The following is a 57,671-nucleotide window of genomic DNA, read 5'->3' as shown; positions in this document are numbered from 1 at the left end:
GGCAGCGGGAATATATCCATCCATCTGTTCCATCTTCGTTTCCTGGAGGAAGCTTCTCAGCAGAAGCTTGTACATAAGGCCGTGCAAAAAGAAGTACAGACCGACTGGGGGCCGGTGCTTGCTTATAAGTATGAAGCATTTATATTTGATCTGTTCGAATATGCTTCAGGCATGAGTCTTGTCAGGGTGGACCGGGAGGAAGAATTTGCCCCGGTTAAAAATTCCGCCAGCCCGGATAGTCCCGGAGAAGCCCGGGAACTGGTACTGAATTTGCACCGGAAGTGGTTTGAAAAGCTGGGTGCGCCTGAAAACTTGATCAAGGGCCGTGAAATCGAAGTCTCCCCCTTAACCTCGTATGACGGGGAAGGGCTTGTGACGGGGATGCTCGACAATCAGGAGAACCCGTTGTTAATCTGAAAATAAGGCGCAGCTTGCACGCATATTGAGGGCTAACCGGTAACAGTTGGTTAGTCTTTTTTGTTGGTAATCTTTCATTTAAAGCATCTAATACCTTGACGCGGATGAATTCCTGCCCGTACACTAATAGCAGTGGGATTGAGCTGACACATAGCTGCAGATGAACAATGCGTTCATTTGCGGCTTTTTTATATCCGTTTTTTAATTTTGAAAGGAGGTGAAAGGCATGAACATGCTGCTGACACTATTGCTAAGCAAAGACTAAACGAAAAACATGGAGGATGAAAAGCATGAGGCCAAAACAGAGCTATACGATCTGGTTTTCACAGCGGACAGGGAGCACACTATTATGTGAAGCACTCAAGTCTACCGGGGTAGCAGGGAATATCGGTGAGCTGCTGCATGGGGTTGACCCGCATGCAATCAACAAAGACACAATGGAGCATGTATGGAAGGCAGGAACAACGCCTAATGGCGTTTTTGGTATCAAATTGAACTACGATCAGTCATTAGTGGACGCGTTCCGCAAGCTGTACGCACTCCCGGACACGGCTCCCACAGCAGAGGTTTGGAGTGCAGCATTCCCCGGTTCCACGAAGCATATTTTTATGACCCGCAGAAATAAGGTGAGGCTGGCAGTGTCGTGGTGGAGGGCGATTGTCTCCGGAGAATGGCACAGGCAGCATGGGGCAAAGCCGCAGGAGCATGAGCTTGCAGATCAGTATAAATTCGAGGCCATCCGGCATTTGGTTGAGGAATGCATGCTGCGCGAGGTCGCAATTGAGGACTTTATGACGGCGAACGGCATTGTGCCGATGACGATTGTCTACGAGGATTTTATCCAGGATTATGAGGGCACCGTGCTCAAGGTACTGGATTTCCTGGAAGTGAAGCCGGACAATGTGACCATTGCTTCTCCGGCATTTGACAGGCTGGCGGATGATACTTCTGAGCAATGGGTGCAGCGGTACCGCCGGGAGGTACAACAAAGTTATGAGAGGAAGGCGTGGTAAACATGTATCCGTCATATAGAAATCGCGCTAATCATAAGGCTGCATATTTGGATTCCACCTAGCGGAAATGTTCAGAAAAGATAGATGAACCGGGCCGCTTTTCCTCTCACAGGAAATTAAAAAGAATAGATGAAATGAGGAGAGGCTATGAAATCCGCAAGGCTGGAATCAATGATAGAAAAATTAATGAAGTCCAGTTCCAGTGTCCGGGAGACGAGGGTTCCGTCCTCCGGTGTACTATCTGTCAGCGACAGGGACGAGGTTGCTTTTGAACAAGGATACGGCTATGCGAACCGGAGCGGGCACATAGAGAACGAAGCGGACACACGCTTTAATATCGCGTCCGGATCCAAAATATTTACCGCGGTGGCGGTCTGCCAGTTGGTTGAGCAGGGATTATTGTCATTGGATACACGATTGAGTGATTGCACAGGATTCTCCTTCCCCTCATTTGATCCGGGAGTAACCGTGCACCACCTGCTGACACACAGCTCCGGCATACCGGATTATTTTGATGAGGAAGTCATGACCGATTATGAGCAGCTATGGCTTACAACGCCGATGTATACAATGACGTCAGTTGCCAGCTTCCTCCCCTGTTTCAAAATAAAGAGATGAAGTTTGCTCCCGGTGAACGTTTTGCATACAGCAACGCAGGGTTCATCGTTCTTGGGTTAATCGTGGAGCATCTTACAGGGAAGACATTTACAGATTATATAGAGGAGCATATTTTCCGGGCTTGTGGAATGGAGGATTCCGCATACTACCGTCTTGACCAGTTGCCTGATCGGACAGCCATCGGCTATATAGAAAATGATGAAGGCTGGAGAACGAATATATACAGCCTGCCGATCAAGGGGGCACCGGATGGCGGGGCGTTTACAACAGCACGGGATATGAACAGGTTCTGGGATGCGTTGCTCAGCCATCGGCTGCTAAGCAAGCAGATGACGGAGAGAATGCTCACACCGCAAATGCAGGACAATGAACATCTCCATTACGGATACGGGGTTTGGATCGTTATGATTAACGGTGAAATTTTCAAATACTTCGTGATGGGTTACGACCCCGGCAATGAAATGCAATCCGCAATCTATGCACAGTCAGGGCATAGGGTTCATGTCCTGACCAATTGCAATGGAGCTGCCGGAACAATTGTTAGCCAAGTCGATGACTTTCTCTGGGGAGAAAGCCGCGTTTAAATAGATTATTGTTTATTTACCCGATTTATTTTTAACACGATAAGTTATTAACCCGGTGAATGCATCCATTAACCTGCTTAATAACATGACATATAGATGAAGAAGCTGGCCAGGCTTCGGAGTCACACTGTCTGCCGATTACACAATTGAAGGGAAATACAGATGGAACAAAGGACAGATTACGCAACAAGCAAGGCATTCGCAAGACTGCTGCATGGTTCCAGATCGTATGGCTGGTGGTATGCCTTGCTTTTGCTGCTCGTTATATTCGCAGCGGCATCCGGTGTAGGATTCATGGATGCGATTCGCCGGATCGTGAGCGGGGCGACGACGAATCAACTGGAGCCTGTCTTTATGGGAGTGGCACTTGCGGTGGGGGTGACGATCGCCAAGGCTTCGCTGCATATCGCGCAGACCCGGGTGATGGCAACGATAAAGAATGCGTCAACAACAAAGCTCCAGTACGATACATTGCACCAGATGAGCCGGAAACGAATGCAAGCTCTGGATATGTATCATAGCAGCGATCTCGCAGCCCGGGTTCTTAATGCTGCAGTTGATGCGCAATCCGGGCTGAACGATAAAATGCTAATACTGCTTGCCAATGCAGTACAGGTTGTAATGGCTATGATGTATTTCAGCTGGCTTAATGTGACACTGACACTGGGGCTGATCCTGTTCACCCTGTTATATCCTGCATTGACATACCCGATTTCCAGGCGTCTTAGAATGCATTATGACAAGCGCGGGGATGAAATTGCTGATAAGGAAATCCTCCTGCAGGAGGTTATCCAGAGCAGTGAAGAAGTTCGCACCTATTCGCTTCAGACCCTGCTGTACCAGTCGCTGAGCAAGAAGCTGAATCGTGTGCTGTCCCGTTCACTGACTATTTCCCTGCTGGAGAGATTGTTCGAGTTTTTCAACCGTATTGCAACCTTTGGCGGTATGGTGTTCATTTTAAGCGTCGGCGGATTACAGGTAATGAATGGTCAATTGGAAGTAGGAGCGCTTGCTGTATTCGTTGTCACAAGCGGCCAACTGACAAACCCGCTTCGCAATATTTCGAAAATGTATACAGATATGATTGAATCTGTGGCACAGGCACAGCGGGTATTTACAATCGCGGATTTGCCGGAGGAGCGCGATACAGTCCCGGATATAAACACAAGTACAAGTGCTCCTGAAGCGGGAGCTGCCCGGACTGTCAAAGCGGCCATTGCATTTAATCAGGTTCAATACGCTTATGGGACTGGCAAGAAGGTACTGGAGAATATCAGCTTTCAGGTGAATAGGGGAGAAACGGTGGCGCTGGTTGGTGCAAGCGGCTCCGGCAAATCGACTATTCTAAAGCTGCTGCTGAGATTGTATGTGCCTGAACAGGGGGAGATTCACGCTTACGGGGAGCCGTTGGAGGACGGCCTTCTTGATCAGTGGCGGCAGGATATCGGTTATGTATCTCAGGACGCACTCATTTTTTCCGGAACGGTAAGAGAGCATATTTGTTTTGGCACATCAGGTGCGACTATAGAAGAGATAATAGCCGCCGCCCGGTTGGCTCATATTCATGAGCGCATTGCGGCCTTGCCACTAGGGTATGACACTCTGCTCGGGGAGAGAGGCATTCAACTTTCGGGGGGAGAACTGCAGCGGTTGTCTCTGGCAAGAGCGTATCTGCGTAGGCCGGCCTTGCTGTTGCTGGATGAGCCGACCGCCTCTTTGGATATTGACAATGAGAAGAAATTCCGGGAATCGTTCAGGGGCTTGTCAGCCGGAAGAACGACGATTATGGCTGCGCACCGGCTGGACACGATTCGTCGGGCGGATCAAATCCTTGTTCTGGATAAAGGGAGAATTGTGGAAAACGGCACACATGAAGCTCTTCTTCAACGTAAAGGCATCTATTATGCGATGGTGCAGGAGCAGCTTAGAAGGGGGGATTGGGGTGAATACACGGCGAAAAATTGATATGCGCAAGCAGTTGTCTATCATCTGGCAGCACACGAGACATTACTGGTTTCTATGGATACTTTTCCCGATGCTTATCGGGGTTGATATTGCCTTTGAGCTTGGGATAGCCAAAATACAGGGCGTATTCATCGATACCGTAGACAGCGGGACCAAGGAGCAATTGCTGAATGTCACGAAGCTGGTTACCGGCCTGCTGCTTGGTGCCATGTTATTGCTTGGCCTCCATCGCCATCTGATTGTCAAACTCTCCGGGCTTCTGAACCGCGATCTGACCTTGCGTCTATTTCAAATGATGAACCATCTACCGTATTTATCTCTTCGGAAGCATCATACCGGGAACCTGATGACCCGCATCAAGGATGATGTCACCCATGGCTCGGATCTGATTGAAGCAGCGATTGAATTTTTGACGGTTCTGTTTCTCATTTTACTATCCTTTGCTTACCTGGCACATATTGATCTGTTACTTGCCGTTATTGCCATTGCCAGCGTTCCGGTGCTGTTCTTTATTGGCCGTTTCTTCGACGGAAGAATTCGGGGGCAGTCAGCAGATGTTGAGGAGCATGAGGGCGAGCTGCGGGAGACGGTACAAGAATATGTGCAGGCGCTTCCTCTGGTAAAAGTGTACGGCGCAAGCAGCATTTTCCTTCGTCAATTCCGGTTGAAGCGTGAGCAACTGGGCAGGGCGGAGAGACGCCTAATGATGACGAATACGATCAGTGAGCATGTGACGGAGGCAGTATTTAATCTGATTTATACAGGTGCCTTGCTGTTTATCGCATTGGCAGCTGTCCGCAATTCGCTGACACCTGGTACTATCGTAACGTTTAGTGTGTTGTTTGAACTGGTCGTGTGGCCGGTTATCGGCCTGTCACATCAGTATAGCCGGGTACAGGAGGGAGTAGGCGCTTTTCACCGGGTCCAGCAATTTTTGGAGTGGAATGCATCCAAACCGGCGATCAGGACAGAAAATTTCAAACGGCAAGCCCCCGGAGTGTCAGCGATGATGGAGTCTCCGGTTCTTTCTTTGAACAATGTGAGCTTTCAGCCGGAAAATAGCAGACTTCCGATACTGAACGGAATCAATTTCACCTTGAGGGCCGGGGAGATTGTCGCCGTAGTTGGCCCTAGCGGAGCAGGAAAAACTACTTTCGCCAAGCTGTGCAGCGGACTCTATGAGCCGACAGAAGGGGATGTCTCTGTATATGGCTTGCCTGCCGCAAACTGGCTGCACAAGGGAAGAAGCGAGATCACTTATGTGGCGCAGCACCAGCATTTGTTCTCCGGTACGTTGAAGGAGAATATCAAGCTGGCTAATCCTCTGGCAGCTGACATAGAAGTTCAGATGGCGGTAAGAATGGCAGAGTTAGAGGATTATATTATGCAGCTGGAGCATCGATACGACACGGTTGTCAGTGAGCAGGCAGGCAATTTGTCCGGCGGCCAGAGGCAGCGTCTGGCACTGGCAAGATCATTCGTTCATGACAAGAAGCTGGTGATCATGGACGAGCCGACCTCTGCGCTCGATCCGGCGGTAGGGAACCGGGTAGCTGCTTCCCTGAAAAAGCATTTGGCAGGAAAATCTGCCATTATCATTACCCATCAATGGAACCTCCTCCATCTGGCAGACCGGATAATCGTTATAGAGCACGGGAGGATTGCAGAGGAAGGAACACAGGCGGAGCTTCTGCAGCATGATGGCTTGTTCAGGCGGTTTCATCAGATGGGCCCGGATTACTTCCATACGACCGCGTAGCTGCGGACTTTAGACAACAGCACTGGCATCACATCATACTTTCCCGATATTTCCAGACTGCTGTCCCATCCAGTATAATGAGTGGAGAACGCTATTTCACTTGTATAGGGGGACGGGTTGTGTTTCTAACGGTTATACTCAGCATCATCGGGGTCCTGATTCTGCTGCTAATTGCCCTCAGCTTTTACTTCTACAGGGTCGCCGTTGCGCGCGTATCCAAGTCATTTTTGAATAATGATCCGGGGCTGAAGCTGAATCCGAATATTAAGATCGATCTGGATGAGGAGCGCAAATGGTGGTCGGAGCAGCCCTTTCAATATTGGGAGCAGACGTCAGGCGACGGCCTGAAGCTGAAGGCTTATTATTTGCCTGCTGCAAAGCCGACTGCACGCACAGCGATATTGTCGCATGGCTATTCCGGGGATGCGAGCATTATGAAGAGCTTTGCCAAGCTGTATCATGAAACCTATGGCATGAATGTGCTGCTGCCGGACGCACGGGGGCATGGAATCAGCGAAGGCCGCTATATCGGCTTTGGCTGGCATGAGCGCCTCGATTACCTGCAGTGGATTCAACTCGTGCTGGACCGGTTCGGGCCGCAATCCGAAATTATATTGCATGGCGTATCCATGGGAGGGGCTACAGTCATGATGACGAGCGGTGAGAAGCTTCCCAAGCAGGTCAAATGCATCATAGAAGATTGCGGATATACATCCGTAATGGATGAACTATCCTATCAGTTGAAGCGGCTGTACCATTTGCCGCCGTTTCCGCTGCTTCAGGCGACCAGTCTGCTGACCCGTATCCGGGCCGGCTACTTCTTCGGTGAAGCATCTGCCATCAAGCAGGTGCAAAAAACAGAGAAACCGATGCTGTTCATTCATGGAGACAAGGATACCTTCGTGCCAAGCTCAATGGTGTATCCGCTCTATGAAAGCTGTAAAACCAGCAAACAGCTGCTTGTTGTTCCAGACGCAGGCCATGGAGAAGCCTACCTGGTCGACCCGGAATCGTATAAGCGGGAGCTGACCGCATTTCTCCAAAAGCATATGACAGGCCATGAACCCGGGACGGCATAGTCGCGGTTATAGCAAGGGGCTGCTCTGTAATACAGGGCAGTCCTTTTGCATAAACAAGGATTGTATATTTCTGGGATGCGTGGTAAAATGAAATCATATCTAATTGAATTAGGTAACCTTAATCAATTGAAGAGGTGACTTTATTGAACCAGCATCGCATTAAAGTGGATGTGTCGAATAAAGAGGGACAGCTGGGTTTTGTATTCAACAAGGGTGGTCTGCGGGAGGGCGCGGGCCGCAAGGCAATTGGCGTTACCAAGAAAGTGTCGCTGACGCTCGCTGAAGAGCTATGGGAGAAGCTGGAGGCATCCTGCGAGCAGCAGGGCCAATCCCGCTCCGAGCTGCTGCGCAGCTTAATTGAAGCCCATTATTCGCGCGGATAGCCAAGTTGATTCGGCTAGTAGTCATTAGTGCGAATTACATAGATTCAATTCTGATGCGGAAGACAGGTGAATTCTTTGCTGATCCATATCACCAAAAGACAACTGATGGACGCCTTGCAGCATGTGTTAAAGGCTGTAACTGCGAATTGCCTTGTGCCGATTTTGTCCGGAATCAGGCTTCACGCAAGCCGTCATGAGCTTGTGTTTACAGCCAGCAATACGAGTCTGTTGATTGAGTACCGCGTACCTGTCGAGTCTGAAATGCTGAGTATTTCAAGAACAGGAAGTGTGGTGGTGGCTGCTCGGTATTTTCATGAGGTCATCCGCAGGCTGGACGATGGACAGATTATATTGGACTTGAAGCCGGATTTCACCGTCATGATTCAATCAGGCAGCACCCGGATCCGGCTGTGCGGTATGAATGCTGCTGAATTCCCTGCTGCGGTCCAGGGGCAGAGGAAGGTTGCGTCACGGGTCAGGGTCAAGACCAGTCTGCTAAAGACTGCAATTCAGGCAGTTGCTCCGGCAGCATCCTTATCGGGATCAAGGCCTGTATTGACGGGAGTTTTTATTGAAATTCGGAATCATTCTTTGAAACTCATTGCAACCGATGGTGTACGGCTTGCTTCGCACTGCTTGCCTGTTCATCATCATGATGAAGGCACTGAAAGTTGCAGGATGGCAATCATACCCGCCAAAAATTTGCAAGAGACAGCCCGAATGCTGGCAGACGGGGAGGGCACAACAGAGCTTGAAATCAGCGCGAACCAGATTCGTCTGACCGCTGGCAGTCTGCTCATTGAATCGGCGGTGGTGGAGGGTGTCTACCCTGCTGTCCAGCATGTCATTCCTTCTGCGTATTTGACAGAGATTACACTTGAGCACTCTCGTTTCCTGCGGGCTGTTGAACGGGCGACCGTGCTGGGCGGGGGGAAGGTCATCCGTCTGACTGCTGCCACAGACCAGCTTGCTTTGCTGTCCCGGACAGCAGAAATCGGAGATTTGCTGGATGAAATACCGATTGCCGGTCTTCAAGGCGAACCGTTCGCCCTAGCTGTAAACGGGGAATTTCTGACGAATATTTTGCGGGCGATAGACAGCGGGAATGTAGTCTTGAGATACACCGGGGAATCAAAGCCGATGGTTATCCTGCCTGGCGATGCTGCTGCCGGAGGATTATATATATTAACACCAATCCGAACAGCCGCCGGATCGGCGTATATAAGTTGAACTCATAATTCAATCTATAATAGACAAAAGGGGTCAAGAACATGGAATTAACGGGGAGCAAGCTGCGTCTGTCCAAGGTGACAGCCGATGATTTGGATTTTATCTGCCGGCTGGAGAGCGACCGGGAATTTTGGGCCTATGAAGAATCTGTAGAACAGGATGTCCAGGTCATCCGGGAGAATTACACGAGTAAAATTGCGGACGACAGCAGTCACGAATTGTATTTCATTGTATACAAATCGGAGGACAGCACGAATACGCCTATTGGAATCGCGCACATTTGGAGCTATGTGGACTACCGGAACAGCTGGGAAATAGGTTACGGGATTTTGCCGGAGCATGCCGGGCAAGGATACGGGAGCGAAGCGGGACGGATGCTGCTGAGGCTGGCCTTTGACAAGCTCGAAGCACATAAGGTCGTCGCGATGTGCAATTGCAACAATTTGGCTTCCACAAGGCTAATGGAGCGCATAGGCATGAGAAGAGAAGGTATTTTCAAGGAAGAGCTGTGCATGGACGGACAATGGGTGGACCAGTACTTCTATGCGATTTTGGAGAGAGAGTATCGTGGGCAATTAAACGCGGAAGCATAGGCCGAGAAAGCATCACCTGTCTGGCGCCAAATAGAGAGCGACAGCCTGCAGCAATCTGCAGGCTGTTTGCTTTTTGCGTATACGTTTATTCTGTGCTGCAAACCGCAATTTTTTACTGTTGAAGCTGCCGTGTCCCTTCTCTACACTTGATATAAGTCCTGTTATGATGTGGGCTGGACAAATAATATTTTGCCTGTTCAGAGCATTACAGCACGCACCGATGCCCCTGGGGCCGTCATCAAAATGAAGACACCAGGGTTCCGTGACGCGCAAATCAAGGATGGACTTCAGATCAAGGACCCGAGCTATATTCAAAACGCCTATGAACTGCTGAACGATCCGGGTGAATGGTACTTTGATGCGTCCTTGCGCAAAATCTACTATATTCCAAAGTCCGGCGAGGCTATGAATACGGTAGAAGCTGTCATCCCGACGATAGAGCAGCTGCTCGTAATCAAGGGCACACTGGATGAGGGCAGCGGCGGCATTGAAGTTGTGAACAATATTGTGCATGGTATTGAGCACGCGTATTTTTACAATGATGTTGGCATCCCGGGCAGACAGGCGACAAACAATGTGCATAACAACTACTTTAACGCCCAGCCCGGATCGCCGGGCTACCCGCAGCAAATAGCAGACTCGGCCGGAATTCAGGCTGCATATGAAGATATCCTCCCGACAGCGGTCAATGCTGTCGTCGTAGATCCTTTGGCGACAGCCGGAGATGAAGTCATCATTCACGGGACTGGATTCGGGGATCAGACTGGTAAGGTGACGTTTACCGGCGCTCAGGGTCCGGCTGTCGCGCAGGGCAGCGGGATTGTCTCCTGGAGCAGCCGCAAGATTGTCGCGAAGCTTCCGGTGAACGCTGTGAGCGGTGCTGTATTTATTACGACCAATGACCATTTCACAAGCAATAATGACAAACAGGCGGAATTCTACGGTCCGGCAACAACGGTGCTTTTCGAAGATAACTTCAACACGTATCCGGCAGGCCCGCTGCCACCGAACCCGTATACAACCGTACCTGGCGGCTTTAATATCGTAATATCCGGGGGTACGAATGGTTCGGGTGCGTTAAAAATTACAGGCGGCAGCGGCAAAGCCTACAAGCAGGCCGCATGGGAAAATAGTGTGCTGTCGTTCAACTTCAAACTGAGCGGCACGTTCAGCAACTATAAGGGGATCTATGCCAGCTCTTACTCGGAGCAGTCTTCAGGATCGGAGCAAAAATATTACTTCTCCGTAACCCCGAATTCGGGCGGGGATGCGCTGATGATCCAGCAATATGTGAACGGGCATTATTCCAAAGTGGCAACAGCGGGTGCCGACATCTCGGCAGATGTATGGTATACGTATAAAACGGCAATTATCGGCGGCATGATGTATGGGAAGGTATGGCCGATGGATCAGCCGGAGCCTGCACAATGGATGCTGTCCGGCAAGGTAAGCGGCCTGTCTGGCGGCGGAGGTCTGAATCTGGAATTTGCCGCTGACAGCTCCAGCAGTGCTTATTGACAATATTATGGTGCGCGGTTGGAATCCGTAAGTCAAAATAGAGTTGGTAAAGCGACATTCATATTAGAAGTGGGAAGGCCTGCCATGTATTGGCGGGCCTTCTTCTTTCATTAATAACCATTACATTTCACAAACAAAGCTGGCGGTGAACAATGCCTGACAGTGTGCAGAGTCAGCTAATTTTATTAAAAGTATAGCTTTTTGATTGACTTCTGTATAAAATGAGATATATTTGAAAAAGTTACCTATTATAGTCTATATGTTAAAAAAGGTGAAGAAGGGGGACCATTGTGCTATTCCAACATAAAAAGAAGTTATACTGTGGATTCATTCTGCTGTTCATTATTGCTATACTCTATTATTTTTTCATATACAGCAGCTACAAAGGAATAGTTGAAAGCCATACATCTTACATAGGTTACGATAATGCAAATCATTTGGTTGATTCTTCGGAATTAATCATCATCGCTACTCCTGTCAAAGATTTTGTTGATCGTGAACATAGCGTAACCACTTATGGAGTTGGAGCCGTTCAGGATTATTTTACGAAAACAGAACTGAAAATTGAAGAAGTCCTTAAAGGGGACCTGGATGAGGATTACTTAACAGTAATTGAACCGATCTCGTATATTCAAAGCTTTGTAGGAAAACGAAAAATTACTACAGCAGGCTATACTGAAATGGAAAAAGGCCACCGTTATATGATTGCACTAAAGAAAAATAGTTTCGGAGATTACGGTGTCATTAACATGAAAAATGGTGTATTTGATTTAAATGAACATACAATTTCGAACACACCCTCAAGTAATCACAATGATTTGCACGAGACAATAAAAAGCGATATGAAAAAAATATTCAATTTATAAGGAACTTCAGTGTTTCATTAAACGGCAAAGGAATCCTGTGTAAAGGACTCCCTTGCCTTCTTCTTTTTCTAAATCATATGATCCGGATAAAGTTTACGGTAACTCAACTCCTGCCACCACGTTCCTGTACCTTAGGCACGCCCCCTTGATGCAGCTTGCGGTATTCCAAAGTTGAGATGCCGGTGAATTGCTTGAACTTTCGGAAGAAATAATTCGGACAGGTGAAACCGACCTTAAGGGCTACCTCCGAACTGCAATTGCAGATTCAACGGCTGCACTGTCTGGCGGATCAGAACAATCCAGCGGGCGGCTACATATCTGGCCGCGGCTACCGGCTCCTCTTGCAGCGCCGCCCAGCGGAAATCCACATCGCGTGCCGTCGGGCAGTACAGTACGAATTGGGACACCGTATTTGCGCTCGTTGTCCTGGCATCGCTGCCGGTTCTGCTGTTCTACCTGTCCATGCAGCGGCAATTCATTTCCGGACTGACGGAAGGGGCGGTCAAGGGGTGACAGGCTCGAGGCAGAGCCGGGTTAATAATCAAGAACACCATCAATTCATAGGAACAGTCAGGTCAGCCAGTTCGGCTGGCCTTTTTTATTTTGATAGGAAACTACGCTCTGCCTGTTAGAGTCGGCATAGTCATTTACATTTGTGGATATCTTTTTCCTGCTTTGCCCGCTGACTTTACACTTGCAGCTATAATGCAGGATTTATTTACATAATCTTTATCCGCTGAAAACAGCAGGGTAACATCCCCTTGTTAACCTAAGACAGCCAAAGGCACGAATCTGATAAATAAACAACAAAGGAGATCATGATGAAGAATATTTGGAAAACATTTTTCCCGGTCTTATTGTCAGTCACGCTGCTGTTCGGCCTTTTGGGCGGTGCACTTCCGCAGGCACAGGCAGCAGGAGATGAGCCGTTAATTATTATGGCGAAGGGCGCTGATTGGAAGTATCTCGACAACGGCGCTGATCAAGGTGATGCATGGAGAACCGGCTATGAGGACAAGGACTGGCAAGTGGGCCCGGCACCGCTTGGCTACAGTGCTTCGACCTCCCGATTCGGCAGCTTGAAGACAATTACAAGCTATGGAACAGACAGCAAAAATAAACATATTACGACCTATCTGCTTGCGAACCTGCAAGTCGATTTGGAACAAATTCAAAGCTATGGACAGCTGCTTGGAACATTTGCTATCGACGACGGCGCTGTCATTTACGTTAATGGCAAGGAAATCTACCGTGCAGGAATGCCTGAAGGAGAAATTACATATTCCACACTGGCAACTTCCCAGAAGTCTGATCCGGTGATGTACACCAATGTTGACCTGACAGCGCAGTTGAAGGCGAATCTCAAGGACGGCGATAACGTTATTGCTGTCGAAGTGCATCAAGGTTCGAAGAGCAGTTCAGACCTCTACTATGATATGGAACTGACAGCTGTGGCTAATGCTCCTGCTGTAGAGGTGAGCAAGGTAGCTGTGACCTTCAATGGCGACCCGAAAACGTCCAAGGGCTTCGTCTGGTATACGCCGCTTGTATCGGAGCGCAGCGATTTGCAAATCGTGGAACAAACGGGTGCTGCTCCGGATTTCACACAGGCCATTTCCTTTACAGGCCGTATCAAGGTTGCTGCCAACTCCCCGGCTGAGCATGTGCATAAGGCGGAAGCGACAGGCCTGAAGCCGGGCACCAAATATTTCTTCCGTGCCGGAGACCAGGCGCTTGACATCTGGAGCGCAACCGGAACTTTCGAAACTGCCCCGGCAGGCGGAGCATTCACCTTCATTGATCTGACAGATACGCAGGCCAAAGAAGAGGATGAGGCCATTCTTTCCGGAGAGACGCTTTCCAAGGCGCTGGCTACGGTGCCGAATGCCAAATTCGTTGTTCATAACGGGGATGTCGTGGAGAACGGCCATGCTGAGGAAGAGTGGAACTGGCTGTTGGGTCATTCCCAAAAAAGCTTGTTGAACACCACAATCGTACCGGCAGCAGGCAATCATGAGCCGCGCAACAGCTCTTTCTATGATCATTTTAACGTGCAGCAGGCGCAAGATTCAGATACGGCAACTGGTGCTTATTATTCCTTTGATTACAGCAATGCGCATTTTATCGTCTTGAATACGAATGAAAATTCGGCTTCGTATGCCAACATGTCCGAGCAGCAGGTGGAGTGGCTGAAGCAGGATGTGCAGCAGGCAAGAGCGGCAGGATCGGAGTGGATTATTCTGAACATGCACAAAGGCCCTTACACGACAGCCAGCCATGCGACAGACACCGACATTATGGGAGAGACAGGACTACGCAACAAGATTGCTCCCTTGATGGCTGAGCTGAAAATCGACTTTGTCCTGCAAGGACATGATCACATTTACGCCCGCACCAAGCCGATCAAAACGGACGGAACAGCGGCGGAGACGGAGAAAATTACCGAGACGCTTAATGGCGAGTCCATTGAATATGCGGTGAAGCCGGACGGAACCATCTATCTCATTCCGGGAACAGCCGGAGCGAAGGTATATTTCAAAAATCAAAAGCCGCAGCTTGGCGACAGCTACTATAACCTGTTTGAGCGTGCGGAAGAGAACCATGCGAGAAAGTACGGGGATACAACCTCCCAGGCGCGCGGCCAGGTGCAAAATTTCGTCGGCATTACAGTGGACGGGAATAAGCTGACAGCGGTCACGTATGAAATTGATCAGAATTTGAATAATGCGCAGCCGTTCATTATCGACCAGTTCGGCATTATGAAGCAGACAGCCTCGGAAGAAAATCCGGAGAAGGTCAGTAAGGTTACGGTCACTTTCCATGGCGATCCTGTGCATGACAAGGGCTTTACCTGGTATACATCGGATGCGCTCAAGAACACCGATGTACAAGTGGTAGAAAAAGGAGCGGCGGCGCCGGACTTCACCAATGCGCTCTCCTTCACTGGACGTTCTGCCGCATCTGCTAACTCGCCTGCCGAGCTTGTGCATAAGGCGGAAGCGACCGGACTGAAGGCCAATACAGCGTACTACTTCCGCGTCGGAGACAAGGAACACGGTATCTGGAGCGAGACGGGCAGCTTCCAGACGGCGCCGGTCAGCGGAGCATTCACCTTCATTGATTTGGCCGATACACAGGCGAAATCCGAGGATGAAGCCATTCTTTCTGCGGAGACACTTGCCAAAGCGATGAAGACTGTGCCGAATGCGCAATTCGTCGTTCACAATGGAGATATTGTGGATACGGGTACGAAGGAAGAGCAGTGGAACTGGCTGCTGGGCCACTCCCAGAACAGTCTCCTGAACACAACGATTGTTCCTGCCGCGGGCAATCATGAAGACAAGAATTATGCCTTCTATGAGCATTTTAATATTAAGCAGCCGGAGAATTCAGATATCGTAACTGGTGCTTACTATTCGTATACGTACAGCAACGCTCACTTTATCGTGCTGAACTCCAATGAAAATTCGGAGGAATATGCGAACTTCTCCGTCGCTCAGGTCAATTGGCTGAAGCAGGATGTTGCTGCTGCGAAAAAAGCAGGAGCTGAATGGATTGTCGTCAACATTCATAAAGGGCCGTATACAACCTCTAACCATGCGACAGATACGGATATCATGGGTGCAAACGGCGTCCGCAGCAAAATTGCGCCGCTGATGGCGGAGCTGGGCATTGATTTTGTCCTGCAGGGCCACGACCATATCTACGCCCGTACGAAGCCGATCATGAAGAACGGCAAAGCGGCGGCGGTTGACAAGATTACGGAAACATTAAACGGGGAGAAGATTGAATACACGGTCAATCCGGACGGTGCCATCTACGTGATTCCGGCTACGGCAGGTCCGAAGGTGTATTACAAAAACCAGAAGCCGGAGCTGGGCGAGGCCTACTACAGCCTCTTCGAACGGGCAGAGGAAAATCATGGGGCAGTCTACGGGCCAGACCCGGATAATGCGACGCGTCCGAAACGCGGACAGGTACAGAACTTCGTCGGCATTACGATTAATGGCAGCAAGCTGACGGCAGTTACGTATGAGATCGATCAGAATAAAAATAATGCCGAGCCGTTCATCGTTGATCAGTTCGGAATGGTCAAGAAGCCGAAGACGACGCCTTACTATCCGAGCAATCCGGGGAACGCTGGCAATCCGGGCGGAAATACGGAACAGCCGGACCCGGGAACAAAGCCGGATAACAATCATGGCAATGGTAACAACGGTGGCGGAACAAACCCTGGGAATGGCAATGGCAGCGGGGAGCAGCCGGCCAAAGACAGCTTCCAGGATACAACAGGCCACTGGGCTGAATCTGCTATTCGCCAGGCTGTAGGATCCGGTCTTGTGAAGGGGTTTGCCGACGGGACATTCCGTCCCGATCAGGTCGTGAACCGTGCCGAGTTTGTCACCATGCTTGGACGTGCGCTCGACTTGAAGGATACAGGCAAGAAACTGGAGTTCAAGGATATGGGCAGCATCCCGGCTTGGGCACAGGCATTTGTATCGGGAGCGGTGGACGCAGGCATCATCAGCGGATATGCCAACGGCACCTTCGGCCCGGAGAAACAATTGAACCGTGCTGAAATGGTCGCTATGATTGTCCGTGCAGCGGGCATCAAGCCGGTTACAGGCGCATCGTTAAGCTTCGCTGATGCGAAGGATATTCCGCAATGGGCGGTTCCGTATATCGCAGCAGCTGTTGAAAAAGGACTTGTTTCCGGTGTTGGACAGAACCGTTTTGCCCCGCAGCAAAGCGCAACACGCGCTGAATCGCTGGCATTGATTTTGTCCTTGCTGAAGAAGTAACATCAAGCTGTCACTACCACGTATTCCCGTGGAAGTGGCAGCTTCTTTTATTGCCTGTTTGCATATTCTATGAATCTCCAGCCCAAATCATAGGTTTTCCGTTTTTATAATTGAGTTATAATGAAGGAAGAAGATGTAAGGGCGGGATGTCTCCTGGTGCAACCGGGCAGGACGAATCTGGTACCATCAATGAGGAGGATTACGATATGCTTGCCAAGAAAGTTGCTGCGGAAGCAGCAGTTGAATTTGTTAAGGATGGAATGACGGTAGGTTTGGGGACTGGTTCTACAGCGTATTATGCTATCCATAAGATTGCCGGGCGGGTAAAGGAAGGCCTGAGTATCCGCACAGTTGCAAGCTCAAGGCAGTCTGAGGAGCTTGCTCTTCAATTGGGCATACCTGTTGTGTCATTGTCCGATATTCAGGAGATCGATGTATCGATTGATGGCGCGGATGAAGTCGATGCGAATTACAACTTGACCAAGGGCGGCGGCGGCGCACTGCTGAGAGAGAAGATACTGGCCGCGCACAGCAAGCAATTCGTCGTTATTGCGGATGAGAGCAAGCAGGTGGAGCGGTTGGGCCAGTTTCCGCTTCCGGTGGAGATTGTCTCTTTTGCTTCCAATTTGACTTTGTTGAAGCTTAAGGCGCTTGGTTGTGAGCCTGTCATCCGAATGTCGGACGGCAAGACCTTTATATCGGATAATGGAAATTACATCGTCGATTGTGCATTCGGCACGATTGAAGATCCTGTGGCGCTGGAACAACAGATTAATGGGATTCCAGGTGTGGTGGAGAGTGGTCTTTTTACAGGTATGGCCAGTGCGGTAATTATCGGGTATGGAGATGGAACGACACGCAAAGTGGACATCCCTCGGTAAGCTTTATTCCCGCATGGCAGCCACCGCTGGTTTATTGAGATAGAATTTTAGCTGAATTTCCGTGTTACTAGCCGTAATACGTACAGAATTTTTACTCGTATGGATACGGTTCAGACAGGAAGTGCAACTCTATATAATAGATATGTGAAGGGATGGAGAGGAATTTGCAGCCTTTTGAAATTCAGGATGTACCAACGAATCACCCGGATTTGGAGCCGCTTATAGCCCAGTTGGACGCTTATTTGTTAGAGTTATACCCGCCCGAAGAAGTGTTTATTGCAGATGAGGAAAAGGCCGGGAAAAATGAAATGCAATTCATTATTATGTATATGGATAATCTTCCTGTCGGCTGCGGTGCCATTATGCGGCTTGAGGACGGCTATGCCGAACTGAAGCGGTTTTTTGTCGATCCCTCAGTGCGAAACAGAGGACTTGCAGGAATACTGCTGAGCGGGCTGGAGAATAGGGCACGGGACAGGCATTTTGGTTTTTTACGGCTGGAGGCAGGGGCGAAGCAGGTCGAAGCTGTGCGTTTTTACGTCAAGCACGGATTTTATGAGATCCCGAGGTTTGGGGAATATGCGGACTGCCCTTCGAGCCTGTGTTTTGAGAAGAAATTGTAATTAAAAGAGCGGAGGGTCGTCAGATGACCATTCAAGTTGCGCTGCTGAAAGGAATTAATGTCGGCGGCAAAAATAAAATCAAAATGACCGAGTTGAAGCAGTTGATGGAGCAGCAGGGATTTCGCAGCGTTCATACTTATATTAATAGCGGCAATGTCTTGTTTGAGTCTGATGAGACGGAGTCATTGTTGAGTCAAAGAATCGAGCAGCTTATAGCTGACGGATTTGGCCTCTCGATCAAAGTCATAATTCGGACCTCCGGCGAGCTGGAGACGATTATTCGTGAATCCCCGTACCGTACGAAAGCAGCTCCTGACGGCAAAAATGTACATGTCGGCTTAATGGAAGAAGCACCTTCACAAGAAGCCAGCCGGAAGCTTGAAGCCTACAAGTTTGAAGATGAGTTTGCGATTTGCGGGCGCGAACTGCACATACTGCTGAACAACGGGGCAGCTGATTCCAAGCTTGCGAATAATGTCCAGAAGCTGAGTCCCAACCTGACCTTGCGGAATTGGAATACGATGAACAAACTGGTTATATTGGCGAAGTCGATTCAGCCATAGTTGAATATGAAATGATGGCCCGAATAAAATTGGGGGGTGTTGCCATGCGTTTTATAAATAAATGGTATGTGCTCTGTTCATTAATCTGTATTGTACTGCTCGCTGGCAGCGGCCTTGCCTATGTTTATTTGAGCAAGCCGCTTATAGTGAATGGATACAGTGCCTTAACCCACAGCAGTGGTAAACAAGAAATCGTTTATAGCCTGGTCAACAAGAGCAAGACAGGGATCAAGATACACGAAGTCAAGCTGGGCGGAAAGCTGCATGATGAAGCGATGGTAGGCATTAGTTTTGATACAGGTCAGCTCGTTCAAAGCGGGACTCAAAATCCGGGTATTCAATTCTTTCCTTTGAATCAGGCTGTAATCCGTCCTGCGTTGTCTACGGAAGAGGTATTTGTAGCTATGTCCAAGAAAGAAATGACACCGATTCATTATGGGGTTCGAGTAGAGTGCAACAATGAAGAGATGAAGACTTTAACCTTTACTTATAGCTACTATGGTCTTAAGGTTACCCGTCAATTGCATTGGCCCCCTTCCGGATAGCCGGATCTGGAGAAGCAGCCAGCGCTGTCCCTGATCCGGTCATCGTCACACTTGGGCTTTGTGTGGTGGGAAGGTGAGATGTTCTGCCTCCAAAACCCACACTCCATTCCCTTACAACAGTCCGGATTGCTTCACCTCTGCATAGAAGCGCCCGAATGCCTCGAAGTCCAGTTGCTGGGCGGCATCGGAGAGCGCGGCAGCAGGGTTCGGATGCACCTCCACCATCACACCGTCTGCTCCTGCGGCAAGTGCGGCCTTGGCGCATGGCGCCATAATTTCCTTCCGTCCAGTTGAATGGGTCACATCTACCAGTACCGGGAGATGGCTTTCCTGCTTAAGAATCGGCACTGCTGAAATATCGAGTGTATTGCGGGTGGCCTTCTCATAGGTGCGGATGCCGCGCTCGATGAGCATAACCTGCTGATTGCCCCGGGATACGATGTATTCTGCTGCATGCAGGAATTCATCTATAGTTGCTGCCAGTCCCCGCTTGAGCAGCACAGGGGTCTGTACATCTCCCGCTGCTTTTAACAGCTCAAAGTTCTGCATGTTTCTCGCACCGATCTGAATGACATCGATATACTCCCCGGCCAGCTCCACATGAGCAGGGTGAACAATTTCGCTGATCGTCTTCATGCCGAATTCCATGGCTACTTCCTTCAAAATTTTGAGACCATCAAAACCCAGCCCCTGAAACTCATACGGGGACGTCCGCGGTTTGAAAGCACCACCGCGCAGCACAGTTACGCCCGCAGCCTTGAGTACGGCAGCAACCTGCCGAACCTGCTCATAGCTCTCGACTGCACAAGGACCGGCCACCAAGACTGGCTTTCCGCCGCCAAGTTGAACTTCACCAAGCTCAATAACCGTATCCTCTCTCTGATGATCACGGGATACGAGCAACGGCTTGCGTTCCTTGGCTTTGACCGCTTTTGCATGAATTCCCAGCACAACAGAAAATAGTTCGCGTACGTACGATTCTTCCAATCTCCCGCCTGCCAGTCCGGCCAGTTCATCCAGAAGTTGCTGCATTTCAGATGGCTCAAGCTTGAGCTCCTGTACAATACGCAGCTGCTCCTGTACTAGCTCCAGCATTTGATGGCTGACATCCTTAAGTTGTCGTTCCAATACTTCCGAATGGCATTGGTTCATCCTCATTCTCTCCCTTTACCGTATTTTGTGCTTGCGCAATCCGCGGTACTCCTTGAACAACAAAAAACTTCCCATCCGCAAGGGACGAGAAGTCGTGGTACCACCCTAATTAGACATGAATACACCCGCAGGTTCCGCACAGACCGGGTACATCCATCTCTCACTCTTGGCCCTTTAACGCAGGGAATACGGACAGCCCTACCGCCAGTCTGTAATCGATACAGACAGACATTCAGGTGCCGGCTCCGGAGTGAACTTCAGCAGGGCATTGGCTTTGGCAGCTCTCAGTCGGTGGCATGCCGTTCCTGTCAGCAATGGTTCTGCTTACTCTCTCCTTCATGGCCTGTGCAGCAGTTATGTGAAGCAAAAATTGATTAAGACACATTGTAGATCAACAGCGGCAGAGAAATCAAGTCTTTTATTTAACGCGTATTTGCTGCATCGCGCCAAAGGAATGCTGTTCCTCCTTTACGCCAAACAACATACAATACTCCATTTCGTGTAAATTTCCTATTTGCCATCGTATTCGGGAGCTTGTATTTGGTGACATTTTTTTATTCATGAACAGGACAAAATTGGCACAAACTACAACTGGCATAATCCGGACGAAATTAGACTTACAGTTTCAGCACAGGGGAGGAACAACTAGCGGATGGACACGGTGTACGAATACGGTATTACCCTGGATATTATGGTCAAGCTGGCAGTTTCCATGGCGCTTGGGCTGATTATGGGACTGGAGCGGGAGCTCAAGCGGAAGCCGGCGGGACTGAAGACCAGTATCCTCATCACACTGGCAAGCTGTTTGCTTACCGTCGTCTCGATTCATTCGGCATACCAGCTCCCCGCTGCGGCAGGTACGATGAGAGATCCTATGAGGCTTGCGGCCCAAATTGTAAGCGGGGTCGGTTTTCTTGGCGCAGGCGTTATTTTGAGAAGGCATCATGACACCATTAGCGGATTAACGACAGCGGCAATGGCCTGGGTAGCCTCAGCTATCGGGATCACCGTCGGAGCAGGGTTCATGCTCGAGGCTATCGTTGCTGTGGCGCTGCTGTTTGTTGGCATCAAGCTAATTCCGGCTGTCATATGGTGGATTGGACCACGTTCATTGCATCAACAGGAAATCCGTATGGAACTGGTAGTCGACAGAGCAACAGAACTGTCCGCATTAATGGAGGAATTGCATCATCGCAACATACGGATTAAGGGTACCAGCATAGAAGACGGGGCAGGGAAGGAAGGCTACAAACTGAGCATTGAAGGAACAGTAGCAGAACACACACAAGCAGAAAATCTATATTTATCGACAAAATCCATCACAGGCATCCTCTATGTCAAGGTGGAGACATACTAAATCCCTAATTCGGCATGCTTGTATCTCAGGATGGCCGATTCGGGATTTTTTTGCATATTTTAAACTTGTGGTTTACTAAGCTTTTGAGCAAAATCATTCATAGTTATCAATTGACAATAAGTGAGAATGAATTATAATAGTCATAGCAACTATGATCACATCTACTATTGAGGAGGGAGAATTTGGAGCTAGAAAAGTATATTGGCGTTATTGTATTCCGGGCAGAGCTCAAGCTGAAAAATTATTATCAAAAAATTCTTCAACCGTTCGATATTACTGTGGATCAGTGGGAAATTCTCGTCGTGTTGTGGGAGCAGGAGGGCATCACCCAGAAGGAGCTTTCCGAACGGCTGTATAAAGACCAGACGAACATTGCTCGTATGCTTTTCAAACTTGAGAAGAAAGGCTTTGTTCACCGGGTCACGCATGAGACGGACCGCAGGGCACTTCGTGTGTACTTGACTGCTAAAGGACGGGAAGTAAAGGAAGAAATCATGGCTCCGTCGAACGAAGCTTACCGGAATACCATTAAGGGCTTGAGCGATGAAGAAGTGGATACGTTCAGAAGGATTTTGTCTGTCATTTATCGGAATGTAAAAGATTACTAAAACTATGCAATGTACTGAATTATTATTTTTGGTCATATAAATGCTATGGCAACTATAGTCCAGACAATTATAAGTGAAATAAATAAACTTTCAAAAGCAGTGTTGATTATGAATACTCTCCCGAATGTATGATTTGGATGGGAGTATTTACAGCTCTAAAGAAGTTTATTTATTTTAATTATTTACTTGCTATAACAACTAATGACAAGACTATTAAATGGAGGGATCAGCTATGCAGAAAAGCGAAATTAAATCCGGCATATGGGATTCCCGCTATCGTTCTTTAACGATTGGGATTATATTGGCGGTTACGACGGTTGCTTTCGAAGGCTTGGCGATCACAACGATTGCCCCTGAGGTGGCACAGCATCTGAACGGCATTCATTTATATGGTTGGATATTCAGTGCTTTTTTGCTGTCACAAATTTTAGGGACGATGATTATCGGGCAGCAAATTGGCAAACTTGGTGTATTTCGCACGATTTCATTGTCTATTGCCATTTTCGTGGCAGGTATTCTGGCTGCGGCTACTGCAATCAACATGCCGATGCTCATTATAGGAAGGGTACTTCAGGGATTCGGGGCCGGGGCAATTGTCACTTGTGTGTACTATAGCATTACACTCAGCTATCCGGATGCGCTCAGGCCGAAGATTCTGGCAGCCTTCTCCAGTGCATATATATTGCCAGCCCTAATTGGTCCGTACATTGCAGGCGTGCTGGCTGAATGGGTATCGTGGAGATCTGTATTTTGGCTCGTTCTGCCTTTGATCGCATTGGTCGTGTGGCTGACGTTTCCGTCCTTCCGCAAGCTCCAGACAGCTGCTGCGCCGGATAACGATTCTCCGAAGGGCAGACGCAAGGAAGGACACGCAATTCTGCTGACAGCCGGTACTGGCATGCTGTTATCCGGACTTGGATTTGTGACCCGGTGGGAAGGAATCGTACTCGCTGCTGCTGGTCTGATCATCATGATCCGGCCGATGCGCAAGCTGCTTCCCGAAGGGACATTCAGGCTGGAAAAAGGACTTCCTGCAACCATTGTATCCAGAGGTTTTTATGTGGCCTGTTACATCGCGACGGAAAGCTATGTCGTACTCGGATTGACGAGAATCAAAGGACTAACCGCAGACGTAGCGGGATTAATCGTTGCTGCGGGCGCGTTGAGCTGGTCAGCTGCCGCCTGGGTGCAGTCCAAGCTGGATGAAAGAGACCAGGGGCGCGGAAGAAAGGGGCGGGTTACTGCCGGTGTCGGCCTGATGATTGTCGGGGTATCAGCGGTTATTCTGGCTATAGGGCTGGAACGCGGCGGTATTGGATTAGCAATCTTGTCCCAGATTCTGACCGGATTTGGCATCGGCCTTGCCAACCCGACGACAGGCACGATCGCACTGGGGCATGCGCGCCAGGGTGAGGAGGGTGAAGTGTCATCCTATCTGCAGTTTGTCGATGCTTTTTTTCCGGGTGTGAGCATCGGGATCGGCGGGGCATTAATTGCAGTCAGCGAACAGTTTGAAGGCGGCGTGTATACAGGCATTATGCTCGCTCTGGCTACTCAACTGGTATTCATACTCTTGAGCTTTATCATTTCGTTCCGGATTGCAGTCAGGAAAGCCTAAATCTGATTTGCTTATTCCCTGTGGTAAAGCTCTCTGTTAAATAATCATTGCGATTGAGGCTGTTTCTTTATAAAAAGAGATCGTGAACAGCATTTCCCTGTAAAGTATGGGCTATTATAATAAAGGTGATACATGTAATTTCGGAGAACGGTAATTTAGGCTTGGCTCAACTTGAAGTCAAGACGCCAAACGCCAAATTTCTGCCGGATATCTGACAGAGAGCAATCTTTCAGATTAAATAAGCACACGGAGGCTGGAGAAAATGAATTTAACCGTAGAACCGACTGCCGCACAATGGTACAAACAGGAGCTGTTATTAGAAGCTGGCGATGCCCTGAGAATTTATGTTCAGCTCGGAGGCTGTGGCAGCGTACAGCCGGGCTTCTCGCTCGGTGTTGTTAAGGATACGCCGCGCAAGCCCGCCTTGCAGCATGAGGTGGATGGAATACTTTTCTATATGGAAGAGGACAATCTCTGGTACCTGGATGATAAAAGTCTGCGCATCAGCTACGGACAGCAGGATGACGATATTGTCATGAGCGTCTCCTGATACGCGGATATAAATAGAGCGCCCAACATGACCTGTTGGGCGCTCTTTATATGAATAAGACTTATGACCATACGGCCTTGCTGAACCGCATTGGTCTGCTTATTATGAGTCAGTCTTAGTCTTGGCTGGAATTGAAAAATACTCTGTCCAGGGCGAACTTGCCGCTGCCGGCCAGTACAATCAGGATAGCCATTGCGAACAGGGCCAGGTCAATTTCAGCGCCACCAATAAATCCGACAGAAATTTTAACCATGAAGATTGCAAAGACCATGATGATTGCATACAAAGCGCTGATAATTCTGGAGGCGAGGCCCAAAGTGAGCAAAATTCCGCCGACCAATTCAAGAAGTGCTACGACATAGGTCAAAAATTGAGGCAGGCCAATGCTTGCGAACCATTGTGCGGTATTATCAATTCCGGAATGGAACTTGTCATAGCCGTGTATGGCAAATGTTATCCCAAGTACAACTCTGATTAATAGCAAACCGATTTCCATTCTGTTATTCATGCTTCTCTCTCCTTAAAAAATGTAATATCCATATAGTTTATCTGGTTAAATAACAGCTTAACCCGAAGCTTCTGCCCTCATACTCTGGGCTTATTGGGCAACCAATAAATTGAATGAATAGAAACTAACCTCCAATCACTTACTTACTTTTCGTAACAAAGTTTAATATATAAAATAAATTACGTCAATATATAAAATATTTTTTTTAAACTTTCTTACCATGAACTGTTTTGTTATAATAATAATTACAAAGAGGTGAGTGAAATGAAATCGGGATGTTGCCCTAAGTTGGAGAAAGGGACGCAGCTGATCAGCAAGCGTTGGACGATCTTGATTATTCATCAGCTTTTGTCTGGTCCACAGCGGTTTTGCAACATCGAAAGCGCGCTCCCGATCAGCGGGAAGCTGCTGTCTGAACGGCTAAAGGAGCTGGAGCAGGAAGGAATTGTACATCGGGCGGTCTATCCCGAAACTCCTGTACGCATTGAATACTCTTTAACAGATAAGGGGCAGGCATTGGAAGGTGTCGTCAAGGAGCTTGAGGACTGGTCATCGGAGTGGATCTCATTGGATAACTGCGAAGGCAAGTCATAATTGTTCCTTGTTACAGATTTGCACAGAACAATAATGCAAGCCTGAAAAGACTGCCCGCTTCAGCGCCGATGCTGAGGCAGACAGTCTTTTGGCATGTCCGGCAAGCGGAAACCATTCGTAAGACAGGTGTTTCACCATTGAGTATAAAGAGCTTATCCGGATAACATACAACGCGGCCGCTTGAAACCGCTATCCCGGGTATGCTTAAATAGAAGAAGCAGGAAAACTTTACAATAGGATTCACGCTATGACTCTAGATTTGGGAGGTACATTATGTCGGAGCATTTGAAAGACAGCACTGTACTCAGTAATGGCGTCAAAATGCCTTGGCTGGGTCTTGGTGTATGGCGCGTAAATGAAGGACAACAAGTAGAGGATTCGGTCAAGCATGCGATTTCTACCGGATATGTCAGCATCGACACGGCCGCCATCTATGGCAATGAAGAGGGTGTAGGGCGGGCCATTCAGGATTCAGGCGTTGCAAGGGACAATTTGTTCGTGACAACCAAGGTATGGAACGCTGACCAGGGCTATGACACGACGCTGAAGGCTTTCGAAGAGAGCCGCCGCAAGCTCGGTCTTGATTATCTTGATCTGTACCTCATTCACTGGCCGGTACAAGGCAAATACAAGGACACCTGGCGTGCGCTTGAGAAGCTGTACAAGGACGGCCTGGTGCGCTCGATTGGCGTCAGCAACTTCCATGTTCACCATCTGGAAGACCTTCAGGATGGCAGCGAAATAACACCGATGGTCAATCAGGTGGAATATCATCCGCTGTTGACCCAGAAGCCGCTTTTGGCGTTCTGTAAGGAAAATAACATTCAACTCGAAGCTTGGAGCCCGCTTATGCAGGGTAATCTTGATCTTCCGCTGCTTACTGAGCTCAGCAGCAAGTACAAGAAATCGCCTGCCCAGATCGTACTTCGCTGGGATCTTCAGCATGGTGTTGTGACCATACCGAAATCGGTAACCGCACACCGTATTGAAGAGAATGCAGATATCTTCGACTTCAGCCTGTCGCAGGAAGACATGGACCGTCTGGATGCGCTCAATCAGGACAAGCGTTTTGGTCCCGACCCGGACAACTTTAATTTTTAAATTCTTTTGGCAATAGTGGCTGCCCCGTCCATCCCGGATGGTGGCAGCCATCCTTGCTTGAAGGATTAGTATCGTGGCTATTGTTTTTTTGAAACGTGCATCAGCCGTTTTAATTATGATAGGAATGGGATGGGGCGAGCGCATGAAACGGAAGACAGCTATCGTAACCGGTGCCAGTGCCGGAATGGGCCTGGAGACTGCTATTGGACTTGCCAAGGCGGGCATGCATGTCATTATGCTCTGCCGAAATGAAGCACGCGGCCAGCAGGCGCTGGAGAAGGCCCGTTCGGCCAGCGGCAGCGATTCGCTTGAGCTGATGTTGTGTGATCTGGGCTCGTTGGCAAGCATACGCAGCTTTGCAGCACAGTTTGTCGCCCGCAATGAGCCGCTCGATGTGCTGGTGAACAATGCGGGTGTCGTCAGTTTGAAGCGGGAGCTGACGTCTGACGGCTTCGAATCGATGATGGGCGTCAATCATCTGGGGCATTTTCTGCTCACGCTGCTGCTGCTTGAGCCGCTCAAGCAGGCAGAGCAGGGGCGGATTGTCGTCGTATCGTCTGGAGCGTACAAGGCAGGCCGCATTCATTTTAATGATCCGCATCTGAGCAAGGGCTTTAATGCGGTTAAGGGCTATCCGCAGTCCAAGCTGGCGAATATCCTCTTTACCCGTGCGCTTGCCAAACGGCTTGAAGGGACCTCAGTGACTGTGAACTGTCTGCATCCGGGAGCCGTAGCGACCAGTATCGGGGTCAGCCGCAGCACAGGGTTCGGACAAAGTGTACACAAGCTGCTGAAGCCGTTTTTTCTGACAGCCGAGCAAGGGTCGCAGACAGCCATTTACCTGTCAGTAAGCCCTGAAGTAGAGGGAACGAGCGGGGAATACTTCTACAGGCAGCGTGTACAGCAGCTCGGCGCCAAGGCTACCGATGATGAAGCAGCGGAGCGGCTCTGGAACTGGAGTTTGAAGGAGACGGGGCTGAATCTGGACTGATTACCCTGTATGAAGCAAGTATGCATGAAAAAAGGAGCCTGCACTCAAGCCGTAAGGTTAGAATGCAGGCTCCTTTGTTGCATCTGGCGGTTCAAGGCCATGGGGCCGGACACCGCATGCAACGCCACACCGTGTGCCGTATGCTATACGAGACGTCAAACAGTGACAGTAGTAATATTCGCTCACGGCAGAGGAGAAGTGTCGTCTATTGGACGAATGCGGATATAATGCTCTTCCACAGGCGGAATCTCATAGAAGGGCATAAGCAGCGCCTTCCATTCCTCATATACAGGCGATGTTCTGAAGCCGACAGAATGGGCCTTGATGGTTTCCCATTGCACAAGCAAGAGATATTTGTCTTTCACTTCCACACATTTTTGCAGCTCGTGGCTGATATAACCCCTGGTACTGGCGACCAGCCGGACAGCTTTGCGGAATTGGCTTTCAAATTCACTGCTCTTGCCGGGCTGAACGGTCAGCACGGCAACCTCAAGGATCATCGGTTATCCCCCTCTAGCGTAAGATTAAACGCTGGGCTTTCACCAGCTGCTTTTCCACATAAAGCGCGCAGTGCGAGGTCTGGTTGCGTACATCAAATGCCTGGGCAAGCCGGGAAGTTTCCTCCCGGGTCCACTCTAAGGTTATATATTCCGGTATGTTGAGCGTTGCCTTCCGGCCGGCGGCCTCCCGCTGTTCCAGAAATGCCAGGGCGGACACCAGATATAAGAAGCGGTGCCAGTCCGTTTTCGTCTGTTCTATGAATCGTACGCTTTTCTCCAGTACCCGGCCTGCCTGGGCCAGATCCGTAATCGTATAGTAAAAGAGGAAGCGGCCAAAATCATCCATGAAGCGCTGCCCCTCCAGCATCGGGTAGCCCTTCTTGGCATAAAGCTCTGCTTCCTCCTCCCGGCCGAGCTCCAACAGCGGAATGAGAACGCTGCTGTACGTCACCTGGGGAACTTCCGCACAGGACAGCTTGCCGCTCAGGATGGGCTTCACCTTGTGCAAGCCTTCCTCGTATTCACCCAGGGCAAAATGGTATACGCCGATATCCTGCCCGTCGCAGGCTCTGCAATCAGACAGGTCATCGCGGCGGATTTTCCGCCATTCCTCAAAGCTCTCCGTGGCGGCTGCCAAATCACCGCGGGATAAGGCGTACACATGTCTATATTTATGATAAGAACCCATACGATATCCGTATTCGAGACATTTCGCTTTAAAATGATCAAATAGTGTCTCGATCGTCTGCATCGGGATTTGCGGGAACCGCCAAATATGATCGAGCACCCATTTGTAATACCAGAGAATGGAGGAGGCGCTGTAATCGCCGGGGTTCTTCTCGAATTCGGTCATACACCAGCTGAACGCTACCAGCATCCGCTCTGGATAGCCGGTATCAAGCGCCGTATCGATGTATTCCATCCGGATCTGGTAGGCTTCCCTCCGGTCCAGAAACTGATCGGCCAGCCCAATCGATTCCTCCATCAGTGTCAGCTTTTGCGCATCATTCGGAACGGTCCAGATTTTGTCTCTCAGCTCATCGAACCTTTCCTTCATTGAATCGGACCTCCCCCCGTCCGGTTCAGGCCCAGCTTCAGAAAGCTCATGAAGGAGGTGTTCATCAGTTTCAGCTCTTCCTGACTAAGCGGGTAATTGCCCATCAGCAGAGATTGTGTGTACAGCATTTCAATGCTGAGCCTGCGCAAATCCGTGTCCGGACAATCAAGCACTTCGCGGATCGTCGGATTGTTATAGTTGAAGCAGAGCTTCGCCATGGGCAGCTCATAAATTTCATTTCGGACGATATTGACGATGTCGGCAAACATCTCGTTTACCTGCTGGCTGCTGCTCTCAGCCATACGCAAAAATGTAATTTCCTCATTGGTTGTATACATAACCGGAATATCCGCCGGCTCAAAGCTGCGTATGGCGGTACTGCATTGAAACTTCCGCAGCGTCTCGTCAGCTTGTCTCAGAAAAGGCGCAGCCTGCCGCATGTCTTCTCTCTCCAGCTCCCGGAATCGTTTGAAGAAACCAACGGAATCCACAACCTCCACCGCAACCCCCGGGTAAGTAACGGCCAGGCTTCGAATCAGGTCAAAGTCATGCATATAGCCGCCGTTGACGACCAGCAGTTCCTGGGCTTTTGCAACCCGTGAGATTTGCCGGAATTCATCCAGAGTTGTTGTGAGCAGCACTGGCTTGCCGCTTGCAATAATCTCTTGCGCTTCCATCATGCCAAGTGATGTCTCGAAGGAGAGATAAGGGATGAACAACCGGTACAGCTCATTGTCCTCGACTGCCATCGCCTTGAGGGACATATAGTGGACGCGGACAATGCGCTGAAGCAACTCCGGGTTGTGTTCCGCAAGATGAATCAGATGATTTTTGATGCACGCTCCGAGTTCGTCCTGTACAGCCAGCAGCATATCATTCTCGTAGAAAGCTTCCCTGGATGCCGTCGGCCGCAGCGCAGTCGTATTGACAATACAGGTGACAAAGAAGGCCCAAGGCGGCAATATATTGCTCGGTCCGTTCGCGATGAGCATATTTTTCAAATAGACATGATGCTGGCGTTCGGCCTGCAGACTTACTGCATACGGCAAAATGTAGGCAATTCCTTTAACCTCGCCGATCGTGGAGCGCAGCTCGATGACATCCAGACAGGAGGTATTCAGCAGCGCGCGTCCGTATTCAAGCGCTTCGCTCCTTGTCATATCCCAGGGGGCAACCTTCTCATTGATCCGGTAATCGTATCTGCCGTTGTCAATATAGATAGGAACAGGCAGGAAGGAGCCATACTGGATCATCAGCTGCTCAATCTGGCTAAACTCAAAATACTCCTCAAAATTCTCCTTGCAGGTCAGGTACACTGTCGTTCCTACAGGTGCCTGCTGCTCCAGCTCCCGCAGCGAATACGTGCCGTCAGGCCGGCCCCGCCATTCCAGTGTGACGCTGCCTTCTTTGGCGGAACGGGTAATGACGACAATCTCGTTGCTGACGACAAAGCAGGCAAGCAAGCCTACGCCGAACTGTCCGATATAATCATCGGGCCCGTCCGGATTATTCCGTTTGGATGTATGCCCGATCTGGGAAAGGAACTGGTGAATCTCCTCCTCCGTCAGTCCGATTCCGTTATCATACACAGCCAGCGTACGCGAGCCGTGCAGTTCGACCGATACGCGCGGATCAAAGGCATTGCCAAGCTTTTTACGCGCAGTAACGGCATCGATTCCATTTTGCAGCAGCTCCCGGATGAACACGCCCGGGTTCGTATATAAGTGGTTGGACAGCAATTCAATCATGCCTTGCAGATTCACTTGAAAGTTCAATGATTTTGACATAGCGTCTCCTATCTTTGGGCTGAATGCTCCTAGCGCCGGCATCGTTTGAATAGCTGTATACTTTATCCAATAATTATAACAGGTCAGGTTCCGCTTCACCCCGGACTGTGTTCAAAATGCTTCTGTAAGCATAGACTTTCTTCCGGACAGTTAAAAAAAGTGTGAAATTCGACCTATTTTCGACGAAATAAGACCTGTTTTTTGGGCAAACGACAGGTTTTTGCAAGCCACATCGTGAAATACATAAGGCCGGAGCAGGAATTCCGGAATGGGAGGAACCTTTGATGAAAGAAAAAGAGTATGAACTTGATGATGAACAGCTGACGACAGACGAAGCGTCCTCGCTCGAGGAGGAAGATGCGCGCTTTGGCTTCAACCGGATTTATATGATTGAGCTGCTGTATAAAAACAAGCCCGAGCTCTCCGAGTCGGTACTATACGATAAAATTGTCCAATATACAGGGAAGACAGACCGTCCTCAGCAGGAGGATGAACAGCCGGAGGAAGGGCTTGCCGTATGGAAGGCGAATGAAGAAGAATCCGCACAGACCGGAATGCGGCTGTTCTTTCACTTTAACTATATGGTGAAGCTGAAGGACGGGGAAATTCCTGCCCAGACCTGCATCATGCCGGCAGATAAGAAGATTGAGCCTGAAGCCTATACAACGGCCATTCAGCAGGCCTGGCATTGGCAGGAAGCCGGAGAGACTGTGGAGCAGTGCCGGTATTCCCTGCTGCTGCATGACTTCTTAGCCGCACAGCTGCCCCATGAACAACGGCTCCAGCTGATTAACGGGGTGCTCCGAGCTGTGCTGGAGACAGCTCCCTGTGACGCTGTATATTTCAGGGCGAGTGACAAGCTGGTACAGCCGGACGCCTGTCTTGCGGCAATTGCAGAAGGGGAAGCTTTGTATGGGGCAATGAGCGTACGCTTCTATAATGTAGAACGGCCGGAGATTGGCCGCAGCGAAATGCTGATGGACACACTGGGCCTTGCTGCGCTCGGTGTTCCGGACGTGCAATGCCACTATTATGATATGGAGCCTAACGATGTGGCGTCCTTCGTCGGCGATATTGGCTACTATCTGTTCCATAACGGTGATATTATCGGGGACGGGGAGACGGTGGGGCCGACCGAAAATGAGAAATGGCTGTGCGAGCACCAGTATGCGCTGGCAGCGCCTCAGCGGGTGGTGCTTGATCTGAACCCTGGTCCGGACTATTATGCGGGCAGGCAGCATCATGAGGAGAGGCAGCAAGCTGGTGAGCAGGAGTAGGGGATTGTTGTGTACGGAAGCCGTATATTGACAAGGCTGTATCCCGGCTCGTCAACGTGGGCCGGCTGCTAATTTGAAACACTCGTATTAAATGGCATATGGTTAAGGGCTGCCCGGATTCTTGCTGGAATCAGGGCAGCTTTTTTCAATCGGGTTCAAGAGAGGTTGTATCCGTACGGCGTGCTATCCTTTTTGGATGCTGCGGTAGCTGGTAGGAGAACTGCCGGTAATTTTTTTGAACAGCCGCGAGAAGTAGTACGGATCGGACAGCCCGACAGCGGCAGCAATTTCCTTGACGTTCATGGTGGTCAAATCCAGAAGCTGTGAAGCGCGCTGCATCTTCATGCGCAGAAAGTAGTCGATGGGCGGAAATCCGGTTTCTTTGTTGAACAAATAGGTCAGGTAGGGTTTGGACAGGCCGAGATGGCTGGCCAGATCGGCCAGTGTAATTGTATCCGCCAGACGTTCTGTCATGAAGCGGATCGCCTCATCCAGATAGCGCTCCCTCTTCTGGTCATTCGGTGAATGCCGGGCTCCAAGTCCGGCACTGCTGACGAGCGCTCGCATCATCTGCGATACGTGGATGTGCGTGAGCACGGAATAGGTTTTGCCTGCGAGAAGTCCGTAGCACTGATCGAACAGCTCGATCATCTGGGTATAAGTGCTGACCGGCAGCTGCAGCGGTCCGCTGTCCAGCTCATAGGCGCGAATCATCTCCAGCGCATCGCTGCCCTGCAGATGAAACCAGTAGATGCTCCATGGATTATGCTCTGAAGCTCCGTAGCGGTGAGCTTCCCCGGCCGGAATGACACAAAGCTGCTGTGCTTCAAGCTGCACAGGCTTGCGGCCATCAATCTCGATCCACCCTTCGCCTTCTGCACACAGAATAAAAATATGCGTGTCACAACCTTCCTTGCGTTCCCTGTAATGATATTTGGCCTGCGGGAAGCAGCCGATATCCTGGACATAGAGAGATTGGGTCAACGGGTGTCCCTCCAACTCCTTGGCCATATAGTCAGGCAGCACGAACAGTCTTTCCTCTTTGAAGCCCTCCTGCTTTTGTATGGTTTCCACAATTTCGCCCCTCTCACAAATTTGATGGCAAGACAAGAATATAATCCATCATCAGGCGTGTTTCGTCAATTGGCATCCCGGGCTTGCAGCGGTAAAGTAGAGCTATCAGCAACCGAAAAAAGCATTGAGGGAGGCACATCGCCATGTTGAAAACAGCTCAGGCAGTCCGTGTATGGGAAGAGGATGTATCCATCCCGACGTATGGTGTCGGAAAACCGGACAAAAACCCGATGTTTCTGGAGAAACGGGTCTATCAGGGAAGCTCCGGAAGAGTCTATCCGCACCCTGTTATTGACAAGATTGAGGACGACAAGGCACCTAAGAATTACCGCATGGTCAAGCTGGAGAATGAGTATGTATACATCGAGATTATGCCGGAAATCGGAGGCCGGATTTATCGTGCGGTCGACAAGACGAATAATTATGATTTTGTCTATTATAACCAAGTTATCAAGCCTGCGCTCGTCGGGCTGGCAGGACCATGGATTTCGGGCGGCATCGAGTTCAACTGGCCGCAGCACCACCGTCCAAACACTTTTGGTCCGGTAGAGTACCGGACGACCGAGAATGCGGACGGCAGCGCTACGGTATGGGTCAGCGAAATCGACCGTATGTACGGCACAAAGGTGACAGCAGGCTTCACGCTTCATCCGGGCAAGGCCTATCTGGAAATTCATGCGCAGATGTACAACCGGACGCCGCAGCCGCAGACATTCCTGTGGTGGGCGAATCCTGCGGTGGCAGTCAATGACGACACCCAGTCGGTATTCCCGCCGGACGTAACGGCTGTGTTCGACCATGGCAAGCGTGACGTATCCCGCTTCCCGATTGCAACCGGCACCTATTACAAGATGGACTATTCCGAGGGTGTCGATATTTCCCGCTATAAAAATATCCCGGTTCCGACCTCCTATATGGCCTACAAATCCGATTTCAACTTTGTCGGCGGCTATGACCATGGCGTACAGGCAGGCTTGCTGCACGTGGCGAATCATCATGTGTCACCGGGCAAGAAGCAGTGGACATGGGGCAATGGCGAATTCGGCCAGGCCTGGGACCGCCAGCTTACCGATGAGGATGGCCCGTACATCGAGCTGATGACCGGGGTTTACACAGATAACCAGCCGGATTTCACCTGGCTGCAGCCTTATGAGGAGAAATCCTTCAAGCAATATTTCATGCCCTATAAAAATATCGGGGTCGTAAAAAATGCGTCCATTGACGCTGCGGTTAACCTTGAGGTGGATGAGAATGCATCCGAGGCGGTTGTCCAGGCGTATGCGACCTCTGTCTTCGAAGGTGCTGTCATTGAGCTGAAAGGCAACAAGCGCAGTTACCTGATTGAGACGGTGACGCTCTCGCCGACAACGACCTTCAAATCCGTCGTGACACTGGACGAGGGCGATCAACCGCATAACCTTAAGGTGACCGTCCGCGATGCGCAAGGACGTCTCCTGATTGGCTATCAGCCGAAGCAGCCGGAGATCGAACAGGTCCCGGATGCGGCGAAGCCGCTGGACGCGCCGGAGAAGCTGAAGACGAACGAGCAGCTTTACCTGGCCGGCCTGCATCTGGAACAGTACCGCCATGCCACTTTCGAGCCGGAATCGTACTACCTGGAGGGCTTGAAGCGTGACCCGGATGATATCCGGATCAATGTTGCTTACGGCACGCTGCTGCTGCGCCGCGGATTGTTCACAGAGAGCGAGAAGCACTTCCGTAGAGCGATCAGCTCACTGACCTGGCGCAATCCGAATCCGTACGACAGCGAAGCCTATTATCAGCTCGGCCTGTCGCTCAAGCTTCAGGGACGGCTGGAGGAAGCCTTTACTGCGCTGTACAAATCCGTCTGGTCCGCAGCCTGGCAGGACAGCGGTTATTTCACCCTTGCGCAAATTGCCGGCATTAAGGGAAGTTATGCTGAGGCGCTGGAGCTTGTGGAGCGCTCGCTGATCCGCAACTCCCGCAACTATAAGGCACGCCATTTGAAGGGAGCCCTCCTGCGCAAGCTGGGCAGAGCCGCAGAAGCACTCGCCTGGGCGGAAGAGACGTTGCGTCTGGATGTCGCTGACTTTGGAGCCGGATATGAGCAGGCGCAGGCGCTGGAGCAGCTTGGACGCCAGGCGGAGGCTGCGGAAGCCAGCGAGAAGCTTGTGCAGCTCATGCGCAATGATGCGCATAATTATATGAGCCTTGCTTCCGATTATGCCGGCTGCGGCTTGAATGAGGAAGCGAAGGCGGTAATCGGCATCCTCACAGAAGGGGAGAGCAGCGGGGCAGCTTACCCGATGCTGCATTATACGCTGGCCTACATTTATGAGCAGGAAGGGAATACGGCGGCAGCGGCAGCAAGCCGCAAGAATGGCCGCGAGGCAGCGCCGGATTACTGCTTCCCGAACAGCCTGTTCGATCTGATTGTGCTCCATGCTGCGATTGCATCGGAGCCGGAGGACTACAGAGCCCGTTATTATCTGGGCAATCTGTTATATGACAAGAAGCGTGCGGGCGAAGCTGTCGCACAGTGGGAGACATCCCGCAGCCTGAAAGATGATTTTGCGACTGTACACCGGAATTTGGCACTGGCTTATTTCAACAAGCAGGGCAATCCGGAAGCGGCGTTGCAATCACTGGAGAAAGCCTTTGCTTGCGAGCCTCAGGATGCAAGAGTATTCTTCGAGCTGGACCAGCTCTACAAGAAGATCGGCCGCCCGGCTGCCGAGCGTCTGGAGACGCTGACGAAGCACAAGGCGCTTGTCGAGCAGCGCGACGATCTGTACGTGGAATATGTCACGCTGTTGAATGCAACCGGCCAGCACGAACAGGCTATTCAAGCGCTTAGCGCCCGCAATTTCCATCCATGGGAAGGCGGGGAAGGCAAGGTAACGGGACAATATGTGCTTGCGCATGTTGAGCTTGGCAAGCGCAGCCTGCAGGCTGGCAACCATGCGGAGGCTATACAATCGCTGGAGAAGTCGCTGGTTTATCCGCAGCATCTTGGAGAAGGCAAACTGGACGGTGCGCAGGAAAACAACATCTACTACTTCCTCGGCAATGCGCTCGAAGGACTGGGGCAGCAGGAAGCGGCTGATGAGTGCTACCATGTAGCGTCACAAGGGCTGGATGAGCCGGCAAGCGCGATGTACTATAATGACCAGCCGCCGGATATGATCTTTTATCAGGGCCTGTCCTGGCTCAAGCTGGGCAATGAGAAGGAAGCGAAGCGCCGCTTCAACAAGCTGATTGATTATGCGGAGAAGCATCTGTTTGATGATGTCAAAATCGACTACTTCGCCGTATCACTGCCGGATTTCCTCGTATTCGAGGAGGATTTGAACCGCAGGAACATTATCCACTGCCGGTACATGAGAGGGCTCGGATTGCTGGGTCTTTCCCGCAGTCAGGAGGCGGCAGCAGAGCTGCAGGGCGTGCTTGAGCTGGAGCCGAACCATCTCGGTGCGAAATTGCATCTGCAAATGGCATAATAGAAGAGGGCAGAGGGCCGATGACTTCGGCCCTCTGTTTGTATTTTACCCGAGGGATATGCAATAAAGGTTCAATTCGTTACAGCTGCTTATTTGGCAGCGGAGCTTCTGATCGTTTACAATAAGAGAGCAGGATATTCAATTCGTACATAAACAAATCCGGAGGAGTGAGACATATGGAGTTGAAAAATAAAACCGCGATTATTACCGGGGCAGGCAAAGGGATCGGCAAGTCCGCAGCCGAGGCGCTGGCACGTGAAGGCGTTGATCTCGGTCTGATCTCAAGAAGCAGTGCCGATCTGGAGGCGCTCCAGTCCGGGCTGTCCAGAGACTACGGCGTGAAGGTACATATCGTCTCTGCGGATATTTCCCGCAAGGAAGAAGTGGACAAGGCTGTCGCTACGCTGGCAGGGGAGCTTGGCTCCATTGATATTCTAATTAATAATGCAGGTGTTGCCCAGTTCGGCACACTGCTGGATATGGACCCGGCACAATGGGAGAGCATTATTCAGACAAATCTGATGGGAACTTACTACGTTACCCGTGCCGTACTCCCGGTAATGCAGGGGCAGAACAGCGGCGACATCATCAATATTGCCTCAACAGCAGGAGAACGCGGTTTTGCGACGGGATCGGCCTATTGCGCCTCCAAGTTTGCTGTAATGGGTCTGACGGAGTCACTGATGCAGGAGGTTCGCAAGTTCAACATCCGCGTAACCGCGCTGACGCCAAGCACAGTAAATACGCCGTTGGCCGTCAATGCCGGACTGAAAATCGGTGACGAGGACCGGATGATGCAGCCGGAGGATGTGGCTGACCTTATCCTGGCTGCGCTCAAGCTCCCGCAGCGCGTCTTTATCAAAACAGCAGGAATCTGGACGACCAATCCACAATAAGCATGCACTGGGAAACAGGCTCTAAAGCAGAAATGGAGCATGGGCAGAACGGAAATTTCCGTCCTCCCCATGCTCTTTTTTTATAAGATTTCAATTTTTGAACAAATTAAAGCACTTACTTTTCTAGATCATAAAATATCCTCATATTCTTCTATAAATAACATTTGATTAATTGTCAGAAAATTCTTATAATATTGTCATTAAAGGGTCCTGAAAAGCCTTGACATTTTAGTTTCAACTGGGGAAAGGAGGAAAAGGCCATGACCAAACAAATCAGTGAAACCTGGAGCAACTGGAAAGCCTTTTTGACTGGAATGGGATTCGGCGTCTTCGGAATCGTAATGCTTCCGTATCTGATTTACAAAGCAGTCAAAGATTTTACCGATACCGGATTTTTTCTGTAACGGGAGCAGCGGCATTCTGCAGATGGATTGCGGGTAGCTCCGGCCGGAGGCGGGTTAACCTCCCGAAATAGCTGTACATTCAAATTTCAGAAAGGAGAGCAGCCCGGCCTGACCGACTAGCGGCTGCAGCGGACCAGTTGGACCTTATTTTTAGCGAACCAATAGATGCCTACAGCATGAAAATGCAGCTATTTCTTCCCTTGCCTGTTTGTTAAACAGACGCCGGGGAAGAGGATAGCTGCATTTTTGGTTTTCAGGTGTGGAATGTGGCGGATTCCATCCGTGCCAAAGGTCACAAAAAATGCTCCGGTTATGGTTGATTTATCATACGATGAGGGTTACAATTCTGATGAAAAATAGGAATTTAATGGAGCTAAATGGCCGTACAGGCTGTCTATTTTTACGATAATGATGTGCAGAATTACCCGGAATCATAGGAATGCGACTGATGACCGTAGAAATAGCTATCCTGATCGTCAATCAATGATAGTATAGTAGAAGTTACTAATGCCGGGGAGACGAAGGGCCTATGCGTGCAGGAATGAAAAATCCGTTGACAAGGCTTAACATCAAGCAGCAGCTTATTCTGATCTTTCTTGTAATGGCATTCCCGGTGTTCCTCTTGCACTGGTACAGCAACGGGAAAGCCGAGCAGATTATGAAGCGCAATGTAACCAATGCTTATGTCGAGCTGAATAAACAGAATCAAATTTTGATCGGACGCGATATCGATACGGTGCACCGGATTATGACGACCATTATTCAAAACCCGGTGACCCAGCAAATGAAATACCAGGAAAACTCGGTCTATAAACGGGTACGCAAATATACGACCCTCGACACCATGCTGTCCGCCTATTCGGAAGGGGTATCGGACGGTCAGGCTATCAACTATTCCTTATATGTATATGATCCTGGGCGTGCTTATTTTTTTGCTCCCCAAATTCCATTTAACCAGTGCGGGGTTTATTTTTTTTCTGACCAGACACAGCCGGAATGGTTCGATGAGGCGCTGAAGATGAAGGGCAAGGGCTATCTGAAAGTGATTGAGCAGCAGACGCTGAAAGGTCCCCAGAAGACCCTGGCCTATATACGCGCCGTCAATACCATTTCCGACGGACGGGATGCAATTGGCGTTCTGGTGGCGACCAACATGAATCAGAAGATTGCATCCACATTCGAGAGTGTATCGCTGCCGGACGGGGAGATTTATTATACGGATGCCGATAATATCGTGCTTACTTCCAATACGATGAAGCTCGGCACCAGGCTGGAGCAGCCGAATTTCAAAGTGGGGGAGGCTGGCAGCGCCGAGATAATCGGGCATGTGGATAATGATTTTATATACGTGATGAATTACAGCCGCCCGCAGCAGCAGCTCATTTATAAGATTCCGGTCAAGGCGCTGCTGCTGCAGCAGAATGAACTCAAACGCATTATTCAGCTGATAACTATTGTGTATGCGGTTTCTGCTTTTGTCTTGCTCATGTATTTCTGGCGGTCATTGCTTACGCCGCTGCAAAAGCTGGCGATGTTCGTCCGTTCCTATGTTCCCGGCAAAATTGTGCCGCAGACGCCAGGCAAGGGAAGAAGTGATGAGGTTGGTGTGCTGATTGCTTCCGTCTATGATATGGCGGGCCGTCTGAACAGCCTGATCCGCGACCAGTATCAGCAGGAGATCAAGCAGAAGGAAGCGCAGCTGCAAATTTTGTATACCCAAATCAACCCGCATTTGCTGTACAACACCCTGGAGAGCATCTACTGGAAGAGCGCGCTGGAGGGCAAGACCGAATCGGCAGAGATGATCAAGGAACTGTCAAAGCTGATGCGCATCAGTCTGAGCAAGGGAAGGGAACTGATTACGCTAACTGAGGAGCTGGAGCATGCAGGGGCGTATGTCCGGCTGCAGCAGAAGCGTTACGAGTACAGCTTCCGGATGGAATGGAACGTGGATGAGGCTGCAAGACAATGCCTGATTCCCAAGATTACACTGCAGCCGCTCATTGAGAATGCCATTATTCATGGCGTGCGCAATATGGATGAGGACGGTGAAATTGTCGTGACCGCGGTTCTGCGCGATCAGCGCTTCTATGTAACGGTGGAGGACAACGGCTATAAAAAGGTTGATTATGATGCCATCCGGCGGACGCTGGAAACGGAAAGCGCTACGAAGTCCGGCTATGGCATCCGCAATATTCATCAGCGTCTGCGCCTTCATTTTGGCAAGCAGTACGGGCTAAGTTACAGGGCTGCCGAACATGGTGGAACAATCGTTACGGTCATGATGCCGGTTGTGAGGTTAGACGAACCGGAGTAATGAGGGATCAACAAGGGGGTATATCAGATGTACAGCATATTGGTAGTAGATGACGAGCCGTTGATTGTCAAAGGGCTGACCTCGCTGCTTCAGACCTCAGGGCTTGCAATTGGGCATATTTACAACGCGCATAGCGGCTATGAGGCGCTGGACTACTTGCGGATGGAGGAAATTGATCTGCTCATCACAGATATCCAGATGGATGCGATGACAGGGATAGAGCTGATGCATCAGGCCCGGCTGATTAAGCCGTGGGTGCAGACCATCGTCATTTCTGCACACGAGACGTTCCAGTATGCCCAGATGGCGATTCGTCTAGGGGCCAAGGACTATCTGATCAAGCCGCTCAACAGCGAGCAGTTTCTGGATTCGGTCCGCAATGTGCTGCTGAAGCTGGAGCGCAAGGGCGACGGAGGACTGCAGCCGGGCGAAGCGGAGCTGACAGAGAGCTTCCGGATGGAGCAGCCGGTAGCCGATAAGACCGAGTTGTTGAATAAGCTTTTTGTTCCGGGCGAAGCAACGCCGAGTCTGCTGGGGCAGCTCAGGGACCAATATGGAATTGAGCTTGGCGGGCCTTATTTTTCCGTGCTTCGTCTCCGTCTGGGAGAGCGCAAATCGCCGTCTGCCGGGCCGCTGACCTCCAAGGATGAAGAGTTGCTTCAATATGCGGCGCTTAATATTGTGAAGGAGCTTTTCGGCCAGGAATGGAGCCACGTCGCTTTTTATTCCCCGAACAGGGAGCTGAGCATTCTGGTGCAGTGGAACGAAGAAGCCTATGCAGATATGAATGTGAACAAGATTAACCAGCTGGATATGATCGGACGCGGGCTGCATTTTAATATTCATAAATTCCTAGGTCTGGTCTGTATAGTCGGAATCAGCCAGATTTTGCGGGGAACCGAATTTCTGGGCGAGCTGTACAAACAGGCGGGCAAGGCTGCCAAATGGCATCAGGAGCATCAGGATCACTATGTGTTTTATTACGGGGATTTTAACTGGAGCGACTATACTCATCAGGAACCGACGCGGGAGGATCTCAATGATCAGACGAACCTGATCGTAGAGCGGGCCAAAGCGTACATTGATGAGAATTTTACCCAGAAGGGCCTGACCCTTCATGAAGTAGCGCAAAAAAATCATGTCAGTCCGAATTATCTCAGCTACCTGTTCAAAAAAATAACCGGCTTCAACCTGTGGGAGTATGTCATCAAGCTTAGAATGGAGTTGAGCAAATCCCTGATTACCGGTACGGATTTGCGCCGTTACGAAATTGCCGAACGGGTTGGTTATGAATCACCGGAACATTTTAGTAAAATTTTCAAAAAATTCTACGGAATTAGCCCAAGTGAAATGAAGAAGTAAGAATACGTATCATATCCATAGATTTGCACATTATCAAATCCCTCATCCCTTTTTACAATAAAGATGGACTCTGGTACAGGTAGAGCCGTTCTCCAAGGAGATATGGCGGCAGGCGCAGAGCATACGCTTTGCACAGCAGCAAAGATGCCATTACGATCTTGTATTAACGAAAAGGAATGAGGGAAGATGAATGCAGAACTCCACGTTGCAAGTGCGACCGCCAAGTGAGGTGAAGAAAAGCGATTCCGGCTTGACCCGGTGGCTCCGAAAATATTTTTGGGGAATCGCGTTTCTTTTGCCGGCCGCGGTTATTTTTATTCTCTTTTTATGGATGCCGATTATAAAGGGGTTTGTCTACAGCTTCTATCAGGTCGATTTCGTCAAGGGCAATACCTTCGTCGGCTTAGATAATTACAAAGCGGCTCTGGAGGACCCGGTATTGCTAAAAGCAATTGGCAACACGCTCTATTATGTAGGGCTGGGCTTATTGATCGGCTTTGTGGTTCCGATATTTTTTGCAATCATGATTTCCGAACTTAGAAAATTCCAGGGCTTTGTCCGTGTCAGTGCGTACCTGCCCAATGTCATTCCGCTTGTCGTGCTTTACAGTGTATGGAGATGGTTCTATGATCCGGTTGGTCCGATCAATGGGGCGCTGACCCAGGCGGGGGCCGAGCAGATTAACTTTTTGACCAATCCGTCGTGGTCGATGATCTCCCTTGTATTCATGGAGACCTGGCAGTCGTTCGGCTCCGCGATGCTGATTTATCTGGCGGCGGTGCTTAGTGTTCCGCGTGACTGGTATGAGGCGTCTGAAATCGATGGGGCAGGGGTTTGGCAGCGTATCTGGCATATTACGCTCCCTTCGATCCGTAATCTTATTGTTCTCATGTTCATCCTGCAACTGATCGCGGCCTCGCAGGGCTTTCAGTCTCAGCTTGCTGTACTGGACGGCGGCCCTAACAACACGACGATGACCTTTGCGCTGCTTATCGTAAAATATGCCACGACTAGGCTTAATCTCGGAGTTGCAACAGCCCTGGGTGTGATGATGTTCCTTGTGCTGGGCCTACTATCGCTCATACAGTACAGGCTGAACAAGGAGGATGAATAATATGAAGAGCCATGAGAGAGGGATCCTGTCCCGCTATGATTTTAACCAGTTGCACGTCAAGCTGATATACGGTTTTTTTGTCCTGATCACCGTTGTTATGGTCTTCACGATGCTGTATCCGATTTTTTCAACGGTGTTCAATGCTGTCAAGTCCAATCCGGAGGTCAACTCGTTTCCACCGCGCTTTTTCCCGCAAGAGACTTGGCATTTTGAAAACTTTATCAAGGGCTGGAATTACATCCCGCTGCCTAACTTTTTAAAAAATACGCTGCTAATATTTTTCGGCAACATGGTAGCAACAGTCGTAGTTATCGGGATGGCAGCCTATTCGTTATCCAGATTGGCACTGCCAAAGAAGCGGCTGCTCAGCTTTTTATTCATGATGACGCTGTTCATTCCGCCTACGACTTATTTGATCCCGAACTTCCTGAACTTGCAGGACCTGGGATTGCTCAATTCCTACTGGGCCTTTTGGCTGCCGGCAGGAGCGAATGCGTACTTTTTGCTCTTGCTCCGTAGCTTCTTTGACAGCCTGCATTCCGAACTGTTTGAAGCCGGACGGATTGATGGCGCATCCGAGCTGCGCTGCTTCTTGCAAATTGCGGTTCCATTATCCATCCCGATCTTTTCGACTTTGGCGATCTTCGTCTTTTCGACAGCCTGGAATGATTGGTTCTGGCCTTCAATGGTTATGCACAGCGAAAAGATGTACCCGCTCGCAACGGCTGTTTATAAGTTTATTGTGAATGCGCGCTCGCTTAATCTGAATATCAAATTCTCCATCTTGACCATGATCATGCTGCCGCCGATTGTTGTATTCCTGTTGTTCCAGCGGTTTATTATTGGCGGCTTGCATTTGGGCGGGGTTAAAGGATAATCCATCCTTCCTTCGTAAAACTGCACATGATCGAAATAGGAATACACATCGCCCTGTGAATGCGCCTCCATTATGATAAAGATGCAAGGAAAAAAATATCAGAGAAGGGGAGTTTCGAATGCGTAAGCTATCCATGATGATGTTGTGCCTGGCCTTGTTCAGTTCCCTGCTCGCCGCCTGCGGCTCGAGCAATACGAATGAGAAGCCAACTAATAACGGTGGTCAGAAGAGCAGTGGTACCGTAACTGAAGGTACCGATAATGGCAAAGAGAGCGACAAGAAAGTAACCATCAGCGTCTATTATCCGCTGCCGGATCAGGTAGAGATCCGCAAGCTGGAAGATGACAAGATCAGACGTTACCTGGAGAAATACCCGAATGTAACGATTGAGAAAAGTGACTGGCACTACAATGTAAACGAAATCGGAATCAAAATGGCGTCGAACGAAGCGCCAACGATTTTCAATACGTTTGCGACAGAAGCCAAATTCCTCGTTGAAAGAGGCTGGGCGGCTGACATTACCGGGCTGTGGAACAACTACGCTCACAAAGACGAAATCAACCCGATTCTGCAAGGACAGTTTATTGTAGACGGCAAAGTATTCGGCGTTACCCAGAGCGGTTATGTAACAAGCACGATTGTAAACAAAAAGATGCTGGAAGACAAAAACGTACCGGTTCCGCCCTATGACTGGACTTGGGACGATATGCTGGCAGCTGCCAAAGGCGTAGCTGACCCGGCAAAAGGTATCTCTGGTATTGCGCCAATGGGTAAAGAAAACGCAGCAGGCTGGAACTGGACCAATTTCCTGTTCGAAGCTGGCGGTGAAATCCAGACCATTGAAGACGGCAAAGTAAAAGCAGCGTTCAATTCCGAAGCGGGACTGAAAGCGCTGGAGTTCTACCAGAAACTGCGTTGGGAAGCCAATGCCATCCCGCAAGACTGGGCACTCAACTGGGGTGACGCTGTAGGCGCATTGTCTCAGGGACGTACGGCAATGATTATCGCTGGTGCTGAAGGTCCGCTGGACGCAGCAATGAACCAAGGCGGCATAAAGCCTGAGGACATTCTGACATTCCCGATGCCTGCCTTTGAGAAAGGCGGCAAGCATTACGGTATTCTGGGCGGCGACTACCTCGTCATCAACCCGAATGCTTCCAAAGAAGAGCAGGAAGCAGCATTCAACTACATTACTTTTGACTACTTCTCCGACGCTTGGCTCGAGTCTGTAGAGCGTGATATTCAAGCTCGTAAGGGAGAAGGCAAATACTTCATCCCGTCCCAAATGTACTACTTCAAGAGCGATTCCGAGTACGGCAAAAAAGCTCAAGCCATCTTCGACAAGTATGACAATGTCTACAAATACAGTGAAGAGTCCAACAAATTGCTGGACGGCAAGCCAGAAGCGCAATACAGCACACAGGACTACTATGGTGCGATGACGAACGTCATTCAGGAGATCTTCTCCAAGAAAGATACAGACCTCAAGCAAAAGCTGCAGGAAGCATCGGACACGGTTCAAAAGAACTTCTTCGACAAAATCGCAGCTGAATAATACGACGCTTGTCTTGATCAGTCTCCATCCCATGCGGATTGCGGCCTGACTGAGAAACTTCTAACGGCGCGGCGGGATGATTCCCGCTGCGCCGTTTGTCTATCCGCTTTTACTTGATCTGAATTCACTTTAAATTGAAATGTGCTAAAGGATATGAGGAGAGAGGAGACGCGGAGCTGCCTATGTCTCTTTTTCGTTTTAACGGAAAAAGTGAATCTGAGTTCACTTTTGGTCGGGAAACGCAAAAGGATATAAGCTGAGAAAGAGAATGGACCAGAGCAGTCTATCTCTCTTTTTCGTTTTAACGGAAAAAGTGAATCTGAATTCACTTTTGATCAAAAAGCGCAGAAAGATATACGGTAGGGTGACAGCGGGGAAGAGGTACATTGCTTCTGAAAGATACGAAGTGGGCGGCCTTTAAGTGCCGATTTCTGAAAACGGGGTGTGATTCAGGGAAATGTCGTAACTTACGCTTTCTCCCGCCCCTCTAATTACTGAAGTATCCCCCTGCTTATCCCTTAACTTAATCCCTTAGATTTGCACATAATTATCGTAACAATGCCAATCTTGCCGCCAGATTGTTCATGATAGAATGGCTCTATGCTATGAATAATGAGGTGACGTGATTGATTACAAGTGAAGCGATCCATCCGGGGAAGAGTAGTGCGGAAGGCGTACAGGCAGCAGTAAAGCGGGTCGGAGCCATAAGCAAGGCGACTCAGGAAGCAGGAAGTGGAGCTGTTCTGTTCCATGGAGAGCATGCGAAGGTAGCTTTGCGGGCCGTGGATGATCAAATTATTAGAATCAGGCTTTTTTTCGGGGACAGTCCGGATTGGACGACAACTCCGGCTATAATCGGACAGGACAGCCATTCAAAGAATACTGTGGAATTGAGTGAGCAGGAGGGGCTCTACAGCGTCAATTTTGGTGCGCTGCGTGCTGAGGTTGCGACTTCTCCTTTTGCCTTGAAAATATATAATGCACAAAACCAGCTTTTGCTGGATCAAAAGGACTTGCTGTGGGATCTGGACGGCAAAGCGGCCTTCGCCGCGGCAATGGATGCACAGTCCCATTTTTACGGCTTGGGTGAGAAGACAGGGTACCTTGATAAAAAGGGCGAGAAGTATACAATGTGGAACACGGATGTCTATGATCCGCATGTTCCGGACATTGAGGCGCTCTATCAGTCCATTCCGTATCTGGTTCATTTCCGTTATGATCAGCCTGCTTATGGACTCCTGCTGGACAATCCGGGCAAAACCGCCTTCGATATGCGTTCCTATGAGGATCACTATGTATTGACAATGGAGAGCGGGGAGCTGGATCTGTATGTGATTGCCGGTCCATCCTTAAAAGAAGTTGTTACCGGATATGCAGGGCTGACAGGCAAAATGCCGATGCCGCCAAAATGGGCAATCGGCTATCAGCAGTCGCGCTACAGCTACATGGATCAGGAAGAAGTCATGGAGATTGCGCGCTCATTCCGGGAGCGGAATATTCCTTGTGATGTCATCTATCTGGATATTCATTACATGCATGAATACCGGGTATTTACGTGGGATACGAACCGTTTTCCAAGGCCGAAGGAAATGATCGCCGAACTGCAGGAGATGGGCTTCAGAATTGTGCCGATCGTTGATCCTGGTGTGAAGAAGGACCCGAAATACAAGGTCTATCAGGAGGGAATTGCCGAAAGCCACTTCTGTTCCAAGCTGGAAGGGGACGTATTCACTGGCAAAGTATGGCCTGGCGTAAGCGCCTTTCCTGATTTTACAGAGGACCGCACCGCAGAATGGTGGGGGGATCTGCACAAATTTTATATTGAACATGGCATTCATGGCATCTGGAATGATATGAATGAGCCATCCGTATTTGAGACGGAGAGCAAAACCATGGAGCTGGATGTCGTTCATGGGAATAACGGCAATCCAAAAACCCATGAGGAATGGCATAATCTGTACGGCATGCTGATGTCCAAGGCGACCTTCGAAGGCTTGAAGCGTAATTTGAACGGAGAGCGTCCGTTCGTTGTGACAAGGGCCGGATACGCTGGCGTGCAGCGCTATGCGGCGGTATGGACAGGAGACAACCGCAGCTATTGGGAGCATATGGCGATGAGCATTCCGATGGTGCTGAATCTGGGATTGTCCGGGGTAGCCTTTGCCGGTCCGGATATCGGCGGCTTCTCTCACCATGCATCAGGTGAGCTGCTGGCGCGCTGGACACAGATGGGTGCCTTGTTCCCGTTCAGCCGCAACCATGCGGTACTGGATTCCCGCAGGCAGGAGCCTTGGGCATTCGGACCTGAGGTGGAAGCGATCTGCCGTGAATATATCGGTCTGCGCTACCGGCTGATGCCCTATATATACACCTTGTTCCAAGAGGCGGCACAATCGGGTCTGCCGATTATACGTCCGCTTATCCTGGAATATCCGCAAGACCGTGCGGTATATAACTTGTGTGACCAGTTCCTGCTGGGGCGTGATTTGCTCGTTGCTCCGGTCTATCGCCCAGGTACGGCATCCAGAGCTGTATACCTGCCGGAAGGAGTCTGGTTCAATTACTGGACAGGCGAGCGTTTTGAAGGAGGAAGATCGATTCTGGCTGACGCGCCGCTCTCAGTGATGCCGATCTATGTCAGAGAAGGGGCAATCATTCCGGAGCAGGCTCTGCGCCAGCATATGGGAGCCGAATCATCAGAGCCATTACAACTTACGGTGTATGGTGATGGAGCACCGGGCAAATTCGAGTATTATGAGGATGACGGGAGCACATTCAGCTATGAGCATGGAGCCTATCGGCTGACCCGCTTGAACTGGGGCCGAGGAGCCAGCGGCACCTTGAAGCTGATTTGCGCGATGGCCCATGACGGCTTGCCGCAAGCAGAGAAGCAGCCGGTTATCGTGCGGGTGAAGCATTTGTCTGAGCGTCCTTCCAAGGTACAGGTACAAACGGTGGGATCGGTAGACGATATATCGTGGTCTTATGATGAGAAGTCACAGGAACTGGAGATCGAACTGCCTGCGTTAGGGGCTTATGAGGTTTCGATTAAATAGCACACAACATATATAGAGTGGAATAACAACTCTCATTTGCTGTAATATATAAATAAAGTTATGATATCCCTCCGGGTGAACAGTTAGGATTTCTCCTTTTCTGTCACAAAGGAGGGATTTTTTAAAAAGGAGCTGAATTATGAAAAAGAGTTTCATCATTTTATTTTTCATTCTTATAGTAAGTGCCATAGTAGTGATTTCAATTCGTCAACAACCGGAAACATCCAGTAATGTTGCTTCAAAAATAGTTGAAGAAGAACAAGTTATACCCGAAGAGTTAACCCTGTCTGCTGAAAGTGGCAGGACGATAAATTTATTAATTAAAGATATTCCGTTATATGAAGAGTACCTTGAATCACAAACAGATATAAAAACAGAAATTGAAAGAACACAATCAGAAATCATCGATGTGAATTCTGATATGCTCTTAATTTTAATGAAGTATAATTGTGGAAGCAAACAATGCTCCACTCTTTTAGTCAGGAAAAAGAACGATGAAATATCAAATATTAGTTTGAAAGATGGCATATACCAGGACCATCAACTATCACATGATAAAAAGAGCATATTGTTTAGATTCGGTTATAATGAAGGCGCAGAAATTGTCCGTCATGTACTAATCGGGGTAAATATAAGCAAGATGGAACGAATACTAATTAGGCCAGTCCCTCTGGCAGATCAATACATAACGGAGCCGGTCTGGCCTGTATTGAACTATACCTGGGAAGGTGATAGCCATTTTAGTATTGAAGTTCCTGATTTGAGATCTTCAGATTTTGAAGTGTTGAAAAATTGGTATAATTCGAGTAACAAAAAAACTAAAAAATTAGAATTTGAACTATAAATCCTGTGACAGCCGGATCATATCCCGGCATTGGATACCATTCTCGTAAATTTCCTCCTCGTAATGCCGTACGAAGAAGTCTTTGTCTATGCCCGTGATGCGGAAGCCGCATTTTTGATAGAGGGCAAGCTGGTCAAGGCTTGAATTGCCTGTGCCAATTTCCAGTGTTTTATAGCCCGCCTGTTGTGCCCCGGTAATGGCATGGTGTACAAGCCTCTTGCCGAGGCCTTGTCCCTGGAGCGTCTCGCAGACCGCAATATTGACCAGTTCCACCGTCCCGGGCCGCGTCGGCAGAAGCACGTATACACCTGCTGCATCTCCCTCTATAACAGCAATGTAACACTGCCCGCGGCGAAGATATTCCCTTACTATAGGTTCTGATGGGTCGGCGAGCAGCAGCAGTTCCATGGGCGGCTGTTCATCCGGATTAAGCTTACGTATTTCCATGACTTCTCCTTTGATAATTCCAATTTGGCTTCCGTGCAGCCGATATTCTGTACAAATGGCCTGTTCATATAGATTTTCGACACAAATGACGGGAACCCTGCCCAAAAATCTCTCTCCTGGTTGAGTCCCGAATTTGGCTTCGAACCCGGTTACGTACCAATCCCGGATAACCCGCAATCTGGCACCTTATTTCTGAAAGCCGAAAATTATTCAAAGCGGAACTTCCCAATCCGGCTTTGCAGTGTGGCTGTCATGTTTTGCAGCTCATGGGATGCTGCTGCGACCTCCTGTACCATCGCATTCTGCTCCTGCACGGAGGAAGCGATCCTGCTCAGCTTGGCAGCATTGTCCCCGGCGGCATCGGATACCTGCTCCGCGCCAGTCAGAATCATCTTCATCTTCTCCGATTGCAGCTCGATCAGCTCCGCAACGTTGTTCACGGCGCCGACTGTCCGTTCCACAGATTCGGCGATTTGCCGCAGCTGGCTAATGCTGATCTGTGTCTTCTCCGCTTCAGTTTCCGTAGTCCGGGCCTGGATGTCCATTCGGCTGACAGCGACAGCAAGATCATTTTGAATCTCTCCGATCAGGCTGCCGACATTTTGCACCTCTGCTGTACTATGATTTGCCAGCTTGCGGATTTCGACGGCAACGACCTGGAAGCCCTGTCCGTGCTCTCCAGCATGGGCTGCTTCAATGGAGGCATTAAGAGCAAGCAGATGTGTGCGAGCGGAAATGTCCTCAACTACGTTAATGATCTGCCCGATTTTGTCCGCATGCTGCTCCAGCTTCTTCACAATCCGGGTCGTCTCCATCCCCTCGGCGGTCAGGCGGTTCATTGCTTCAGACAAGGAACGAATCGCTTCGCTGCTGCGGCTCATGGCCTCCATCATTTGCCCTGCATCCGATTGTGCCGATACTGTACGAGTCTGTGCATCAGCAGAAAGACTTGCAATCTCCTCAATGGTCTTGTACATCGACAAGGACAGTTCTGCCTGAATATCTGTATTATGCGAGATCGAGTCGACCCGCTCGGTAATTTCTGTGAGCAGGTTTGCGGCTTGCTCGGCAGCATTGCGCAGCATGCCCACCTCCGTATCGGCAGCAGAGGAGTGCTGGTTAATATCACGGACAATGCCTCTCAGGCTGGTGAGCATTTCGTTAAAGGAGGCGGACAGCCGCATCAGCTCGTCGCGGGAATGAGGGATGGCAACGTCTGCGGTCAGGTTGCCCTGCGCAGCAACTTCGGCAGCCTGATGCAGTGCATTTAGCGGCCGCACAATCCATCTGGCCGTGAACCACCCGAGAAATCCGGTCCAGAATACGCCCATTGCCAAGGTGAGCACGGTATACAACCAGGCATTCATGCCGGGTGCAATGTAATCTTTCAAGACGAAGATGAAAAAAGCGCTTGTGCCATAAGTGACGGTAGCGACGGCTGAAATGCCGATCACAATTTTTTTGACCAGGCTAAAGGCAACCTGCATGGATTTTGGCCTCCAATCAATCAGTTGATTTCGTCATCAGCTTCATATTCATATTGCGGACCGGAGTAGGGGGTTATTCTGCTGTGATCATACGGATCAGAGAGTTATTACCCGACCAAGGTCATGAAGCATGACCTTACTATGCCAAACTTCCTGTACAGGGACAGTGACATATATCACACAGATACGCTTTCAACTGTGAAAAAAATCACATTCTTTTCGAAAGAGCTATGCTATCATTGCCTCATCAACAGCAAACCCGATGCGCAAGGAGGCGGGAGTATGGAGACAGAACCACTTCGACAGGTGGAGAAGCTTGCGCTCAAAAAGCTCAAGATATTCCGGCAAAGCAAGCTGCGCTATTTATCTCGGTCCATGCTGGCCAGCATGTTTATCGGCTTCGGCGTGATCGTTGCATTCAAGACGGGCAACTATTTTTATCTGGAGCATTCGCCCTTCACGTATCCGATGGCTGCGCTCACCTTTGGCGCTGCGATTATTCTCATCTCTTATGGGGGCGGTGATCTGTTTACCGGGAATACCTTCTATTACAGCTTTGCCGCGCTTCGTAAAAAGATGAAATGGCCGGATGTATTCAGGCTGTGGACGACCAGCTATGTGGGCAATATTTTGGGAGCGGCGGTGTTTGCACTGCTCATTCTTACAACCGGGCTGTTTAATGATAACTCGGTGAACAGCTTTTTGCTCAGTGTGGTCGAGAAGAAAATGCATGCCCCGGCAGTTGAATTGTTTTTCCGCGGCATCCTGTGTAATTGGCTGGTGTGTCTGGCATTTTTCATCCCGATGTCCTTCAAGGAAAATGGGGCCAAAATGTTCGCCATGATGCTGTTCGTCTTCTGCTTTTTTATTTCGGGTTATGAGCACAGCATCGCCAATATGTGCACCTTCGCCATTGCGCTGGTGTTGAATCATCCGGGGACGATTACATGGGGTGGTGTATTTCACAATCTGATTCCGGTAACCTTGGGCAACCTGATTGGCGGCAGCGTGCTGATGTCGGTCATGTACCATTACGTGAATAAGCCGTTTTATGAGGAAGAGTAGTTAAGAGACTTCCATTCGACCAGAGGAGGCAACAATGATGAAAAAATCAAGAATTGTTATTATAGGTGCCGGAGCAGTAGGTTCCACAACTGCGTATACCCTGCTGCTTCGCAATCGTGCTGATGAGCTTGTGTTGATCGACGCGGATTCCGACAAGGCGGCCGGCGATGCGTTGGATATGAATCACGGCCTGCCTTTCCTGGGCGGCGGCAAGGTATGGGCGGGTACATATGCGGATTGCCGCGATGCGGATATTATCGTCGTCACTGCTGGCGCGGCCCAGCGCAAAGGCGAGACACGCGTAGAGCTGCTGAAGCGCAATGCGGCGATTCTGGAGAGCATTATTGACCAGATTAAAGCCCACACAACGAATGCAATCCTGCTGCTGGCCTCCAATCCGGTTGATATTATGAGCTACTTGTCGTGGAAAAAGATCGGCTGGCCGGTCGAGCGGGTTATCGGCTCGGGTACGCTGCTGGACAGCGGACGGTTCCGGTACCTGATTGGGGAAAAGTTGAAGATTGACCCGCGCAGCGTCCACGCGCACATTGTAGGGGAGCATGGGGACTCTGAGCTGCCGCTGTGGAGTCTGGCGAATGTAGCGGGTACCGAGCTGAAGCTGAGCGAGACGGAGAAAGAGGAAATCTATACAAATACACGGGATGCAGCGTATCAGATCATTCAGGCCAAGGGTGCGACCTACTATGCGATTGCACTGGCGCTTGACCGGATTTGTACCGCAATTCTTCGTGATGAGGGCGCCGTACTGAATGTATCTACACTGCTGACCGACTATCACGGCATTTCCGATGTATACCTGGGCGTACCGTGCATTGTAGACCGCAAAGGGGTCAGAGAGGTACTTGATCTGCCGATTTCCGAGCAGGAGAAGGAGCTGCTGCACCGCTCGGCCAATAAGCTTAAAGAACTGAACCGCTCGATTGGGCTGTAGGCTGAGAGTGTAGAAGCTTCCCGGGACAGGCTCTGGCTGGAAAGAGCATGTTCCGGGCGTTTTCTTTCTTCTATGAGTAAAATGTCCTTTACCGGGCGAACCGGTCTTATGACTTGGCTGCTGCCGCTGCCTTAATATTTTCAATGAGCTGGTCTAAGGTGGCCTGAAGCTGATCTACTGGAACATAGGTGACAAAGCTTGCCCCATTCGTGTCTTCTTCCACTGCCTTGATGACATCCTCTTCCTGATAGCTTTTGGCAATCGCCTGGAAAATCTCGTTATCCTTATCCTGCTCGCGAACAGCGAACACATTGACATACGGCCGCGTTGATTCGGCATGGGGGTCATCATGGAAGATGGCGTCCGATAATTTATACCCTGCCTGTCCTGCGATCCCGCCGTTGATAATGGAGGCGGCGACGTCAGGCAGAACACGGGGTGTCTGCTGCGCGACAACCGGAACGATAGTAAGTTTGCGCGGATTGTCGACAATATCATCCGGTGTGGCATACAGGCCCGGATTGTCCTTGAGCTTCAATAGCCCTGCCTGCTCCAATACAAGCAGCCCGCGGCCCTGATTGGATGGATCATTGGGGATAGCAATCTTTGCACCGTCGGGAATTTCGTCGGGACTGGCATACTTTTTGGAGTATAACCCCAGCGGCGATACAGCGGTTGAACCGATAGGCACAATATCAAGATTATGCTCCACATTGAACTGGCTCAAGAAGGCAAGATGCTGAAAGGCATTAATGTCGACCTCTCCATTGGCCAGCGCCAGATTAGGAAGTGTATAGTCCGAGAATTCTACCAGATCGATCTCAATGTTCTGTTCCTTGACCTTATTCTTGATTAATTCCCATTGCGGGCCGTCAGCTCCGGTTACGCCTATTTTTACTTTGACGGGTGTCTTGGGCTTTTCAGGCTCAGACGTTGTAGCGGCAGTTGTGTTCGCCGTTGAGCCTGAGGCTGGTTCGCTGCCTGAATTGCCGGATGGAGCAGGCTGATTTCCGCAGGCGCTGGTCAGAAGCAGAGAAAGGATGAATAGAAGGGATGCAGCAAAACGTTTTTTCATTTGAATCACTCCTTGGATTATTGGAATAAATGTATACAAGCAGCTGATTTCTGAGGATGCAATTGCAATTCAATGGACTTATCTTCGCAGAAATTTGCGGGAGATGACATTTCCTGCGAATTGGGCAATTTGCACAAGCACAATCAGAATGACGATGGTGACCAGCATGACGGATGCGTCAAAGCGCTGATAGCCGTAGGTCATGGCCAGGTCCCCCAGACCCCCGCCGCCTACAGTGCCTGCCATCGCAGAGAAATCAATGAGCCCGACAGTAATGAAGGTCAGTCCCAGAATAAGCGGGCCAAGCGCTTCGGGGATCAGAACGCCGAATATAATTTGCAAGGGACTGGCGCCCATTGCCTTGGCAGCCTCGATAATGCCGGGATCAATGGAGACGAGGTTATTCTCCACGACCCGGGCGATGACGAACGAAGCCGCAATTGTCATCGGGAATACTGCGGCAGCCGTGCCAATAGTGGTGCCCATAATAAGCCGGGTGAAGGGGCTGATCGTGACCAGAAAAATAATAAACGGAATCGGACGAATAATGTTGATAGCAAAATTCAGCAGCATCGCTACAAACCGGTTTTCCAAAATATTGCCTTTGCGTGTAACGAAAAGCAAAAGTCCGATTAAAACGCCAAAGATGCTGGAGAAAATCAGGGTGAACAGCACCATCGTTATGGTCTGTCCCGTTGCTTCCACGACCCGCAGCCAAAAGGTGCTCCAATCAACTTTCATGGTTAATCACCTCCCTCACTTCAACCTTTTTTTTCAAAGACTCCAGTGCTCTCTGAATTTCCTGCTCGTCCCCTTTGATCTCGACAATGAGACTTCCGAACAACTGCCCCTGCAGCTCGTTAATGCTGCCGTAAATAATATTGAAGTCAATGTTGAAGAGCTTGGCGAATTGGGACAGCACCGGCTCGCCGGTAACCCCTCCTTTAAAAATCAGCCGTACCAGCTGCCCCGGATAATTGGCCCGCAGCAGTGCAAGCAGCTTTGGCGAAAGCTTGTCATTTTGCACCACGTTAATGAAATTTTTTGTGGTCTGTGTCTTGGGATGGGCAAACAGCTCAAACACGCTGCCTTCCTCGATCACTGTGCCATTCTCCATGACCGCCACACGGTCGCATATGCTGCGGATAACATGCATTTCGTGCGTAATCAGCATAATCGTAATATTTAATTCCTCATTGACCTTTTTCAGCAGCTTTAATATTTCCCCGGTCGTCTCCGGATCGAGTGCTGAGGTTGCTTCATCACAAATTAGAATATCAGGGGAGGTGGCTAATGCCCGGGCAATGCCTACCCGTTGTTTTTGTCCGCCGGACAGCTGCTCCGGGTAATGATCCGCTTTATCCTCCAGCCCGACGAATTGAAGCATTTCCGTGACCCGCGCCTTAACTTCCTGTTTTGAAGCGCCCGCAAGCTTGAGCGGATAAGCGATATTGCCATATACGGTACGTGAATTGAACAAATTGAAGTTTTGAAAAATCATTCCGATACGCCTGCGCAGCTGCCGCAGCTCCTTCTGGCTCAGAGAACTGATTTCCTGGCTGTTAATAATGACCTTGCCCTCCGTAGGTGTTTCCAGCAAATTAACGAGTCGCAGAAGAGTGCTTTTTCCGGCTCCGCTAAAGCCGATAACCCCGTATATATCGCCTTTGTTAACCGTCAAGGTGACCTGATCGACAGCTTTGGTTATGTGCTCCTTGGAACGAAAAACTTTGCTAACCCCTTGAAAAGTAATCAAACGCTATTTCCCCTTTCTTTGAAAATAAACTTAAATAATACACATAGAAATAGTCGGAATTATAGTTGCAAAAAACGCTAAGAGCCCCTTCCTGTAATAGCAAGAAGAGGCTCTATTCATAAAGAACAGGCTGCCTCCGCATGCGGATCACAATGCAGAGTAAGCACAGTTCTGATGGTTCAGTCACTTGTGTGGTGAATGTCGGTACTAAATCTATCATCCTTATTTTGTCTTGTCAAACCTTTTTTTGCAATGTTCATTACGGGCACCAGAGCGGATCGGCCGGATAGTATGAACGAAGGCTGCAGCTATATTGACAGAATCTTAAATGGGGTGATAGCATTATCGGCAATTCATACTTTAGTAAATTCATAGATTTTATCGGAAATAGTGCGAGGTGGAGAAGAATGGGAAAACAGATCATTTTGAATGCCTTTGAAATGACCAGCGCCATGCTCAATTCGCATGGCTTGTGGAAGCATCCGGATAATATCCGGCACTACCGCTACAAAGATCTCGACTATTGGACAGAGATGGCCCGGCTGCTGGAGCGGGGCAAGTTTGATGCGGTATTTTTTGCAGATGTGATTGGTGTTTATGATGTGTATCAGGGGAGCAAAGACGCCTCCATCCGCGATGCGGTGCAGGTGCCGCTCAATGACCCGGCTTTTGCAATCCCGATTATGGCCCAGGCGACCGAGCATTTGTCCTTTGCGCTCACAGTCAGCACGACATATGAGCATCCTTATGCCCATGCGCGCCGGATGTCCACGCTGGATCATTTGACAAAGGGCAGACTGGCCTGGAACGTGGTTACGTCCTATTTGCCAAGCGCGGCGCGCAATTTTGGGCTGGAACAGATGATCCGTCATGATGAACGCTATGAGCTGGCCGATGAATTTCTCGATGTAGCCTATAAGCTGTGGGAAGCGAGCTGGGAGGATACGGCTATCGTCCGGGATGTGGAAAGACGCGTCTTTGCCGATCCGGCCAAGGTGCACGAAATTCATCATGAGGGCCGTTATTTCAAGGTGCCGGGGCCGCATCTCAGTGAACCGTCACCGCAGCGGACACCGGTTATCTATCAGGCAGGGACCTCACCGAAAGGAAGGGATTTTGCAGCAAAGCATGCGGAGTGCCTGTTTGTCGGAGGACCTACAGCTGCACAGACCAAAGCAGCGATACAGGATATTAAAAACCGTGCAGAAGCGCTGGGGCGCAATCCGGAACATATTAAGGCATTCACCTTTTTGAATGTTGTGGTCGCTCCTACCCGCGAGGAGGCGGAAGCCAAATTTACAGAATACGCTGCCCTATGGAGCGGAGAAGCAGCCAAAGCCCAGTATGGCGGGTCCAGCGGCTACAATCT

At 49.9% G+C, this 57,671-nt stretch carries 48 protein-coding genes and 1 pseudogene (2 of these 49 cut by a window edge); 37 read left to right on the top strand and 12 right to left on the bottom strand.

What is annotated here, in order from left to right; genetic code table 11:
* The 11 genes and pseudogenes from H583_RS0101620 to H583_RS31545 all read left to right on the top strand — a co-directional run.
* Positions 1-417: the 3' portion of a UTP--glucose-1-phosphate uridylyltransferase gene (locus H583_RS0101620; RefSeq protein WP_051235843.1), read on the top strand. Its footprint begins 936 nt before the window's first position; only the last 417 of its 1,353 coding nucleotides appear in the window; the start codon falls outside the window, past its left edge; the stop codon is at positions 415-417.
* Between the two features lie 290 nt (positions 418-707).
* Entirely contained in the window at positions 708-1,430 is a 723-nt protein-coding gene (locus H583_RS0101615; RefSeq protein WP_028558947.1) for a Stf0 family sulfotransferase, read from the top strand.
* Between the two features lie 171 nt (positions 1,431-1,601).
* Positions 1,602-2,632: pseudogene (locus H583_RS38035) on the top strand (serine hydrolase domain-containing protein).
* A gap of 162 nt (positions 2,633-2,794) precedes the next feature.
* Positions 2,795-4,597 carry an ABC transporter ATP-binding protein gene (locus H583_RS0101605; protein WP_028558946.1) on the top strand — a complete coding sequence of 601 codons (1,803 nt, stop codon included), beginning with the start codon at positions 2,795-2,797 and terminating at the stop codon, positions 4,595-4,597.
* Positions 4,575-6,356 carry an ABC transporter ATP-binding protein gene (locus H583_RS0101600; RefSeq protein ID WP_028558945.1) on the top strand — a complete coding sequence of 594 codons (1,782 nt, stop codon included), beginning with the start codon at positions 4,575-4,577 and terminating at the stop codon, positions 6,354-6,356. Before H583_RS0101605 ends, H583_RS0101600 begins: the two co-directional genes overlap by 23 nt.
* 119 nt (positions 6,357-6,475) lie before the next feature.
* Positions 6,476-7,435, top strand: a complete 960-nt coding sequence (locus H583_RS0101595; protein WP_028558944.1) for an alpha/beta hydrolase — start codon at positions 6,476-6,478, stop codon at positions 7,433-7,435.
* A gap of 134 nt (positions 7,436-7,569) precedes the next feature.
* A complete protein-coding gene (locus H583_RS0101590; RefSeq protein WP_245585815.1) occupies positions 7,570-7,818 on the top strand; it encodes a ribbon-helix-helix protein, CopG family in 249 nt (82 codons plus the stop codon).
* Between the two features lie 75 nt (positions 7,819-7,893).
* The gene (dnaN, locus tag H583_RS0101585) at positions 7,894-9,048 is read left to right on the top strand and encodes a DNA polymerase III subunit beta (RefSeq protein ID WP_028558942.1); all 1,155 of its coding nucleotides are present in this window, start codon (positions 7,894-7,896) and stop codon (positions 9,046-9,048) included.
* 41 nt (positions 9,049-9,089) lie between these two features.
* Positions 9,090-9,641 carry a GNAT family N-acetyltransferase gene (locus tag H583_RS0101580; RefSeq protein ID WP_028558941.1) on the top strand — a complete coding sequence of 184 codons (552 nt, stop codon included), beginning with the start codon at positions 9,090-9,092 and terminating at the stop codon, positions 9,639-9,641.
* Positions 9,642-9,884: 243 nt separating this feature from the next.
* Positions 9,885-11,159 (top strand): hypothetical protein, encoded by a 1,275-nt coding sequence (locus H583_RS0101575; RefSeq protein ID WP_028558940.1) that lies wholly within the window; start codon positions 9,885-9,887, stop codon positions 11,157-11,159.
* Between the two features lie 290 nt (positions 11,160-11,449).
* Complete coding sequence (locus H583_RS31545) at positions 11,450-12,025, top strand: hypothetical protein (RefSeq protein ID WP_051235839.1); 576 nt, start codon at positions 11,450-11,452, stop codon at positions 12,023-12,025.
* Between the two features lie 233 nt (positions 12,026-12,258).
* Here the strand turns inward: H583_RS31545 and H583_RS36425 are convergent, their stop codons facing one another.
* Positions 12,259-12,432 (bottom strand): hypothetical protein, encoded by a 174-nt coding sequence (locus H583_RS36425; RefSeq protein ID WP_154665769.1) that lies wholly within the window; start codon positions 12,430-12,432, stop codon positions 12,259-12,261.
* Between the two features lie 411 nt (positions 12,433-12,843).
* Here H583_RS36425 and H583_RS0101560 point away from each other — a divergent pair, with 411 nt between their 5' ends.
* The 5 genes from H583_RS0101560 to H583_RS0101540 all read left to right on the top strand — a co-directional run bounded on the left by H583_RS0101560 (position 12,844) and on the right by H583_RS0101540 (position 19,439).
* Complete coding sequence (locus H583_RS0101560) at positions 12,844-16,827, top strand: S-layer homology domain-containing protein (protein ID WP_028558939.1); 3,984 nt, start codon at positions 12,844-12,846, stop codon at positions 16,825-16,827.
* 206 nt (positions 16,828-17,033) lie between these two features.
* Positions 17,034-17,708 carry a ribose-5-phosphate isomerase RpiA gene (rpiA, locus tag H583_RS0101555; protein WP_028558938.1) on the top strand — a complete coding sequence of 225 codons (675 nt, stop codon included), beginning with the start codon at positions 17,034-17,036 and terminating at the stop codon, positions 17,706-17,708.
* A gap of 164 nt (positions 17,709-17,872) precedes the next feature.
* Complete coding sequence (locus H583_RS0101550; protein ID WP_245585814.1) at positions 17,873-18,331, top strand: GNAT family N-acetyltransferase; 459 nt, start codon at positions 17,873-17,875, stop codon at positions 18,329-18,331.
* A gap of 23 nt (positions 18,332-18,354) precedes the next feature.
* On the top strand, positions 18,355-18,894 hold the full coding sequence (locus tag H583_RS0101545) for a DUF1697 domain-containing protein (RefSeq protein WP_028558936.1): 540 nt from the start codon (positions 18,355-18,357) through the stop codon (positions 18,892-18,894).
* 44 nt (positions 18,895-18,938) lie between these two features.
* Positions 18,939-19,439 carry a hypothetical protein gene (locus tag H583_RS0101540; protein WP_028558935.1) on the top strand — a complete coding sequence of 167 codons (501 nt, stop codon included), beginning with the start codon at positions 18,939-18,941 and terminating at the stop codon, positions 19,437-19,439.
* A 111-nt stretch (positions 19,440-19,550) separates the two neighbouring features.
* Here the strand turns inward: H583_RS0101540 and H583_RS0101535 are convergent, their stop codons facing one another.
* Positions 19,551-20,597, bottom strand: a complete 1,047-nt coding sequence (locus H583_RS0101535) for a bifunctional 3-deoxy-7-phosphoheptulonate synthase/chorismate mutase (RefSeq protein WP_425414493.1) — start codon at positions 20,595-20,597, stop codon at positions 19,551-19,553.
* A 646-nt stretch (positions 20,598-21,243) separates the two neighbouring features.
* On the opposite strand from H583_RS0101535, the gene H583_RS0101525 reads away from it, so the two are divergent.
* From H583_RS0101525 to H583_RS0101510, 4 genes are all read left to right on the top strand, one after another.
* Positions 21,244-21,948 (top strand): MgtC/SapB family protein, encoded by a 705-nt coding sequence (locus H583_RS0101525; RefSeq protein ID WP_051235837.1) that lies wholly within the window; start codon positions 21,244-21,246, stop codon positions 21,946-21,948.
* Between the two features lie 182 nt (positions 21,949-22,130).
* Complete coding sequence (locus H583_RS0101520) at positions 22,131-22,556, top strand: MarR family winged helix-turn-helix transcriptional regulator (RefSeq protein ID WP_028558932.1); 426 nt, start codon at positions 22,131-22,133, stop codon at positions 22,554-22,556.
* A 232-nt stretch (positions 22,557-22,788) separates the two neighbouring features.
* Positions 22,789-24,174, top strand: a complete 1,386-nt coding sequence (locus tag H583_RS0101515) for an MFS transporter (RefSeq protein WP_028558931.1) — start codon at positions 22,789-22,791, stop codon at positions 24,172-24,174.
* 262 nt (positions 24,175-24,436) lie between these two features.
* The gene (locus H583_RS0101510) at positions 24,437-24,724 is read left to right on the top strand and encodes a HesB/YadR/YfhF family protein (RefSeq protein WP_028558930.1); all 288 of its coding nucleotides are present in this window, start codon (positions 24,437-24,439) and stop codon (positions 24,722-24,724) included.
* A gap of 115 nt (positions 24,725-24,839) precedes the next feature.
* Here the strand turns inward: H583_RS0101510 and H583_RS0101505 are convergent, their stop codons facing one another.
* Positions 24,840-25,232, bottom strand: coding sequence for a DoxX family protein (locus tag H583_RS0101505; RefSeq protein WP_028558929.1), 393 nt, complete (start codon positions 25,230-25,232; stop codon positions 24,840-24,842).
* Between the two features lie 264 nt (positions 25,233-25,496).
* Between H583_RS0101505 and H583_RS0101500 the strand changes: the two genes are divergently transcribed.
* From H583_RS0101500 to H583_RS0101490, 3 genes are all read left to right on the top strand, one after another.
* Complete coding sequence (locus H583_RS0101500; protein WP_028558928.1) at positions 25,497-25,826, top strand: winged helix-turn-helix transcriptional regulator; 330 nt, start codon at positions 25,497-25,499, stop codon at positions 25,824-25,826.
* Positions 25,827-26,099: 273 nt separating this feature from the next.
* On the top strand, positions 26,100-26,927 hold the full coding sequence (locus tag H583_RS0101495; protein WP_028558927.1) for an aldo/keto reductase: 828 nt from the start codon (positions 26,100-26,102) through the stop codon (positions 26,925-26,927).
* Positions 26,928-27,069: 142 nt separating this feature from the next.
* Positions 27,070-27,918: an SDR family oxidoreductase gene (locus H583_RS0101490; protein WP_028558926.1), complete on the top strand. Its 849-nt coding sequence runs from the start codon at positions 27,070-27,072 to the stop codon at positions 27,916-27,918.
* Positions 27,919-28,100: 182 nt separating this feature from the next.
* On the opposite strand, the gene H583_RS0101485 is transcribed toward H583_RS0101490, so the two are convergent.
* Genes H583_RS0101485 through H583_RS0101475 form a run of 3 tightly spaced genes read right to left on the bottom strand, consistent with a single transcriptional unit; the run spans position 28,101 to position 31,262 of the window.
* Entirely contained in the window at positions 28,101-28,418 is a 318-nt protein-coding gene (locus tag H583_RS0101485; protein WP_028558925.1) for an antibiotic biosynthesis monooxygenase family protein, read from the bottom strand.
* Between the two features lie 13 nt (positions 28,419-28,431).
* Positions 28,432-29,475, bottom strand: a complete 1,044-nt coding sequence (locus H583_RS0101480) for a hypothetical protein (protein ID WP_028558924.1) — start codon at positions 29,473-29,475, stop codon at positions 28,432-28,434.
* On the bottom strand, positions 29,472-31,262 hold the full coding sequence (locus H583_RS0101475; RefSeq protein ID WP_028558923.1) for an HSP90 family protein: 1,791 nt from the start codon (positions 31,260-31,262) through the stop codon (positions 29,472-29,474). The genes H583_RS0101480 and H583_RS0101475 overlap by 4 nt, the downstream gene beginning before the upstream one ends.
* 284 nt (positions 31,263-31,546) lie before the next feature.
* Here H583_RS0101475 and H583_RS0101470 point away from each other — a divergent pair, with 284 nt between their 5' ends.
* The gene (locus tag H583_RS0101470; protein ID WP_051235835.1) at positions 31,547-32,539 is read left to right on the top strand and encodes a DUF4261 domain-containing protein; all 993 of its coding nucleotides are present in this window, start codon (positions 31,547-31,549) and stop codon (positions 32,537-32,539) included.
* 183 nt (positions 32,540-32,722) lie between these two features.
* Here H583_RS0101470 and H583_RS0101465 read toward each other — a convergent pair whose 3' ends face one another.
* Positions 32,723-33,613 (bottom strand): AraC family transcriptional regulator, encoded by an 891-nt coding sequence (locus H583_RS0101465; protein ID WP_028558921.1) that lies wholly within the window; start codon positions 33,611-33,613, stop codon positions 32,723-32,725.
* Between the two features lie 143 nt (positions 33,614-33,756).
* Between H583_RS0101465 and H583_RS0101460 the strand changes: the two genes are divergently transcribed.
* The 10 genes from H583_RS0101460 to H583_RS0101415 all read left to right on the top strand — a co-directional run bounded on the left by H583_RS0101460 (position 33,757) and on the right by H583_RS0101415 (position 49,520).
* Positions 33,757-37,095, top strand: a complete 3,339-nt coding sequence (locus tag H583_RS0101460) for a DUF5107 domain-containing protein (protein ID WP_036708063.1) — start codon at positions 33,757-33,759, stop codon at positions 37,093-37,095.
* 176 nt (positions 37,096-37,271) lie between these two features.
* Positions 37,272-37,991 carry a 3-ketoacyl-ACP reductase gene (locus tag H583_RS0101455; RefSeq protein WP_028558919.1) on the top strand — a complete coding sequence of 240 codons (720 nt, stop codon included), beginning with the start codon at positions 37,272-37,274 and terminating at the stop codon, positions 37,989-37,991.
* Between the two features lie 260 nt (positions 37,992-38,251).
* A complete protein-coding gene (locus tag H583_RS36420) occupies positions 38,252-38,395 on the top strand; it encodes a hypothetical protein (protein WP_154665768.1) in 144 nt (47 codons plus the stop codon).
* 529 nt (positions 38,396-38,924) lie between these two features.
* Positions 38,925-40,712, top strand: coding sequence for a sensor histidine kinase (locus H583_RS0101445; protein ID WP_028558918.1), 1,788 nt, complete (start codon positions 38,925-38,927; stop codon positions 40,710-40,712).
* Positions 40,713-40,739: 27 nt separating this feature from the next.
* Positions 40,740-42,074, top strand: coding sequence for a response regulator (locus H583_RS0101440; protein WP_028558917.1), 1,335 nt, complete (start codon positions 40,740-40,742; stop codon positions 42,072-42,074).
* A 190-nt stretch (positions 42,075-42,264) separates the two neighbouring features.
* Positions 42,265-43,188, top strand: a complete 924-nt coding sequence (locus H583_RS0101435) for a carbohydrate ABC transporter permease (RefSeq protein WP_051235833.1) — start codon at positions 42,265-42,267, stop codon at positions 43,186-43,188.
* A 1-nt stretch (position 43,189) separates the two neighbouring features.
* A complete protein-coding gene (locus H583_RS0101430) occupies positions 43,190-44,065 on the top strand; it encodes a carbohydrate ABC transporter permease (protein WP_028558915.1) in 876 nt (291 codons plus the stop codon).
* Positions 44,066-44,183: 118 nt separating this feature from the next.
* On the top strand, positions 44,184-45,620 hold the full coding sequence (locus H583_RS0101425) for an ABC transporter substrate-binding protein (RefSeq protein ID WP_028558914.1): 1,437 nt from the start codon (positions 44,184-44,186) through the stop codon (positions 45,618-45,620).
* Between the two features lie 626 nt (positions 45,621-46,246).
* The gene (locus H583_RS0101420) at positions 46,247-48,676 is read left to right on the top strand and encodes a glycoside hydrolase family 31 protein (RefSeq protein WP_028558913.1); all 2,430 of its coding nucleotides are present in this window, start codon (positions 46,247-46,249) and stop codon (positions 48,674-48,676) included.
* A gap of 139 nt (positions 48,677-48,815) precedes the next feature.
* Complete coding sequence (locus tag H583_RS0101415) at positions 48,816-49,520, top strand: hypothetical protein (protein ID WP_028558912.1); 705 nt, start codon at positions 48,816-48,818, stop codon at positions 49,518-49,520.
* On the opposite strand, the gene H583_RS0101410 is transcribed toward H583_RS0101415, so the two are convergent.
* On the bottom strand, positions 49,515-49,967 hold the full coding sequence (locus tag H583_RS0101410) for a GNAT family N-acetyltransferase (protein WP_028558911.1): 453 nt from the start codon (positions 49,965-49,967) through the stop codon (positions 49,515-49,517). The genes H583_RS0101415 and H583_RS0101410 overlap by 6 nt on opposite strands.
* A 206-nt stretch (positions 49,968-50,173) precedes the next feature.
* Positions 50,174-51,454: a methyl-accepting chemotaxis protein gene (locus H583_RS0101405; RefSeq protein WP_028558910.1), complete on the bottom strand. Its 1,281-nt coding sequence runs from the start codon at positions 51,452-51,454 to the stop codon at positions 50,174-50,176.
* A 282-nt stretch (positions 51,455-51,736) separates the two neighbouring features.
* Between H583_RS0101405 and H583_RS0101400 the strand changes: the two genes are divergently transcribed.
* Both H583_RS0101400 and H583_RS0101395 read left to right on the top strand, forming a co-directional pair.
* Positions 51,737-52,519, top strand: coding sequence for a formate/nitrite transporter family protein (locus H583_RS0101400; RefSeq protein ID WP_028558909.1), 783 nt, complete (start codon positions 51,737-51,739; stop codon positions 52,517-52,519).
* A 34-nt stretch (positions 52,520-52,553) separates the two neighbouring features.
* The gene (locus H583_RS0101395) at positions 52,554-53,471 is read left to right on the top strand and encodes an L-lactate dehydrogenase (RefSeq protein WP_028558908.1); all 918 of its coding nucleotides are present in this window, start codon (positions 52,554-52,556) and stop codon (positions 53,469-53,471) included.
* A gap of 106 nt (positions 53,472-53,577) precedes the next feature.
* Here the strand turns inward: H583_RS0101395 and H583_RS0101390 are convergent, their stop codons facing one another.
* The 3 genes from H583_RS0101390 to H583_RS0101380 form a co-directional block, all read right to left on the bottom strand.
* Positions 53,578-54,546 (bottom strand): MetQ/NlpA family ABC transporter substrate-binding protein, encoded by a 969-nt coding sequence (locus H583_RS0101390; protein ID WP_028558907.1) that lies wholly within the window; start codon positions 54,544-54,546, stop codon positions 53,578-53,580.
* Positions 54,547-54,624: 78 nt separating this feature from the next.
* Complete coding sequence (locus tag H583_RS0101385; RefSeq protein WP_028558906.1) at positions 54,625-55,287, bottom strand: methionine ABC transporter permease; 663 nt, start codon at positions 55,285-55,287, stop codon at positions 54,625-54,627.
* Positions 55,277-56,302, bottom strand: a complete 1,026-nt coding sequence (locus H583_RS0101380; protein WP_028558905.1) for a methionine ABC transporter ATP-binding protein — start codon at positions 56,300-56,302, stop codon at positions 55,277-55,279. The genes H583_RS0101385 and H583_RS0101380 overlap by 11 nt, the downstream gene beginning before the upstream one ends.
* 407 nt (positions 56,303-56,709) lie before the next feature.
* Here H583_RS0101380 and H583_RS0101375 point away from each other — a divergent pair, with 407 nt between their 5' ends.
* On the top strand, positions 56,710-57,671 hold the 5' portion of the coding sequence (locus tag H583_RS0101375) for an LLM class flavin-dependent oxidoreductase (RefSeq protein WP_028558904.1). Its footprint extends 409 nt past the window's final position; 962 of the gene's 1,371 nt are visible here — the first part of the coding sequence; its start codon is at positions 56,710-56,712; the stop codon falls past the right edge of the window.

The organism is Paenibacillus pinihumi DSM 23905 = JCM 16419 (assembly GCF_000422505.1).
Lineage (GTDB): Bacteria > Bacillota > Bacilli > Paenibacillales > Paenibacillaceae > Paenibacillus_D > Paenibacillus_D pinihumi.
Note: the sequence above shows the minus strand (reverse complement) of the source record. Positions and strands in the feature narration are given on the sequence as shown.

Coding starts and splice junctions, on each gene's coding strand:
- H583_RS0101615 (WP_028558947.1), top strand. CDS start 708: ATGAGGCCAAAACAGAGCTATACGATCTGGTTTTCACAGCGGACAGGG.
- H583_RS0101605 (WP_028558946.1), top strand. CDS start 2,795: ATGGAACAAAGGACAGATTACGCAACAAGCAAGGCATTCGCAAGACTG.
- H583_RS0101580 (WP_028558941.1), top strand. CDS start 9,090: ATGGAATTAACGGGGAGCAAGCTGCGTCTGTCCAAGGTGACAGCCGAT.
- H583_RS0101575 (WP_028558940.1), top strand. CDS start 9,885: ATGAAGACACCAGGGTTCCGTGACGCGCAAATCAAGGATGGACTTCAG.
- H583_RS0101560 (WP_028558939.1), top strand. CDS start 12,844: ATGATGAAGAATATTTGGAAAACATTTTTCCCGGTCTTATTGTCAGTC.
- rpiA (WP_028558938.1), top strand. CDS start 17,034: ATGCTTGCCAAGAAAGTTGCTGCGGAAGCAGCAGTTGAATTTGTTAAG.
- H583_RS0101545 (WP_028558936.1), top strand. CDS start 18,355: ATGACCATTCAAGTTGCGCTGCTGAAAGGAATTAATGTCGGCGGCAAA.
- H583_RS0101540 (WP_028558935.1), top strand. CDS start 18,939: ATGCGTTTTATAAATAAATGGTATGTGCTCTGTTCATTAATCTGTATT.
- H583_RS0101535 (WP_425414493.1), bottom strand. CDS start 20,597: ATGAGGATGAACCAATGCCATTCGGAAGTATTGGAACGACAACTTAAG.
- H583_RS0101525 (WP_051235837.1), top strand. CDS start 21,244: ATGGACACGGTGTACGAATACGGTATTACCCTGGATATTATGGTCAAG.
- H583_RS0101515 (WP_028558931.1), top strand. CDS start 22,789: ATGCAGAAAAGCGAAATTAAATCCGGCATATGGGATTCCCGCTATCGT.
- H583_RS0101510 (WP_028558930.1), top strand. CDS start 24,437: ATGAATTTAACCGTAGAACCGACTGCCGCACAATGGTACAAACAGGAG.
- H583_RS0101505 (WP_028558929.1), bottom strand. CDS start 25,232: ATGAATAACAGAATGGAAATCGGTTTGCTATTAATCAGAGTTGTACTT.
- H583_RS0101500 (WP_028558928.1), top strand. CDS start 25,497: ATGAAATCGGGATGTTGCCCTAAGTTGGAGAAAGGGACGCAGCTGATC.
- H583_RS0101495 (WP_028558927.1), top strand. CDS start 26,100: ATGTCGGAGCATTTGAAAGACAGCACTGTACTCAGTAATGGCGTCAAA.
- H583_RS0101490 (WP_028558926.1), top strand. CDS start 27,070: ATGAAACGGAAGACAGCTATCGTAACCGGTGCCAGTGCCGGAATGGGC.
- H583_RS0101485 (WP_028558925.1), bottom strand. CDS start 28,418: ATGATCCTTGAGGTTGCCGTGCTGACCGTTCAGCCCGGCAAGAGCAGT.
- H583_RS0101480 (WP_028558924.1), bottom strand. CDS start 29,475: ATGAAGGAAAGGTTCGATGAGCTGAGAGACAAAATCTGGACCGTTCCG.
- H583_RS0101475 (WP_028558923.1), bottom strand. CDS start 31,262: ATGTCAAAATCATTGAACTTTCAAGTGAATCTGCAAGGCATGATTGAA.
- H583_RS0101470 (WP_051235835.1), top strand. CDS start 31,547: ATGAAAGAAAAAGAGTATGAACTTGATGATGAACAGCTGACGACAGAC.
- H583_RS0101460 (WP_036708063.1), top strand. CDS start 33,757: ATGTTGAAAACAGCTCAGGCAGTCCGTGTATGGGAAGAGGATGTATCC.
- H583_RS0101455 (WP_028558919.1), top strand. CDS start 37,272: ATGGAGTTGAAAAATAAAACCGCGATTATTACCGGGGCAGGCAAAGGG.
- H583_RS36420 (WP_154665768.1), top strand. CDS start 38,252: ATGACCAAACAAATCAGTGAAACCTGGAGCAACTGGAAAGCCTTTTTG.
- H583_RS0101445 (WP_028558918.1), top strand. CDS start 38,925: ATGCGTGCAGGAATGAAAAATCCGTTGACAAGGCTTAACATCAAGCAG.
- H583_RS0101440 (WP_028558917.1), top strand. CDS start 40,740: ATGTACAGCATATTGGTAGTAGATGACGAGCCGTTGATTGTCAAAGGG.
- H583_RS0101435 (WP_051235833.1), top strand. CDS start 42,265: ATGCAGAACTCCACGTTGCAAGTGCGACCGCCAAGTGAGGTGAAGAAA.
- H583_RS0101430 (WP_028558915.1), top strand. CDS start 43,190: ATGAAGAGCCATGAGAGAGGGATCCTGTCCCGCTATGATTTTAACCAG.
- H583_RS0101425 (WP_028558914.1), top strand. CDS start 44,184: ATGCGTAAGCTATCCATGATGATGTTGTGCCTGGCCTTGTTCAGTTCC.
- H583_RS0101415 (WP_028558912.1), top strand. CDS start 48,816: ATGAAAAAGAGTTTCATCATTTTATTTTTCATTCTTATAGTAAGTGCC.
- H583_RS0101410 (WP_028558911.1), bottom strand. CDS start 49,967: ATGGAAATACGTAAGCTTAATCCGGATGAACAGCCGCCCATGGAACTG.
- H583_RS0101405 (WP_028558910.1), bottom strand. CDS start 51,454: ATGCAGGTTGCCTTTAGCCTGGTCAAAAAAATTGTGATCGGCATTTCA.
- H583_RS0101400 (WP_028558909.1), top strand. CDS start 51,737: ATGGAGACAGAACCACTTCGACAGGTGGAGAAGCTTGCGCTCAAAAAG.
- H583_RS0101395 (WP_028558908.1), top strand. CDS start 52,554: ATGATGAAAAAATCAAGAATTGTTATTATAGGTGCCGGAGCAGTAGGT.
- H583_RS0101390 (WP_028558907.1), bottom strand. CDS start 54,546: ATGAAAAAACGTTTTGCTGCATCCCTTCTATTCATCCTTTCTCTGCTT.
- H583_RS0101385 (WP_028558906.1), bottom strand. CDS start 55,287: ATGAAAGTTGATTGGAGCACCTTTTGGCTGCGGGTCGTGGAAGCAACG.